Origin of the sequence: Paracoccus denitrificans, from assembly GCF_900100045.1 — a bacterium.
In the GTDB taxonomy this organism is placed as follows: Bacteria; Pseudomonadota; Alphaproteobacteria; order Rhodobacterales; family Rhodobacteraceae; genus Paracoccus; species Paracoccus denitrificans.
Map to the genome: position 1 here is coordinate 1 of NZ_FNEA01000002.1, position 57,671 is coordinate 57,671.

A 57,671-nucleotide genomic window follows, 5' to 3' on the forward strand; every position below is an offset into this window, starting at 1 on the left:
GCGCCCGAACAGGTCCGCCCGCGCCATGCCGAAATCGGCGGCGCAGTCGCGCACCTCGGGCAGAAGCGGCATGGGGATGTCGAAAAGCGCGCAGATCTCGGCGTCCCAGCGGTTCTCGGCGATGTTGTAAAGCAGGGTGCGGGCGGCGTTGGTGGCGTCGGTGGCATGGACGCGGCCGCCGGTCAGGTTCCAGATCAGCCAGCTGTCGACGGTGCCGAAGGCCAGCTCGCCGCGCCGGGCGCGCGCGCGGGCGCCGTCGATATTGTCGAGCAGCCATTTCAGCTTCGAGCCCGAGAAATACGGGTCGAGCAGCAGCCCGGTGCGGGCGGCGATCATCGGCTCGTGCCCCTCGGCCCTGAGCCGGTCGCACAGCCCGGCAGTGCGGCGGTCCTGCCAGACGATGGCGCGGTGCAGCGGCTGGCCGGTCCGGCGGTCCCAGAGCAGCGTGGTCTCGCGCTGGTTGGTGATGCCGATGGCGGCGATGTCGCCGGCATGCAGCCCGGCCTTTTCCACAGCCGCACGCGCCACCCCAGCCACCGTCACCCAAAGGTCCGAGGCATCGTGCTCGACCCAGCCGGAAAAGGGGTAGTGCTGCGGGAATTCCTCTTGCGCCACGGCGACGGGATGCAGCCCGGCGTCGAAGATGACGGCACGCGACGAAGTCGTGCCCTGGTCGATGGCAAGGATATGGGTCATGGCGATTTCCGGGGTTTCGACGATCCGTCCCTGCGGATCGGAAAGGGGGGCGAGGCACGGCCCCGCCCCCGCAAGGCATCACTGCCAGGACTTGATCAACTCGTCATAGGAGATCGTCTCGCCCTGCGGCTTTTCGTTCTCCAGCGGTCCGACGGGCGCGCCCTCGGCGTCCAGCCATTCCTGCGGGTCCTTTTCCTCGTTCAGCTTGGGCCCCAGGTCGCCCTGCACGCCCGAGCGTTCCAGCCGCGCCAGCACCCGCTCCTGCTCGGCGCAAAGCGCATCCAGCGCCTCCTGCGGGGTCTTGGCGCCCGAAAGCGCGTCGCCGATGTTCTGCCACCAGAGCTGCGCGAGCTTGGGATAGTCGGGGATGTTCGTGCCGGTCGGCGACCATTGCACGCGGGCGGGCGAGCGATAGAACTCGACCAGACCACCAAGCTCCGGCGCGCGTTCGGTAAAGGACTGGTCCTGGATCGTCGACTCGCGGATGAAGGTCAGCCCGACATGGGATTTCTTCACGTCCACGGTCTTCGAGGTCACGAACTGCGCGTAAAGCCAGGCGGCCTGCGCGCGGTCCACCGGGGTCGACTTCATCAGCGTCCAGGAACCCACGTCCTGATAGCCGATCTTGGTGCCCTCGGCCCAATAGGCGCCGTGCGGGCTGGGGGCCATGCGCCATTTCGGCGTGCCGTCCTCGTTCATGACCGGGGTGCCGGGCTTGACCATATCGGCGGTGAAGGCAGTATACCAGAACATCTGCTGCGCGATGTCGCCGCGCGCCGGGACCGGCCCCGCCTCGCCGAAGGTCATGCCCATGGCCTCGGGCGGGGTGTAGTTCTTGAGCCAGTCGATGGCCTTGGTCACGGCATAGACCGCCGCCGCATCGTTGGTCGCACCGCCGCGCGCCACGCAGGAGCCGACGGGGCGCGAGTTCTCGTCGACGCGGACGCCCCATTCGTCGACCGGCAGCCCGTTCGGCTCGCCCTTGTCGCCCATGCCGGCCATGGACATCCAGGCATCGGTATAGCGCCAGCCCAGGCTGGGATCCTTCTTGCCGTAGTCCATGTTGCCCCAGGCCTTCGCCGGGCCGCCCGCGATATAGGACATGTCGCGGCCGGTGAAGAATTCGGCGATGTCCTCATAGGCCGACCAGTTGACCGGCACGCCCAGGTCGTAGCCGTATTTGGCCTTGAAATCCTCCTGCGTCTTCGCGTCGCTGAACCAGTCGTAGCGGAACCAGTAGAGGTTGGCGAATTGCTGGTCGGGCAGCTGGTAGAGGTCGCCATCCGGCGCGGTGGTGAACTCCAGCCCGATGAAATCGCCGAGGTCCAGCGTCGGGCTGGTGAAGTCCTTGCCTTCCTCTTCCATCCACTTGGTCAGGCTGCGGGCCTGCTGATAGCGCCAATGCGTGCCGATCAGGTCGCTGTCGTTGACATAGGCGTCATAGATGTTCTCGCCGGTCTGCATCTGGGTCTGCAGCTTCTCGACCACGTCGCCCTCGCCGATCAGGTCGTGGGTGACCTTGATGCCGGTGATGGCGGTAAAGGCGGGCGCCAGCACCTTGGCCTCGTATTCATGCGTGGTGATGGTCTCCGAGACCACCTTGATCTCCATCCCCGCCAGCGGCTGCGCGGCATCGACGAACCACTGCATCTCCTTTTCCTGATCCTCGCGCGAGAGCGAGGACAGATCGCCGATCTCGGCGTCGAGGAACCTCTTCGCCGCCTCCATGTCCGCCCATGCGGGCGCCTCCATGACCAGAAGCGCAAGCGCCATGGCCGTGGTCCTTTGCATCGGTCTCATGTTTTCCTCCCTTGGAATGAGACGTTGATCCTTTCGCGCGCCCCGGGCAGTCGCCGCTGCCCCTGGGGCTGGTTCGAACCCGGTCAGACCCAGCGGAACACCGCCGCGGCATAGACGAGGCAAAGCGCAAGCCCCCACCACAGCGGCGGGCCCGCGAAGAACAGCCAGCCCAGGCAGATGAAGGCCGAGCCGAGAAGCGAGATGAACAGCCGGTCGCCGCGCGTCGTCTCGATGCGCAGGATGCCGCGGCGCGGGGTTTCCGGAAAGCGGATGGCCAGGATGGTGAACAACACCAGCAGGCTGGCGATCACCCAGAAGAACAGCGCCACCGGAAAGGTCCAGGCCATCCAGCCGCCCGCGATCATCGGCGCGAACCAGTCCCTGGCGCCGTCCTTGACCGGCGTGGCCCAGACCAGGAAGCCCAGGATCGCGGCCATCAGCGCGGCGGCCGAGGCATAGATCGCGGGCCAGGCGACGCGCCCTTGCGTCGGGATGGCGGTGTCGGACATCAGACCCTCCCCAGGGCAAAGCCCTTGGCGATGTAGTTGCGGACAAACCAGATCACCAGCGCGCCGGGGATGATGGTCAGCACCCCCGCCGCCGCCAGCACGCCCCAGTCCATGCCCGAGGCCGAGACGGTGCGCGTCATCGTCGCCGCGATGGGCTTGGCGTTCACCGAGGTCAGCGTGCGCGACAAAAGCAGCTCGACCCAGCTGAACATGAAGCAGAAGAAGGCGGCGACCCCGATTCCGCTCGCGATCAGCGGCATGAAGATCTTCACGAAGAAGCGTGGGAAGCTGTAGCCGTCGATATAGGCGGTCTCGTCGATCTCCTTGGGCACGCCGCGCATGAAGCCTTCCAGGATCCAGACCGCCAGCGGCACGTTGAAGAGGCAATGCGCCAGCGCCACCGCGATATGCGTGTCGAACAGCCCGACCGAGGAATAAAGCTGGAAGAAGGGCAGCGCAAAGACCGCCGGCGGCGACATGCGGTTGGTCAGCAGCCAGAAGAACAGGTGCTTGTCGCCCATGAAGCTGTAGCGGCTGAAGGCATAGGCGGCGGGCAGCGCCACGGCGATCGAGATCACCGTGTTCATCACCACGTAGATGATCGAGTTCACATAGCCCATGTACCAGCTGGGATCGGTCAGGATCACCCGATAGTTCCGCAGCGTCAGGTTGTGCGGGTAGAGGCTGAAGGTGCCGGTGATCTCGGCATTGGTCTTCAGGCTCATGTTGACCAGCCAGTAGATCGGGATCAGCAGGAACAGCAGGTAGAGCACCATCACCAGGGCAGAGGGTTTGACGCGCATCACATGGCCTCCGGGATGTCGGACTGGCTGCGGTCGATATTGGTCATGACGGTGTAGAACACCCATGAGACCAGCAGGATCACCAGGAAATACATGATCGAGAAGGCGGCGGCGGGACCAAGGTCGAACTGCCCGACCGCCATCTTGACCAGGTCGATGGACAGGAAGGTGGTCGAGTTGCCGGGACCGCCGCCGGTCACCACGAAGGGCTCGGTATAGATCATGAAGCTGTCCATGAAGCGCAGCAGCACGGCGATCAGCAGCACGCCCTTCATCTTGGGCAGCTCGATATGGCGGAACACCGCCCAACGGCTGGCCTGGTCGATCCGGGCGGCCTGGTAATAGGCCTGCGGGATGGATTGCAGCCCGGCATAGCAGAGCAGCGCGACAAGGCTGGTCCAGTGCCAGACATCCATGACGATCACGGTGATCCAGGCGTCCAGGGGATCGTTGGTGTAGTTGTAGTCGAGCCCCAGCGCCTTGAGCGTATGGCCCAGAAGGCCGATATCGGTGCGGCCGAAGATCTGCCAGATCGTGCCCACCACGTTGAAGGGGATCAGCAGGGGCAGCGCCATCAGCACCAGCACCAGGCTGGACCAGAAGCCCTTCTTGGGCATGTTCAGCGCCACGAAGATGCCCAGCGGCACCTCGATCGCCAGGATGATCGCGGAAAACAGCGCCTGCCGCCCCAGCGCCTCGTGCAGGCGGCGGGAATGCACCATCTCGTCGAACCATTCGAGGCCCGCCCAGAAGAAGGCGTTGTTGCCGAAGGTGTCGTTCACCGAATAGTTCACCACCGTCATCAGCGGGATCACCGCCGAGAAGGCGACGACGACCAGCACCGGCAGGACCAGCAGCCAGGCACGGTTGTTCTGGGTCTTTTCCATCAGGCGGCCCCCTCTCGCTCGGGCGCCACGCGCCAGTCGTCGGCATAGACGTTGATCTTGTCGGGCGCGAAGGCGACCTGCGGCAGGCCGTCGACCGGCATGCCCTCGGGCATCACCACGTTCAGCGGCAGGCCCGTCACCTCGCCGCGCACCAGGCGGTGACGGCCCACGTCCTCGATGCGGCGGATGGTCAGCGGCAGCCCGCCGCCGGCGACCAGCGTGGCATGTTCGGGGCGGATGCCGATCTGCACCCGGCCCGCGGCGGGGGCGTAATGCGCGCCCAGCGCCACCACCTCGCCGCCGGGCAGCAGGGCACGGTCGCCCCGCACCTCGGCATCGAGGAAGTTCATGCCGGGCGAGCCGATGAAATAGCCCACGAAGGTATGGGCGGGCTTTTCGAACAGTTCCTCGGGCGTGCCCATCTGCACCACGCGGCCCTCATACATGACCACGACCTTCTGGGCGAAGGTCAGCGCCTCGGTCTGGTCGTGGGTGACGTAGATCATCGTATGGCCGAACTGGCGGTGCAACTGCTTGAGCTGGGTGCGCAGCTCCCATTTCATATGCGGGTCGATGACGGTCAGCGGCTCGTCGAACAGGATCGCGTTCACGTCCTCGCGCACCATGCCGCGGCCAAGCGAGATCTTCTGCTTGGCATCGGCGGTCAGGCCCTGCGCCTTGCGGTCCAGCCGCGCCTCCATGCCGATCATGCGGGCGATCTGGTCCACGCGCGCCTTGATATAGGCGGCGTCCTTGCCGCGGTTCTTCAGCGGGAAGGCCAGGTTGTCGCGCACCGTCATGGTGTCGTAGACCACCGGGAACTGGAACACCTGCGCGATGTTGCGCTCGGCCGTGGGCGCCGCGGTCACGTCGCGGTCGCCGAACAGCACCCGGCCGTGGCTGGGGGTCAGAAGCCCCGAGATGATGTTCAGAAGCGTGGTCTTGCCGCAGCCCGACGAGCCCAGGAGCGCATAGGCGCCGCCGTCCTGCCAGACATGATCCATTTCCTTCAGCGCGTAATCCGCCTCGGATCGCGGATGGGCGAGATAGCTGTGGGCGAGGTTCTTGAGCGTGATCTGTGCCATGTCAGGCCGCCTTCGCATAGGCGGCCGGTGCGGCCAGCCGCTCGGACGCATCGAACAGATAGACATGCGCCGGGTCCAGCCAGACCGAAAGCGGCTGGCCGGCGGTCAGCAGGTGCACGCCCTCGACCAGCCCGACCCAGCGGTCGGCGCCGTGCTCGACATGGACGAAGGTCTCCGAGCCGGTGATCTCGGTCCCGACGAGTCGGCAGGCGAACTCGACCGCCGTCGGGCGATGCCTGGCCAGCGACAGGTGGTTGGCGCGGAACCCGGCCAGATAGGCGCCGTCCGGCAGATCGGCAAAGCTACCCGCGGCCAGCGCGCTTTCGCCAAGGCTGACGGCAGCGCCCTGCTTGCGGGCGCCGACGAAATTCATCGGCGGATCGCTGAACACCCGCGCCGTCGTCGCATCGACCGGCTGGCGATAGACCGTCGGCGTCGGGCCGAACTGCGTCACCCGCCCTTCCCAGAGCGTGGCGGTATTGCCGCCCAGCAGCAACGCCTCCTCGGGCTCGGTGGTGGCATAGACGAAGATCGCGCCGGATGCCTCGAAGATGCGCGGGATCTCGATCCGCAACTCCTCTCGCAGCTTGTAGTCGAGGTTCGCCAGCGGCTCGTCCAGCAGCACCAGCCCGGCGCCCTTGACCAGCGCGCGCGCCAGGGCGCAGCGTTGCTGCTGGCCACCCGAAAGCTCCAGCGGCTTGCGCGCCAGCATCGGCGTCAGGTGCAGCATCTCGGCGGTCTCGCGCACCTTGCGGTCGATCTCGTCCCGCGGCCGGCCCAGGATGCGCAGGGGCGAGGCGATGTTTTCATAGACCGAAAGGCCGGGATAGTTGATGAATTGCTGATAGACCATGGCGACGCCGCGGTCCTGCACCCTCCGGCCGGTCACGTCCTGCCCGTCCCAGAGGATGCGGCCGGTCGTCGGCTGGTCCAGCCCGGCCATCAGCCGCATCAGGCTGGTCTTGCCGGACAGCGTCGGCCCCAGCAGCACGTTCATGCTGCCCCTTTGCAAGGTCAGGCTGGTGGGATGGATATGCACCCTGCCCCCGACCGACCGAGATACGCCCTGCAATTCCAGCAAAGCCTTCCTCCCCCTTACTCCGCCGCCGAATAGGCGGCATGCCGCGTCGCGACGAACGCCCCCAACTCGCGGCACTGCGCCTCGTTCATGTGCAAGCCCAGCTTGGTGCGCCGCCACAGGATGTCCTGGGCGCTGTGGGCGAATTCGTTGCGGATCAGCCAGTTAACCTCGGCCTCGGTCAGCCCGGCGCCGAAGTCGCGGCCCAGATCGGCCATGCTTCCGGCACCGTCCAGCAGCAGGAACGCCTCGGTGCCGTAGGTGCGCACCAGCCGGCGGGCAAGGCGCGGCGACAGGAACGGATGGCTGGCCTGCAATTGCGCGATCAGGGCCTCGACCCCGTCCACCGGGAAGTCGCCCCCGGGCAGCGGCACCCGGGCCGTCCAGTCACCGCCCGCCTGCGGAAAGAAGGGCGCAAGCTTCGCCAGCGCGCTTTCCGCCAGCCGGCGATAGGTGGTGATCTTGCCGCCGAAGACGTTGAGCAGCGGCGCGCCCTCGTCATGCAGGCTGAGCACGTAGTCCCGCGTCGCCGCCGTGGCCGATTTCGCGCCGTCGTCGTAAAGCGGCCGCACCCCGGAATAGGTCCAGACCACCTGTTCGGGCGTCACGGGCCGCGCGAAATACCGGCTGGCGAAGGCGCAGAGATAGTCGCGCTCGGCCTCCGAGCAGCGCGCTTCGTCCGGCGATCCCTGATGATCCATGTCGGTGGTGCCGATCAGGGTGAAGTCCTCCTCGAACGGGATCGAGAAGATGATCCGCCCGTCCTCGCCCTGGAAGAAATAGCAGCGGTCGTGATCGTAAAGCCGCGGCACGACGATATGGCTGCCGCGCACCAGCCGCACGCCCTCGGTCGAGGGGATATGGGCGACGGTGCGGATCACGTCCTCGACCCACGGCCCGCCAGCATTGACCAGCGCGCGGGCATGATGGGTGCGCGTTCCGTCCGGCCCTTCGGTGGTGATGCGCCACAGCCCGTCCGCGCGCTCGGCACGGGTGACGCGGGTGCGGGTCAGGATGGTGGCGCCGCGCGCCTCGGCGTCGCGGGCATTCAGCACCACCAGCCGCGAATCCTGCACCCAGCAGTCGGAATATTCCCAGCCCAGGCGAAAGCCCGGCTTCAGCGGCTTGCCCAGCGGATCGCGGGACAGGTCCAGACGCTTGGTGCCCGGCAGGATCCTGCGCCCGCCCAGGTTGTCGTAAAGGAACAGCCCCAGCCGGATCAGCCAGGCCGGGCGGCGGCCTCGCAGCCAGGGCATGGCCAGGGACAGGATGCGCGAGGTCGGCGTGTCGCTTTCGAACCGCATCTGCGGCGAATAGGGCAGCACGAAGCGCATCGGCCACGAGATATGCGGCATGGCGGCCAGCAACGTCTCGCGTTCCTCCAGCGCCTCGCGCACCAGCCGGAACTCGAAGAATTCCAGATAGCGCAGCCCGCCATGGAACAGCTTGGTCGAGGCCGACGAGGTCGCCTGCGCCAGATCTCCCATCTCGGCCAGCGTGACGGAAAGCCCACGCCCCGTCGCGTCCCGCGCGATGCCGCAGCCGTTGATTCCACCGCCGATGATGAAAAGGTCGGCCTCGGGCCGCGCTGGTGCTGACACGCCGATCCCTCCCCGTCGTTCGCGCCTGTCGATAGCGAAAAGATGTAACGGCTCCGTGATTCCCGTCAAGCAAAAATTTTCGTTTATGATCGTTTTTGCAGAAATCGAATATTGAAGAGCGATGCGGCAGCAGATTCCTTTGGAAAACGCGTCTCAGCCGCACAAGAGGGGCAAAAGACGGCGCGGATTCCGCAAGGCTGCGGTGGCGGAGGCATCGCGATGACACCCAAATTCGAACATAAACGAACATTAGCGAAGGTAATCCGCGGGTGGAACCACGGTCTGGCAAAACCGGCCGGCAGCCCCGGCCCGTCCGCGAATTCCGCGCTGCATCGGAACGGTGGTCCTTTCCGTCGTCGCTCCGCCGTTTCAGGCCCCGTTGGTCTTGGTCTTGCTGCAAAAATCTGGCAAAGGACGCCCATTGTAGAATAAGGGCCACCCAGATGAACAGCCAATCCGTCATTCATACCGGGGGTCAGGCGGCCACGCTGACCCATCTGCAGCGGCTGGAGGCCGAAAGCATCCAGATCATGCGCGAGGTCGTGGCTACGGCCGACAACCCGGTGATGCTGTATTCGGTGGGCAAGGATTCGGCCTGCATGCTGCATCTGGCGAAGAAGGCGTTCTATCCGGCCCCGCCGCCCTTTCCGCTGCTGCATGTGGACACCACCTGGAAATTCCGCGCCATGTACGAGCTGCGCGACCGCGCCGCGCGCGACGCCGGCATGGAGCTGATCATCCATCACAACCCCGAGGCGATGGAAAAGGGCATCAACCCCTTCGACCATGGCAGCCTGCATACCGACATGTGGAAGACGGACGGGCTGAAGCAGGCGCTGAGCAAGTTCAATTTCGACGTGGCCTTCGGCGGCGCGCGGCGCGACGAAGAGAAATCGCGCGCCAAGGAGCGGGTGTTCTCGTTCCGCTCGGCCAATCACCGCTGGGACCCCAAGAACCAGCGCCCCGAGCTGTGGAAGCTTTACAACACCCGCAAGGGCAAGGGCGAATCGATCCGGGTCTTCCCGCTGTCGAACTGGACCGAGCTGGACATCTGGCAATACATCCACCTGGAAAACATCGACATCGTGCCCCTGTATTTCAGCGAGCCGCGGCCGGTCGTGGAACGCGACGGGCTGCTGATCATGGTCGATGACGAACGCTTTCCGCTGCGCGAGGGCGAGGTGCCGACGATGAGATCGGTGCGCTTCCGCACGCTGGGCTGCTATCCGCTGACCGGCGCGGTGGAATCCAGCGCCCGCACCCTGCCCGAGGTCATCCAGGAAATGCTGCTGACCACCACGTCCGAGCGGCAGGGCCGCGCCATCGACCACGACCAGTCGGCCTCGATGGAGAAGAAGAAGCAAGAGGGGTATTTCTGAGATGAACCACGAGATGAAAGACCCCGTCTACGTCACGGATTCGCTGATCGCCGAGGACATCGACGCCTATCTGCTGAAGCACCAGCACAAGACCATGCTGCGCTTCATCACCTGCGGCTCGGTCGACGACGGCAAGTCCACGCTGATCGGCCGGCTGCTCTATGACAGCAAGATGATCTTCGAGGACCAACTCGCCAGCCTGGAAAACGATTCGAAGGCCGTGGGCACCCAGGGCGGCGAGATCGACTTCGCCCTGCTGGTCGACGGCCTGGCGGCCGAACGCGAACAGGGCATCACTATCGACGTGGCCTATCGCTTCTTCGCCACCGACAAGCGCAAGTTCATCGTCGCCGACACCCCCGGCCATGAGCAATACACCCGCAACATGGTCACCGGCGCCTCGACCGCCGACCTGGCGGTGATCCTGATCGATGCGCGCCAGGGCGTGCTGACCCAGACGCGGCGGCACAGCTATCTGGTCAACCTGCTCGGCATCCGCAACGTGGTTCTGGCGGTCAACAAGATGGACCTGGTCGATTACTCGGCCGAGCGCTTCTATGAGATCGTCGCGGATTATTCGCATTTCGCCAAGCAGATCGGCATGGACAGCTTCCTGCCGATCCCGATCTCGGGGCTCAAGGGCGACAATATTGTCAGCCACAGCGACAACATGCACTGGTATCAGGGCCCGACCCTGCTGGGCCACCTGGAAGAGGCGCCGGTCAGCGACACCCAGATGCTGGACCACCCCTTCCGCATGGCCGTGCAATGGGTGAACCGGCCGAACCTCGATTTCCGCGGCTTCGCCGGGCAGATCGGCGCGGGCACGGTGCGGCCGGGCGATGCGATCCGGGTGCTGCCCTCGGGCAAGACCACCACGGTCAAGTCCATCGTCACCCAGGACGGCGACCTGGATCTTGCCATCGCCGGCCAGTCGGTGACGCTGACCTTCGCCGACGAGATCGACTGCTCGCGCGGCGACGTGATCGTGCAATCGGACCAGCCCTGCGAGGTCGCCGACCAGTTCGAGGCGACGCTGGTCTGGATGGCCGAGCAGGAGATGCTGCCGGGCCGCCCCTACCTGCTGAAGATCGGCACCCAGACCGTCACCGCGACCGTCACCGAGCCGAAATACGAGGTCAACGTCAACACGCTGGAGCACTTGGCCAGCAAGACGCTGGGGCTGAACGCCATCGGCGTGGTCAACATCTCGACCGACCGGCCGATCCCGTTCGAGGCCTATGCCCAGAACCCCGACCTTGGCGGCTTCATCCTGATCGACCGCATGACCAACGCCACCGTGGCGGCGGGCATGATCCATTTCGCGCTGCGCCGGTCGCAGAACATCCACTGGCAGGCGCTGGACGTGAACCGCGAGGCCCATGCGGCACTGAAGAACCAGAAGCCCGCCGTGGTCTGGTTCACCGGCCTGTCCGGCTCGGGCAAGTCCACCATCGCCAATATCGTCGAGAAAAAGCTGCATGCCCTTGGCAAGCACTCCTTCCTGCTGGACGGCGACAACATCCGCCACGGCCTGAACCGCGACCTGGGCTTCACCGATGCCGACCGGGTGGAGAACATCCGCCGCGTGGGCGAGGTGGCGCGGCTGATGACAGATGCCGGGCTGATCGTGCTGACCGCCTTCATCTCGCCCTTCCGCTCGGAACGGCAGATGGTGCGCGACCTGATGGCGCCGGGCGAGTTCGTCGAGGTCTTCGTCGACACGCCGCTGGAAGTGGCCGAGGCGCGCGACGTCAAGGGCCTCTACAAGAAGGCGCGTTCGGGCCAGCTGAAGAACTTCACCGGCATCGACAGCCCCTATGAGCAGCCGCAGAACGCCGAGCTGACCGTGAACACGGTCGCGCTGACGCCCGAAGAGGCCGCCGAGCGCATCGTGCAATACGTCCTGCGTGAGATGAGCTGACGCGCCGGCGCCTTCACGGATGAGACAAGGGAACGGCGGCCGGGTTAGGGCCGCCGTTCGCATCTCCGGGCCTTTGCGACGCCGCCCGTTCCCAAGCCGGGGCGAGCCTAGACCGGATGCGCCAGCGCCCGCGGCCTTGGCCCGCCGGTGGCCCAGTCCAGCAGTTCGGCCGTATGGACGACCGGCACGCCGGTGCCCGAGCCGATCTGCATCATGCAGCCGATATTGCCGGCACTGATGACCTGCGGGGTCAGCGCCTCCAGCGTCTCGACCTTGCGGCGCTTCAATTCGGCCGAGATCGCCGGCTGCATCAGGTTGTAGGTGCCGGCCGAGCCGCAGCAGATATGCGCGTCCTTCGGCTCCAGCACGGTGAACCCGGCGGCGGCCAGAAGCTCCTTGGGCGTCGCGCGGATCTGCTGGCCATGCTGCAACGAACAGGCGGCGTGATAGCCGACGCGCAGCGGCTCGGCATGGCCCGGCTCGCGCAGGCCCAGATCGGCCATCACCTCGGTGATGTCCTTGGCCAGGCCGGCCACCCGCGCGGCATCGGCGGCCAGCGGATCGTTTTCGAACATGTGTCCGTAATCCTTGACCGTGGTGCCGCAGCCCGAGGTGTTGATGACCACCGCGTCCAGCCCCTCGCCCGCGACCTCGGCCATCAGCGCGCGGATATTGGCGGCAGCCGAGGCGTGGCTTTCGTCGGTCTTGCCCATGTGATGGGTCAGCGCGCCGCAGCAGCCCAGGCCGCGCGGGATCACCACCTCGCAGCCATGGCGGCGCAACAGGCGGATGGTCGCGTCGTTGATGTCGGTGTTCAGCGCCCTTTGCGCGCAGCCGACCAGCAGCGCCACCCGCTTGCGGCGCGGCCCCTCGGCGGCAAAGACCTGCGGGCGGTCGTTCAGGCTGGGCGGCGGGATGTCGCGGGGCGCCATGTCCAGCATGGCCCGCAGCCGCGCATCCGGCACCAGCCGCCGAAAGGGCCGTGCCAGTTTCGCGCCCATCAGCGCCAGCCGGAAGCGCCCCGGATAGGGCAGGATGCGTGCCAGAAGCCAGCGCAGCGCCCGTTCGCCCGGCGGACGGCGATAGGTCTTTTCGATATATTCGCGGGCGTGATCGACCAGGTGCATGTAATGCACGCCCGAGGGACAGGTGGTCATGCAGGACAGGCAGCTGAGGCAGCGGTCGATATGGCCGACGGTCTTGGCGTCGGGAACCTTGCCGTTCTCCAGCATGTCCTTGATCAGGTAGATGCGGCCGCGCGGGCTGTCCAGCTCGTCGCCCAGCACCTTGTAGGTCGGGCAGGTCGCGGTGCAGAAACCGCAATGGACGCAGCTGCGCAGGATCTCGTTGGCGCGGGCCGTGCCGGGGTCGGCCAGTTGCTGGGGCGTGAAATTGGTCTGCATGTCAGCGATCCATCAAGCCGGGGTTGAGGATACCGGCGGGGTCGAACCTTTGGCGCAACCCGGCCGAGAGGCGGGCGACAGGCGGGGCCTCGGGCGGGAAGGCCGGGCCGTCAAGCCCGCCGCGCCGGACCAGCGTGGCATGGGGGGCGACCTGCCGCACCGCCTGCGGGCTGCCCGGTCCACAATACCAGACCAGCCCGCCGCCCCAGTCGAGCGACACTTCGCCGCCCAGCGCCTGCAAGGCCCGCGCCGTGGCCGGGGCAAGGCTCGGCTTGACCAGCACCCGCCAAAGCGGCGCGTCCGTTCCCGCGAAATGCGCCAGATCGCGCAGGTCGCGCCACAGCGCCACGGTGGCGGCACCGTCCAGCACCTCGGCCTCGCGCGGTTTCAGCAGCCCCAGCAGCCGGTCGCGGCGATAATCCATCTGCGGCCCCAGCCCCTCGACCCGCAGCCAGGCCGAGCCGTCGCGGAAGGCGGCGCCCGAAACCTCGAAAGGGGTCGCCAGCGCCGTCGAAAAGATCGCCACCGCCTCCTCGACCGTGACGCCGTGAAAGCCCAGCGTGCAGCGATCGGGCAGGTGCGGCAGCGTCTTCAGCGCCACCTCGGTCAGCACGCCCAAGCTGCCATGCGCCCCGCAGATCAGCTTGCCCAGGTCGAGGCCGGTGACGTTCTTCATCACCCGGCCGCCGTTCTTCAGCACGCGGCCCTGACCGTCGACAAAGCGCACCCCCAGCAGATGGTCGCGGCAGGCCCCGGCCAGCAGCCGGCGCGGGCCGCTGGCATTGGCCGCGACCACGCCGCCGATGGTCGGCGTGCCATTGCGGCCCAGCACGCCGCGCATGTCGGCAGGCTCGAAGGCCAGCGCCTGGCCCTCGGCGGCCAGCATCGGCTCGATCTGGTCCAAGGGCGTGCCGGCACGGGCGATCAGCGTCATCTCGCCCGGCTCATAGGTCACGACGCCCGAGATCGCGGCGGTCGAAAGCACCTCGCCCGGCACGGGTCCGGTTTCGACCCGGGTGCCGCCGCCGGCGATGCGCAGGGGTTGGCGGGTCGCGAAACGCTCGGCGATCAGGGCGCCAAGCTCGGCCTCGCTGGCGGGGCTCAGTCCCGCGCGGCTGGGATTGTCGGGGATCATCGGTCGGCTGCCTCCTCGCGCCAGGGCCGGCTTGCGTCCAGCGGAAAGACCTTGGCCGGATTGAGCAGCCAGCGCGGGTCGAAAACGTCCTTGACCGCCATCTGGATCTCCAGGTCGGGGCCGTCATATTGCTTGCCCATCAGGTCGCGCTTTTCGATGCCCACGCCATGCTCGCCGGTCAGGCAGCCGCCGACATCGACGCAAAGCCGCAGGATGTCGTTGCCGAAGGCCTCGGCGCGTTCCAGATCGCCGGGCTTGTTGGCGTTGAACAGGATCAGCGGGTGCATGTTGCCGTCACCGGCGTGAAAGACGTTCGCGACCTCCAGCCCGTGCTGGCGCGACAATTCGCCGATCATCTTCAGCGTATAGGGCAGCTGGCCCACCGGCACCGTGCCGTCCAGGCAGATGTAATCGCCCAGCCGGCCCATGGCGCCAAAGGCGGACTTGCGGCCTTTCCAGATCGCCATGGCCTCGTCGGCATTGCGGCTTTCGCGAAACTCGACCGGGTTCAGCGCATCGGCGATCTCGCGGATGCGGGCGATCTGGTGGTCGATCTCGGCGGGCGAGCCCTCGACCTCGACGATCAGCACCGCGGCGCAATCGGGATAGCCGGCATGGGCGAAGGCCTCGACCGCGCGCAGGCAGACGTCGTCCATGTATTCGATGGCGACCGGCAACACGCCCGAGCGGATGATCCGCGCCACGCATTCCCCCGCCACCTCGGCGCCGTCAAAGCCGATCAGCACCGGGCGCGCGCCCTCGGGCCGCGGCAGGATGCGCAAGGTGGCCTCGGTCACGATGCCAAGCTGGCCTTCGGAGCCGCAAATGAGCCCCATCAGGTCCAGGCCCGCAGGCCCCATCTCGACCCCACCCAGTTCCACCACTTCGCCCGTGGTCAGCACGACCGTGGCGCCCATCAGGTTGTTGGTGGTGACGCCGTATTTCAGGCAATGCGCCCCGCCCGAGTTCATCGCGATATTGCCCGCGATGGTGCAGGCCAGTTGCGAGGACGGGTCGGGCGCATAGAAGAAGCCGTGCGGTTCCAGCTCGGCGCTGACCGACAGGTTGGTCACGCCGGTCTGCACGCGGATGAAGCGGTTCCGGGTGTCGATCTCCAGCACATCGCGCAGGCGCAGGGTGGCGATGATGACGCAATCCGCCGTGGGCAGCGCGCCGCCGGCAAGCGAGGTCCCCGCACCGCGCGGCACCACCGGCACGCGCATCTCGTGGCAGATGCGCATGGCGGCCGCAACCTCCTCGGTCGTGCGCGGCAGCACCACCGCCAGCGGCGGGCAGCGATAGGCGGTCAGCGCGTCGCATTCATAGGCGCGCGTCTCCTCGGGGTCCGAGATCACGGCATCCTCGGGCAGGATGTCGCGCAAGGCGGCGACGATCTGGGGCGCACGCGCCAGGATGCCCGCATCGGGCCGGGGCATGGCAATACCGGACAAGCTCTCCTCCCTTGGTCGAACGGCAGGCCCGTGTCCTGCCCTGCATTCTTGGTATAATTTTCAGACCACATTAGTCAATCGGTATTTTTCTGGACCGACACGCCCGTCCTGTGCTTACATGGCAGGGATCCGACAACCGCATGAGCGCCCATGACCAACGCATCCGTGAAATCCGAACGCGCCGCCGAGGCCGTGGCCCAGCATCTCGAATCGCTGATCCTGGAGGGCTCGCTGCGCCCCGACGAACGGCTCTTGCCCGAGCGCGAGCTGGCCGAGCGGCTGAATGTCTCGCGCTCGACCCTGCGCGACGGGTTGAAGATCCTGGAGGAACGCGGGCTTCTGACCAGCGCCGGCGGGCGCGGCAGCCGGGTGGCGGCCCTGGGCAAGGCGGCGATCACCGACCCGTTGATCGCCATGCTGGTGCGCCATGCCGAGGCGGCGGACGATTACCTTGAGTTCCGCGGCATCGTCGAAAGCGCGGCCGCGGCTTTGGCCGCGCAGCGCGCGACCGAGGTGGAACTGGCGCGCATCCGCGATTGCCTTGGCCGCATGGACCGCGCCCATGCCCGCGCCGATACCGGCGAGGAGGCCGAGGCGGATACCGAATTGCACCTGCTGATCTATGAGGCCAGCCACAACATGACCCTGCTCCAGATCATGCAGGCTCTGGCGGGGGTCTTGCGTTCGGACGTGATCCAGAACCGCAGCCGGCTGTTCGCCGTGCCGGCCATCCGCGAGTTGCTGCGCCAGCAGCACCGCGCCATCGCCGAGGCGATCCTTGCCCGCGATGCGCAAGCCGCGCGGCAGGCGGCGGGCGAACATATCGGCTACCTGCGCCAGGCCAGCCGCGAGATCCGCGAGGCCGAGGCGCGGCTGGACCTGTCGCTGCGCCGGCTGAACGGCGGCGGGGCCGGCACGCGCGCGGCCGGGACGAAATCCACCCCGGCCGCAGAGGGCTAGAGAGGACTGGCCGGCAAGGAAAAGGCCGGGACGAGGCCCGGCCTTTCGATAGCGCGTCAGTCCAGGCTGACGTTTGCGTCGCGCACCACCGGCTCCCATTTCGCCATCTCGGCCTTGACGTGCTCGGCCAGTTCCTCGGGCGTCGAGGCGACGACGGTGGCGGAAAACTCCTTCATCCGGTCGGCCACCGCCGGGTCGGCCATGGCGGTCAGCGCGGCCTTGTTCAGCGCCTCGATGGCCTCGGGCGGCGTGCCTGCCGGGGCGAAAAGCGCGTTCCAGGTATAGGTCTCGTATCCCGGCAGGGTCTCGGCGATGGCCGGAACGTCGGGGAAGCTGGGCGCGCGCTCCGCCGTGGTCACGCCAAGCGCCCGCAGTTTGCCCGAGGCGATATGGCCCGAGGCCGAGGGCAGGTTGTCGAAGATGATCGGCACCTGGTTGCCCAGCACGTCGGTCAGCGCCGGCCCCGAGCCCTTGTAGGGGATATGGGTCAGGTCGATCCCGGCCATGGCCTTGAACAGCTCGCCCGACAGGTGCAGCGGCGTGCCGTTGCCGGACGAGGCATAGGCCAGCGGCTCGGACTTGGACAGGTCGATCAGCTCCTGCACGGTGTTGACCGGCAGTTCCGGGTTCACAGCCAGCACGTTCGGCACCAGCACCAGAAGCGAGACCGGCGCGAAATCCTCGACCGGATCATAGGGTTTCTGCTTCAGGATCAGCGGGTTCAGCGCATGGGTGGCGACGGTCGCCATCAGGATCGTATAGCCGTCCGGGTCGGCCTTGGCGACCTGGGCCGCGCCCAGGCTGCCGCCGGCGCCGCCGACGTTCTGCACGATGACCTGCTGGCCCAGTTCCTGGCTCATGCGGTCGGCGACGATGCGGCCGACCACGTCGGTCGAGCCGCCGGCGGCAAAGGGGATCACCAGGGTGATCGGACGCTCGGGGTATTCGGCGGCGGCGGCACCTGCGAGGCCAAGCGCCATGGCGGCGCCCAGCAGCAGGCGGCGGGTGATGGATGCTGTCATGGTTTCCTCTCTGTTGAATGTCTTACGCATCGCTTTCGGTAAAGACCTCGTCCCGGCGCTTGCGGATCTGCGGCAGGAAGACCAGCACCAGCACGGCCAGCGACATCAAAAGCAGGGTGGCGCTGATCGGGCGGGTCAGGAAGGTCATGGGATCGCCCCGCGACAGGATCATCGCCCGGCGCAGGTTCTCTTCCAGCAGCGGGCCCAGGACAAAGCCCAGCAGCAGGGGCGCCGGCTCGCAGCGCAGCTTGGACATGACATAGCCCAGCAGCCCGAAGAAGGCGACGGCATAGAGGTCATAGGTGTTCGAGGCCACCGAATAGACCCCGATCGAGCACATCGCCATGATGATCGGGAACAGCACATAGTAAGGCACCGTCAGCAGCCTGACCCACAGCCCGATCAGCGGCAGGTTCAGGATCACCAGCATCAGGTTGCCGATCCACATGCTGGCGATGATGCCCCAGAACAGCGCCGGCTGTTCGCTGACCACATTCGGCCCCGGCACGATGCCCTGGATGATCATCGCGCCGATCATCAGCGCCATGACCGGGTTCGCCGGGATGCCCAGCGTCAGCAGCGGGATGAACGAGGTCTGCGCCCCGGCATTGTTGGCGCTTTCCGGGCCGGCGACGCCGGCCAGCGCACCCTTGCCGAAGTCCTGCGGCCGGGCAGAGACCTTCTTCTCGATCGTGTACGAGGCAAAGCTGGCCAGGATCGCGCCCCCGCCCGGCAGGATGCCCAGGACCGAGCCGACCCCGGTGCCGCGCAGGACCGGGCCGATCATCTGCCTGAATTCCTCGCGGTTGGGGAACAGGCGGCTGATGTTCTTGGTCATCACCTCGCGGTCGTGCTCGTCCTCGAGGTTGCGCAGGATCTCGGCGATGCCGAAGACGCCCACGGCGACGGCGACGAAGTTCAGCCCGTCGGCATATTGGGTGATGCCCAGGGTGAAACGCGGCGCGCCGGTATAGATGTCGGTGCCGACGATGCCCAGAAGCAGGCCCAGCACCACCATGGCCAGCGCCTTGAGGACCGAGCCATGCGCCAGCGCCACCGACATGACCAGGCCCATGACCATCAGGCTGAAATACTCGGCCGCGCCGAATTTCAGCGCCACCGCGGTCAGGGGCGGGGCAAAGATCGCGACCAGGAAGGTCGCGACGGTGCCGGCAAAGAACGACCCCAGCGCCGCCGTGGCCAGCGCCGTGCCCGCGCGGCCCTTGCGCGCCATCTGGTAGCCGTCGATGGCGGTGACGGCGGACGAGCTTTCGCCCGGCATGTTGATCAGGATCGCGGTGGTCGAGCCGCCGTATTGCGCGCCGTAATAGATCCCCGCCAGCATGATGAGCGAGCTGACCGGCTCGAGCTGGAAGGTGATCGGCAAGAGCATGGCGATGGTCGCCGTGGCGCCGATCCCCGGCAGCACCCCGATCAGCGTGCCCAGAAGCACGCCGATCAGGCAGAAGAGCAGGTTCGCCAGCGACGAGGCGACCGAGAAGCCAAGCGCGAGATTGCTGAGCAGTTCCATGACGCCCCCTTTCTAGAACTGGACCCAGGGCCCGAAGCGCCGGAAGGGCAGGCCAAGGCCATAGCTGAAGATCAGCGTCGACAGGATGGTCACCGTCACCGCCAGGATCAGCGCCGCCAGGGGCCGCATCCGCATCGAGGCCTGCGAGGCGATCAGCGTGGTCAGAAACAGCGCCGGCACGAAGCCGAGCCCGCGCACCGTCAGGCCGAAGAAGATCGGCGCCGGCAGGATGAACAGGATGCCGCGCCATGCGACCTTGCCGAAGGGCTCGTCGTCCTCGCGGCCGAAGGCGCGCAGAAAGACGATCAGCCCCAACAGGAACAGGATCCCCGACAGCACCATCGGAAAATAGCCGGGCCCCATGCGCAGCGAGGTGCCGATCTCCAGCCCCGTCGTCTGCCAGCCGAAAAATCCCGCCGCCGCCATCAGCAGCAGCCCGGCCGCGATGTCGGTCCCGTCCTTGGGTTTCGTGGACATGTGTTTCCCCCTGCTTGCAGCAAGCCCCGCCGCGCATTGCGGGCGGCGGGGCGCCGGTTCAGTCGGCGTAGACGCCCGCGGCCTCGATCACCGGCTGCCAGCGGGCGATCTCGGCCTCAAGCTTGGCTTGCAGCGCGGCGGGCGTGGCATCCTCGGCCGGCGAAGGCGCGGTGCCCAGGTCGGCCATGGCCTTCACGACCCCCTCGTCCGCCAGCGCGGATTGCAGGGATTTCGACAGCCGCTCGTTCACCTCGGCCGGCGTTCCCTTGGGCGTATAGATGCCGTGCCAGATCGACACGTCGAAGCCGTCCAGCCCGCTTTCCATCGCCGTGGGCAGGTCGGGGAACAGCTCCAGCCGCTCAGGCGTGGTCACGGCATAGGCCTTGATCGTGCCGCCCTTGATCTGCTGCGTGGTGTTGGTGGTCTGGTCGCACATGATGTCGGTCTGCCCGCCCAGCAGGTCGGTCATCGCCGGGCCGGTGCCCTTGTAGGGGACCGTCACCAGCGGCGCCTCGAGCGCCGACATCAGCATCATGCCGCACAGATGCGAGGCCGAGCCGATGCCCGCATTGGCCAGCGTCAGGTTGTCCGCGTTGTCCTTGACGTAGGAGATGAACGCCGTGAAGTCGTTGGGCTCGAAATCCTTGCGGGCGACGACGACCATCGGCACCTCGGTCACCAGGCCCACATAGTCGAAGGCATTCAGCGTGTCATAGGCCAGGTTGCGGTAAAGCGTGGCCGAGGTCGCCATGCCGATATGGTGCAGCAGCACCGTATAGCCGTCCGGATCGGCCTTGGCGACGTTGCCGGCGCCCAGCGTGCCGCCGGCGCCGCCGATATTCTCGACGATGATCTGGTGGCCCAGGTCGGCCGACATGCGCTCGGCCACCATGCGCGCCACCGTATCGGTCGGCCCGCCGGCCGCGAAAGGCACCACCATGGTGATCTGGCGCTGCGGCCAGTCCTGCGCGAAAGCCGGCGCGACCAGCAATGTCGTGGCGCAAAGCGCGCCCAGAAGCTTCGGGTAAGCCATATCCCCTCCCCCAAAATATGCTTTGGCCTGCGTCCTCCTCGACGCCGCCTCCGCGGAATGGTGCGGCGGCAAGCCGCCGCGGCACAAATCAAAAACGCGGGGCCAAAGGCGCAAGTTGCGCAAGGATGCCAAAAATGGGTGGGAAAGGTAACATGCCGCATGAATGATGGGTGGATTTCCACCCATCTGCCTGCTCAGCCGGCATCGTCCTCGGCCGCATCCAGGATCAGGCGGCGGTCGAGGCCGTATTTCTGCATCTTCTCGTAGAGAGTCTTGCGCGAAATACCCAGCGTCTCATAGACCGGGCGCAGCTTGCCGCCATGGGCGGCGATGGCTCCGGCGATCAGGCTGCGCTCGAACTCGGCCACGCGCTCGGCCAGGCGCGCACCCTGTTCGGGGCCAAGCTCGGCGCCTTCCAGTCCCAGCACGAAACGCTCGGCCAGGTTGCGCAGCTCGCGCACATTGCCCGGCCATTCCTTGGCCGCAAGGCCCGACAGGAAGGCGGCGGGCGCCTCGCGCTCGGGCAGGTTGTGGCGGGCGGCGGCCTCGCGCAGCAATTGCAGGAACAGCAGCGGGATGTCCTCGCGCCGCGCCGAAAGCGGCGGGACATGCAGCACGGCGACGTTCAGCCGCCACAGCAGGTCCTCGCGGAAAAGGCCCTGCGCGACCAGTTCCTCCAGATCGACCTTGCTGACGGCGATGAAGCGCACGTCCAGCGGCACCGGGTCGTTCGAGCCGAGCCGGGTGATCGTGCGTTCCTGCAGCACCCGCAGCAGCTTGGCCTGCAATTCCAGGGGCATCGAGCCGATCTCGTCCAGCAGCACCGTGCCGCCGCGCGCATGTTCGAACTTGCCGTATCGCGGCCGCAGCGCACCGGGAAAGGCCCCCGGCTCATGGCCGAACAGCTCGCTTTCGATCAGCGCCTCGGGCAGGGCAGCGCAGTTGATGGCGATGAAGGGCCGGCCGGCACGGGCCGAAATGTCGTGCAGCGTGCGCGCCACCACCTCTTTCCCGGCGCCGGTCGGGCCGATCACCAGCGCATCGGCATCAGAGGCGCCGATGGCGCGCAACCGATAGCGCAGGTCCACCATGACCTGGGTGCGGCCGGGCAGCCGGGCCTCGACATCGTCGCGCTTGCCCGCGACGGCGCGCAGCCGGCGGTTTTCCAGCACCAGCCCGCGATGGTCGATGGCGCGGCGGATCACCGTGGCCAGTTCCTGCACCACGAAGGGCTTCTCGATGAAGTCATAGGCGCCGCCCCGGATCGCCTCGACCGCCAGCGGCACCTCGGCATGGCCGGTGACCAGAATCACCGGGATCTCGGGATCGACCTCGTGCAGCCGGCCCAGCAGCGTCATCCCGTCCATGCCCGGCATGCGGATGTCGCTGACCACCGCGCCGGCAAAGCCCGAACCGGCCAGCGCCAATGCCTCCTCGCCCGAGGCCAGCGCCTCGACGGTGAACCCCGCCAGTTCCAGCGCCTGCGCGGTCGAGCTGCGCATCTGCTCGTCATCCTCGACCAGAAGCACGCGCGGGGTCATGCGGCAGTCTCGGCGGCCTCGGCGCCGGCGGCGGCGGGCAGGACCACGCAGAATTCGGCGCCGGGCCGCATGTTGCGGCAGGCGATCTCGCCGCCGAAATCGCGCACGATATTGGCGGTGATCGACAGGCCCAGGCCCAGCCCAGCCCCCATGCCCTTGGTGGTGAAGAACGGATCGAAGATGCGCGCCGCGATGGCCGCCGGCACGCCCGGCCCGCGGTCGCGGACCCGGATGGCGACGCGCCCGCCCTCGGCCCGCGCCGAAAGCGTGATGCGGCGATCCGCGCCGCCCTCGACCGCATCGACGGCATTGGTGATCAGGTTCACCAGCACCTGCTGCAAACGCGTCGGCCCCGCCCGCAGCGGCGGCAGGTCGGCGGGCACGTCCAGCTCCAACTCGGCGCCGCTGCTGGCCAGGCGGGCGGCGACGATGGTGCGGGTTTCGTCCAGCAGCCCGGCCAGCGCCACCGCGCCCAGCACATCGTCGGGCTTTCTTGCCGCGTGGCGCAGATGCTTGCCGATGGCGGCCATCCGGTCCACCAGCAACAGGATCTGGGCGATGTTCTCGCGCGCGCGGGCGTGTTCGCCACGCTCGATCAGGATGGCGGCGCTGTCGGCATAGTTGCGCGCCGCCGCCAGCGGCTGGTTGATCTCGTGCGAAAGCGAGGCCGACATCTGCCCCAGCGCCGCCAGCTTGCCGACCTGCACCAGGCTGGCCTGCGCGGCGCGCAGCTCGGCCTCGGTGGCGCGGCGCTCGGCAATCTCCAGTTCGAGCTGGTCGTTCACCCGCGCCAGATCGGCGGTGCGCTCGACCACGCGGCGCTCCAGCTCGGCGGTGGCGAATTGCTGCATGGCCAGCCGCTCGGCCGCCTGCGCGCGGCGCTGGCGCCACATCATCAGCCCGAAGCCCGCGACCGACAAGAGCAGCGCGAGGCTCAGCACCGCCAGCCGCGCCTCGGCCCGCAGCTCGGCGCTGTCCAGCAGCACATGCACCGTCCAGCCCGCGCCCGGCATGTCCTCGGAGGCGGCGATATAGTCGTGGCTGCGCTGGGGACCCCCTGCAAGCGCGGGCGGCAGGCGAAAGACCGGGGCGCCGTGCAGGTCCAGCCGCTCGATCGGCAATTCGGCCAGGGGCGTGCCGGCATAGCGGCGCGAGGATTCGGTGCGCGCCAGCCGTTCCGGCGTCAGCGGCCGGATGCTGTGGTAAAGCCAGCTTGGCTCGGACGACAGGAAGGCCGTGCCTTCGGGGTCGGTCACCAGCACGCGATACTGGTTGCCGCGCCAGGAGGCCTCGATCCGGTCCACGCCGATCTTGACCGCGACGACGGCGGTGATGCGGCCGGCATCGTCCTGCACCGGAGCCGAGAAGAAATAGCCCCGCACGCCGGAGGTGGTGCCGATGCCGTAGAACCGCCCCTGCCCGCCCGCCATGGCGTCGATGACATAGGGCCGATAGCTGAAGTTCTGCCCGACGAAGCTGGAGGGACCAAGGTAGCCGGAATGGGCGATGGTCTCGCCGTCGGGCAGGATCAGATAGATGTCGGATGCCTGCACCGCCTCGTTCTGCTCGGCCAGCCACAGGTTGGTCTCCTGCCGCAAGGCGGCATTGCCGGGGTCGGCGGCAAGCTGGTGGATCAGGTCCAGGTCGCCGACCAGTTGCGGCACCACCTCGTAGCGCGCCAGATCGGCGGTCAGCGCGTTCACCGTCAGCCGCAGCGCGGTCGCGGCGCGGGCATGGCCCTCGCGGAAGTAATGCTGATAGGCAAGCTGCGCCCCCAGCCAGAGGATGGCGGCCGCGCAGGCAAGGCACAGCACCAGCGGCCAGCGGCCGGCCGCCGGCTTGCGCAAGGCCGGCTCTATCCGCATCTGGGCCCGTGCATCCACGGCATGGCTCCGTCCCCTGCTATCCCCCTGGGGCGGAATCTGACAGCAAGGCCGGCTGCGCGCAACCGGCCTTGCGTCGGGGTCAGGACAGCGCCCGGCGCGCCGTCGCCCGGCCGGCCAGCGCCGCATAGGCGGCCGCCGCGACCAGGAAGGTCGCCGGCGCCGACAGCGAGGCCGCCGTGCCGCCCGCGAAATGCAGCGCCAGCCCCGCGCCCGAGGCCAGAAGCCATGCCCCCAGCCCCGCCGGATTGACCGCGCGCGCATCCGCCAGGTCGGTGTCGCCGGCACCGCGATCCGTCGCGATATGGACCAGCGCGATGCCGACCCAGGCCACGACGAAGATGCCCTGATAGGCCAACGCCTGCAGGATATAGGCAAAGACATCGGCCAGCATCAGCGCATAGGCGATGGCGCCGACCACGCAGGCCCAGACCCATTTCGGCAGGTGCAGGCGAAAGACTGTTTCGGCAAAGCTCTCCATGTTCACCGCGGCGAGGTAATAGTTCGCGGTGTTGATCCGGGTCTGCGAGATCCAGACGAAGGCGAGCCCGGCCACGCCCATCAGTTGCACCAGCGCGAAGACGACCGAGACCTCCGAGACCGCGCCCTCGGTCGGCAGGCTGGCGGCCAGGAAGATGCCGACAAGGCCGTTGAGCAGGAAAGCCACGGCATAGAAGGGCGCGCCGAAGTTGATGGTGGCATGGAAACGCGCATCCTCGGGCCGGCCGAAGCGGGCATAGTCATAGGTGAACATCATCAGGATCCAGACGCCCATATAGGCGACGAAGCAGTCCCACCAGCCGCCGGCGGGCGCGCCGCCCTGCGGCCCAAGGTTCAGCCATGCGTCCGAATAGCCGTATTCCGCCACCGCCAGCACCACCGCGGCAACCAGCCCCAGCAGGTAGAAGGGCAGAAGCACGCCGTTGAACTTGTCCAGCCAGTTCTGGATCGAGCCAAAGATCAGCGCCACCGAATAGACCGCCACCACCAGCGCCGCCAGCGGATAGGAGATGCCGGCATATTCCCGCAGGGCGACGGCGATCACCGAGCCCTCGAATACCGCGTAATAGATCGCGGTGGCAAAGAAGATCAGCGTCGCCACCGCCGCCCCGCTGCGCCCCAGAAGGATGCGCGAGAACAGCGAGACGCTGAGCCCGGTGCGGATCGCGTGCCGCACCAGCACCGCATTCACCGCCGCATAGGCGACGACCGACAGCACCAGCCCGATAATGGCGTTTCGCGCGCCATAGGCCAGCGCCAGCGATGCGGCGATGACCAGATAGAACATGGCCGAGCAGACCGACCACCAGGCCATCGTCAGGGGCAGCCGGCCCATACGCTGGTCGCGCGGCACCGGCCGGTCCGAAAATTCCAGTTCTTCCGAATTGTCCAAAGATCCAGCCATGGCTGAAGCTCCCTGTTTGGTTCTTGTGATTGGATACGGATGGGCGGGGCCTTGCGCGGCCCCGCCCGGCCTCCGTCAGGCCCATGTCAGGCCCATGTCAGGCCTCGGCCAGCACCTTGGCCTGTCCTTGCGTCCCGGCCGCGCCGCTTGCCACGGTCACGACATAGACGCCGTTGCCGTCCAGTTCGGCGACCCAGCCCGGCTCGATGACGATGGTGGTCGTCACTTCCTGGATGACCGCCGGGCCGGTGACGACGTCGCCCGCGCCCAGCTTCGCGCCGTCATAGACCGGGGTTTCGTGCTTGCGGCCCGAGGCGTCGAAGATCATCTCGCGCGTGCCCGACAGCGCCGCATGCGCGCCGTGCCCCGACGCGATCCGCATCCGCGCCGGACGCTCGACCGCGCCCGAGATGGCGCTTTCCACGTTCACCACCTCGACCGGGCTGTGCGGCTCGGCATAGGTGTAAAGCTCTTCGTGGCGGGCGTGGAAGGCGGCCTTGAGGCGTTCCAGCGCCGCCTCGTCGATGGCGAAGGGATCGACGCTGACCGTGCATTCATGCACTTGCCCGACATAGCGCATGTCGAGGCTGCGGCGAATGCCGATCCGGTCGGGGGCGAAATCGTCGGCCATCAGGTCGGCGCGGCCCCTGTCCTCCAGCCGGGCGAATGTCTCGTCCAGCCGCCTGGCCGCCTCGGCCCCTTCCAGCCGCGCGGCGATGGGGGCCATGTAGTTGTATTTCACGTCCGAGATGATCTGACCGAAGGCGCAAAGCCCCGACGCGAGCTTGGAGACCAGCACCTTGCCGATGCCCATCTCGCGCGCCAGCGCGGTGATATGCGCGCCCGTGGCGCCACCGGCGCAGTTCAGCACGAAGTCGCGCGGATCGTAGCCGCGCTCGACCGAGACGCGGCGGATCGCGTTCACCATGTTGTTGTTGACGATGGTGAACATGCCGTAGGCCGCCGTCTCGACGCTGATGCCCAGGGGCTCGGCCAGGTGCTTGCGGATCGCCTCGCGCGCCTTTTCCACGCCGAGCGGCAGGCGGCCGCCGACCAGGCCCTCGGGGTTCAGGTAGCCCAGCACCAGGTTCGCGTCGGTCGTCGTCGGCCGCTCGCCGCCCTTGCCGTAGCAGGCCGGGCCGGGTTCCGAGCCCGCCGATTGCGGCCCCATCTGCATCAGCCCCATCGAGTCGATCCAGCCGATCGAGCCGCCGCCCGCGCCCAGGGTTTCCACCTGGATCATCGGGATGCCGATGCGATAGCGCAGGAAGTCGATGTTCTTCGACACGTTGGCCTGGCCCTCGCGGGTCAGGGTGATGTCGAAGCTGGTGCCGCCCATGTCGACCGTGATGATGTCCTCAAGGCCGTAGGGCTCGCCCAGATAAAGCGCCGCCCTGGGCGCCGAGGCGGGGCCGGAATTGATCGCATAGACCGACTGGTCCGAGACCACCGACCCCAGCGCCAGCCCGCCGTTCGACTGGAAATAGCGCACCGGCTGGCGCGCGCCGAGGCTTTGGAAATAGCCGTCCACCGCCTGCACGTAGCGCGACAGGATCGGCGCCAGATAGGCATTCACGATGGCGGTCGAGGTGCGGGTGTATTCGCGCACCTGCGGATAGAGCTGGCTGCCGACGGTCAGGCGCACATCCGGCATCATCTCGCGCACGATCTGGGCGGCGCGCAGCTCGTGATCGGGGTGCAGGACCGACCAGACGAAGCTGATCGCGACCGATTCGACGCCCTCGCGCAGGAAATGCCGGCAGGCTTCGCGCACCTCCTCCTCGTTCAGCGGGGTGTGGACGGCGCCGGTCGAGATCACCCTTTCGCCGACCCCGCACCGCAGATGGCGCGGCACCAGCATGGTCGCGGGCGGATAGTCCGGGTCGTAGCGATAGCCGTCCTCCTTGTGGCCGAGACGGATCTCGATGCTGTCCTCGTGCCCCCTGGTGGCGATCAGGCCGGTCTTGGCGCCGGTATGGGTGATCAGCGCGTTCAGCCCCACCGTGGTGCCGTTGATGCAGAGATCGGCGTTCGAGACCAGATCGCGCGGGGTGATGCCCGTCTCTTCCTCGATCAGCGCAAGGCCGTTCCTGATGGCCAGCGTCGGGTCCTGCGGGGTCGAGAGCGCCTTGAAGATGCGCAGGGCGCCCTCGCGGTCGGCGAGGATGAAGTCGGTGAAGGTGCCGCCGGCGTCGATGCCAAGGCGATATTGGTGTTTCATGGCGGGTTCCATCTTTGGCTGCCTCCGGCGGGCCCGGCGCCGGGGGCTTCGCGCCCCCGGACCCCCGCGGAGTATTTGGAAAACGGAGAAGGGCTTACGCGGCGCGCAGGGCGGCGGTGGCGGCGTGATCGACGGCAAGCGTCGCGGCATCGGCGATGACGACGCCGTAATCCAGCCGCGCGCCCTCCAGGCTGACGAGGCCGTTCCTGACATCCTCGACCACCTTCTCGACCGGGCGGGCATAGGGGTTGCCGTAGCCGCCGCCGCCGGGATTGCGGTTCGCGGCGCGTTCGCCGGGCTGGATGGTCTCGATGACGTTTTCGGTGATGACCTGCGTCTCGCCATTGCGCGTCACCTCGAGCCGGCCGACCTTGGGCGGGATCAGCGCCGAGCGGGCGCCGGCCGCACCCATGGCCGGGATGCGGCGCCCCTCGCCGAAGGTGACCAGCGTCATCGGGCTGTCCAGCGGCTCGACCTCCCAGCAGGTGCCCGAGCCGCCGCGGAACTGGCCGGCGCCGCCCGAATCCTGCATCAGCGAATAGCGGTGGATGATGATCGGATAGCTGTGTTCCAGCATCTCGATATCGCCCGAAGTCAGCGCGCCGAAGCAGCATTCCGGCCCGCAGGCGTGCCAGCCGTCCTGGCTGGCCGTGGCCCCCGCCCCCGAGATGATCGAGGCCAGCACCATGGTCACATATTCCTCGTCATGGCGCTTGTCCCAGCCGGCGATGTTGCAGCCGTTGGCATGGCCCCAGCTGGCCGAGACCTTGGCCGGCGCCGCCTGCTCGAAGGCCAGCCGCACCGCGTCGGTCAGCGTCTCCATCGGCGTGGTGGTGCAGTTCATGTGCGGCGCGGGGGATTTCGCGTTGCAGAGCGTGCCGCGCGGACCCATGTCGGTGGTCACGCAGCGATAGAGCCCCTCGTTATAGGGCGGCGGCAATTGCGCGAACATCATCAGGCCCAGGTAGACGCCGGAATGGCTGTTGCCTTCGTAGCTGTTGATGAAATAGGGCACCTGCGGCGGCGAGCTGATGGCGATGTGGCAGCCGTCCCCCTGGATCGTCACCGTGGCGGTGATGTCCATGTCGCCGAAGCCGTGGCCCGCATCCTCGAGCACCGCCGTGCCGGTATAGGTGCCGTCGGGCACCTGCGCGATGAGCTTGCGCATATGCGCCTCGGCCATGTCCAGCAGTTCGGCGATGCAGTCCTGCACCACCTGCTTGCCGTATTTGTCCATCAGCCGGACCAGGTTGCGGGCGCCGACCTGGCAAGCGCCGATCAGGGCATTGAAGTCGCCCTCCTGGTCGCGGCGCGCGCGCATGTTGGTCAGCAGCAGGTTCATCACGTCGTGGCGCGGCTTGCCGCGATCCCACAGCTTGACGGGCGGGATGCGCAGCCCCTCGGCATAGATCTCGGTCGCGTTGGGGTTGTAGCCCGCCGGGACCGGGCCGCCGACATCGGTCAGGTGGCCCTTGCAGACGGTCCAGAACACCAGCTCGCCCTGGTAGAAGACCGGGTAATACATGCAGGTGTCGATGATATGGCTGCCGCCATAGGCCGGGTCGTTGTGCAGGATCAGGTCGCCCTCGTGGATGTCGCCCTGAAAGAAGTTCGCGACCGATTTCATCGCCGGGATCAGGCTGCCGAGGTGGATCGGAATGTCCTGGCCTTGCAGGATCATCTCGGGCGTGTGGTTGAAGAGCGCGGTCGAATAATCATGCGCGAGGTTGAAGACCGAGCTGCGGGCGGTCTGTTCCAGCGTCAGCGTCATCTCGCGCTGCGTGGTCTCCAACACGCCGCGCACCACCGAAAGCGTGATGGGGTCGGGTTTTGGTCTGGTCATGGCTTTTCCCTGTCTTGGGCCGCGTGGGCGCGCGCAGCAGGGCAGCCGGGCAACGGCTGGTTCATGGTCTTCTCCCTGCGGCGTGCCGTCTGGCGCGGCATCTTTTCGGTCAGGCCATGGTGCGGCGCGGCCGGCCCGCGGTCTTGACGGCGGGTGCGGATAAACTTGTCATTCCGTGCAGCCTTGCCGATCCGCGCGGCAGGATTTGCCCCGCGGCGCAGCCGCCTGCCCCGCGCGCGAGTTTTCTTTTGCCCGATTGCTCCGGGCACGCTACGAATCGCGGAACCGATGCGGGGAGGCGCATCATGACCCTGGAAAGCTACAGCACCGCCGCGGCCGCACCGCCCGAACGCGCGGCGCATTGGTCGGCCATCATCGCGGATACCTATTTCCCGCTGCACCTGAGCTATCGCGACCCTGCCACCTTCCAGGGCCGGCTGGAGCGGCGCAGCGCCGGGCCGGTGTCGCTGTCGCGGCTGCGCACCGAACCGGCGCGCTATGAGCGGGTGCCCGGCCTGATCCGGCAGGGCGAGGCCGAGGAATACCTGGTCACCATCCCCAGCCTCGCGCCGGTGCTGTTCCGCCAGTTGGGCCGCGACATCACCTGCGCCCCCGGTGGCTTCATCATCGAGCGCGGCGACGAGCCCTATCGCTTCGCCTATCAGGCACGCAACGACCTTCTGGTGATGAAGATCGCCCGTGGCGCGCTGGCCGAAAGGCTGCGCCAGCCGGACCGGCTTTGCGCCACCGTCTTCGACGGGCGCGACGGCTTGGGCGGTTTGTTCGCCGAGACGGTGCGCCGCGCCCATGCCCTGTCCGATGCGGAGGGGGCCGCCGATGTGCTGGGCCGGCACCTGATCGAGCTGCTGGCGCTGGCGCTGGACCACCAGGCGGAAACCGACGGCGGCGCGGCCACGGTGGTCCGCGCCGCGCATCTGAAGCGCGCGCAGGACGCGATCTTGCGCAACCTGACCGATCCCGAGCTATCGCCCGGGACGGTGGCCGCGGCCTGCGGCATCTCGAAACGGTATCTGCACGACCTGTTCGGCGATACCGACGCCACGGTCGCGCAATTCATCCGCGAGGCGCGGCTGAAGGCGGCACGGGACATGTTGCAGATGCCGGGCGACCTGTCGCTGGCCGCCATCGCCTATCGCTTCGGCTTCGGCGACCAGGCGCAGTTCTCGCGGCTGTTCCGGGCCATGTTCGGCCAGAGCCCCAGCAGCTATCGCGCCGCCTGCCGCGCGGGGCGGCAGGGCTAGGGCTCAGCCCTCAAAGCGCCATTCGCCATCGCCAAGCGCCGGGGCCGCGCGTTCGGTCACCAGCGGGCTGCGCGAAAAGCGCAACGGGCTGCGCAGCCCGGCGATGCCCTCGGGCGCGATGCGCAGGGCGCGGGCCTGGACCTGCGGCTCGGCCAGGGCCTCGGCCACGTCGTTGACCGGGCCGGCGGGGACACCCGCCCCTTCCAGCGCGGCGATCAGCGCAGAGCGGGCGAAACGGCGCGTGGCTTCGGCCAAGAGCGGCACCAGCCGCGCACGGTTCGCCACCCGCGCGGGGTTGGTGGCAAAGTCCGGGTCATCCGCCAGTGTGGGCAGTTCCAGCACTCGACACAGCGCTGCAAACTGACGGTCATTCCCGCAGGCGACGATCAGATGCCCGTCCGAGGCCGGGAACAGCTGATAGGGCACGATGTTGGGATGCGCATTGCCCAGCCGGTGCGGCACCGCGCCGCCCAGCAGGTAGTTCGTCGCCTGGTTGGCCAGCACCGCCACCCCGCAATCCAGCAGCGACAGGTCCAGATGCTGGCCCAGGCCCGACCGCGCCCGCTCGGCCAGCGCCGCCTGCACGGCGATCACCCCGTAAAGCCCGGTGAAGATGTCGATCCAGGCCACGCCGACCTTCTGCGGCTCGCCCTGCGGATCGCCGGTCAGGTCCATGATGCCCGACATGCCCTGGATCAGGAAATCATAGCCCGGCTGCGCCGCCCGCGGCCCGTCCTGCCCGAAGCCGGTGATCGAGGCATAGACCAGCCGCGGATTGCGTGCCGAAAGCGTCTGGTAGTCCAGCCCGAACTTGCGCAATCCGCCCAGCTTGAAATTCTCGATCACCACGTCGGCCTGGTCGATCAGCGCCCGCAGGCGCTCCAGATCAGCGGGATCGTTGAAGTCGCAAGTCACCGAGCGCTTGCCGCGATTGGCGGCGTGGAAATAGGCCGCGACCCGTTCGGTCGTCCCGTCGGCGCGCGGCCGCTCGATGAAGGGCGGGCCCCAGCGGCGGGTGTCGTCGCCCTCGGGCGCCTCGACCTTGATGACCTCGGCGCCCAGATCGGCCAGCGTCTGGCCGATCCACGGCCCGGCCAGGATGCGCGCCAGTTCGACGACGCGCAGCCCCTGCAATGCCGGCTGATCCATCACGCAAACGCCTGGATGCCGGTCTGCGCCCTGCCAAGGATCAGCGCATGCACGTCATGCGTGCCCTCATAGGTGTTCACCGTTTCCAGGTTCTGCGCGTGCCGCATGACGTGATAGCCGATCTGGATGCCGTTGCCGCCATGCATGTCGCGGGCCTGGCGCGCGATCTCCAGCGCCTTGCCGCAATTGTTGCGCTTGACGATGGAAATCATCTCGGGCGCGAACTTGCCCTCGTCGAACAGCCGCCCGACCCGCAGGCTGGCTTGCAGCCCCAGCGCGATCTCGGTCTGCATGTCGGCCAGCTTTTTCTGGTAAAGCTGCGTCGCGGCCAACGGGCGGTTGAACTGGTGACGATCCAGCCCGTATTGCCGGGCACGGAACCAGCAATCCTCGGCCGCGCCCATCGCGCCCCAGCTGATGCCGTAGCGCGCGCGGTTCAGGCAGCCGAAGGGACCGCCCATGCCCTCGATGTTCGGGAGCAGCGCGTCCTCGCCGACCTCGACATTCTCCATCACGATCTCGCCGGTGATCGAGGCGCGCAGGCTCAGCTTGCCCTTGATCTTGGGCGCTGAAAGGCCGGGCGTGCCCTTGTCCAGCACGAAGCCGCGCACCTTGCCGCCATGCGCCTCGGACTTGGCCCAGACCACGAAGACATCGGCGATGGGCGCGTTCGAGATCCACATCTTGGACCCGTTCAACACATAGCCGCCCCCGGTCTTGCGGGCCACGGTGCGCATGCCGGCGGGGTCGGAGCCCGCATCCGGCTCGGTCAGGCCGAAGCAGCCGATGAACTCGCCCGAGGCCAGTTTCGGCAGGTATTTCTGCTTCTGCGCCTCGCTGCCATAGGCCTCGATGGGAAACATCACCAGCGAGCTTTGCACCGAAGCCATCGAGCGATAGCCCGAATCGATGCGCTCGATCTCGCGCGCGACCAGCCCATAGGCGACGTAAGAGGCGCCGACGCCGCCATAGGCCTCGTCCACGGTGACGCCCAGAAGGCCCGAGGCGCCCATCTCGCGGAATATCTCGGGATCGGTCTCCTCGTTCAGATAGGCGGCCTCGACGCGCGGCGCCAGCCGGTCGGCGGCGAAGGCCGCGGCACTGTCGCGGATCATCCGCTCTTCCTCGGTCAGCTGATCCTCCAGCAGGAACGGGTCGGACCACGAGAAAGGGCTGCCCTTGTGCGATTTCGTCGTCACGTCATGCCTCATGCGCTGATGCTTGTCGGATCATTCATTACCGCTTTCAAACCGGGCCGGAAAATGGATAATCCTCATTACTTCATGCACGGGGTGAATGTTCTTGCGGCAAAGGCGCTTTCTTCCGAACCTCAGCCTGCTGCTGGCCTTCGACGCGGTGATGCGTACCGGCTCGGTCACCGGCGCGGCGCAGGACCTGGGGCTGACGCAAAGCACGGTCAGCCGGCTGCTGCAAAGCCTGGAGGCGCAACTGGGGCAGGAACTGTTCATCCGCCACAAGAAGCGCCTGACCCCGACCGAGGCGGCCGAGCGGTATTTCCGCGATATTTCCGCCGCGCTGGACCTGATCCAGCGCGGCAGCATGTCGCTGATCGCCAACCCGGATGGAGGCTCACTGGATCTGGCGGTTCTGCCGACCTTTGCCACGCGCTGGCTGGCGCCGCGGCTGCCGGATTTCCTGTCAGGGCATCCGGGCGTGTCGATCAACCTGACCACGCGCTTTCGCCGCTTCAGCTTCGATGAGGAGCCCTTTGACGCGATGATCTTCTACGGCCGGGACGACTGGCCGGGGGCCGAGCATCTGAAACTGTTCGATGAACGCCTCACCGCCTGCGCCGCACCCGATCTGCTGGCACGAAACCCGGTGGCAACGCCCGCCGATCTGGCCGGGATGGTGCTGTTGCAGTTGCCGACCCGCCCCGATGCCTGGCAGGCATGGTTCCGGGGACAGGGCGCCGAGCCGCCCGCGCCTCTGGACGGGATGATGATGGACCAGTTCTCGATGATGATCCAGGCGGCGATTTCGGGACTGGGGATCGCGCTCCTGCCCGATTACCTGGCCCGGGTCGAGATCGCCGAGGGCCGGCTGGCGCCGGTGCTGCGCCAGGGCGTGCCGGGCAGCGGCGCCTATTGGCTGGCCTGGCCGGAGCGCAAGGCCGGGCTGAAGCCGCTGGCCGCCTTTCGCGACTGGATCGCCGACCGCATGGCACGGGACGGCATGGGATAGCGGGCGGCCGGGGCCGTCCGCTTTCAGGCCGGGACCAGCGCCGCCTCGATGGCCGCTTCCAGGATCGCCAGCGCCTCGGACAATTGCTCGTCGGGGATGGTCAGCGGCGGCAGCAGGCGGATCACGTTGTAGCGCGTGCCGCAGGACAGCAGGATCAGCCCGCGCGCCTCGGCCTCGGCCACGATGGCGGCGGTCAGTTGCGCGTCGGGCTGGCTGCGGTCGCCGGCCTGCACCAGTTCAAAGGCGTTCATTGCACCAAGGCCGCGCACATCGCCGATGGCCGGGAACCGTTCGGCCAGCTTCTGCAGGCGCGAGCGGATGGCCGAGCCGATTTCCTCGGCGCGGGCGCAAAGGTCTTCGTCCTCGATCACCTCCAGCACGGCCAGCGCGGCGGCGATGGCCAGCGGGTTGCCGGCATAGGTGCCGCCCAGACCGCCCGGGGCGGGCGCGTCCACGATCTCGGCCCGTCCGGTCACTGCCGACAGCGGAAAGCCCCCGGCAAGCCCCTTGGCCATGGTCACCAGGTCGGGCGCCACGCCGGAATGCTGGAAGCCGAACATGCGGCCGGTGCGGGCCATCCCGGCCTGGATCTCGTCGCCGATCAGCACGATGCCATGCGTGTCGCAGATCCGGCGCAGCGCGGCCAGGAACTCGGGCGGCGCAACGTTGAAGCCGCCCTCGCCCTGGACCGGCTCGACGATGATCGCCGCCACGCGCCGGGGGTCGATCGACGAGGCCAGCAGCGTTTCCAGATGCGCGACGGCCTGCGCGACGGATACGCCGGCCATGGCGTTCGGGAAGATGGCGTGATGGATCTCGGGCGGCATGGCGCCGAAGCCGGCCTTGTAGGGCGCGACCTTGCCGGTCAGCGCCATGCCCAGAAGCGTGCGGCCATGGAAGGCACCGTTGAAGGCGATCACGCCCGAACGTCCGGTAAAGGCCCGCGCCATCTTCACCGCATTCTCGACCGCCTCGGCGCCGGTGGTGGCGAACATGGTCTTTTTCGCGAAATCTCCCGGGGTCAGCGCGTTCAGCCGCTCGGCCAGCGCGACATAGGCTTCGTAGGGCGCGACATGGAAGCAGGTATGGGTGAAGTCCCGCATCTGGCGCTGCACCGCCTCGATCACCGCCGGATGGCGATGGCCGGTATTGTTCACCGCGATGCCGGCGGCGAAATCCAGCATCCGCCGGCCGTCCGCGGTCCAAAGCTCGGCATTCTCGGCCCGGACGGCATAGATGTCCCGCGTGCCGACGCCCCGCGCCACCGCCGCCTTGCGCCGCTCGATCAAGTGCTTCGATTCCATATCCAGACCTCCATGCTGATGGAATCGGATTACATCATGCTCAATATATTGAGCAATGATTTTCTTCGATCTGCGACAGGATGCGGAACTGGCGCGCAATCCCCGGCCCTGATACCCTCTCGCAAAACGGCATCGGGGCAAGGATGAGCGATTTCGACGTGGGCGCGCGGCTGAAAGAGCTGCGCAGCGCGGCAAACATGTCGCAGCGGCAGCTGGCCGAGGCTTCGGGCGTGCCGCATGGCCAGGTCTCGATGATCGAGACCGGGCGCTCCAGCCCCTCGGTCGCCTCGCTGCGCAAGATCCTTGGCGGGCTGGGCGTCACCATGTCCGAGTTCTTCGAGCCGGACCTGCCGCAAAGCCCGCAGCCCTTCTTTACCCCGGCCGAACTGCGCGACCTGACCTCGCGGCTTTATTCCGCGGCGCAGGGGCCGGTCGGCCGCATGACCCTGCGCCAGGTCGGCGATGCGCGGCTGCACAACCTGCAGATCCTGCACGAACGCTATGAGCCGGGCGCCGATACCGGCGAGACCATGCTGGCCCATCACGGCAGCGAGGGCGGCATCGTCGTCGCCGGCGAGATCGAGCTGACCGTGGCCGACCAGACCCGGGTGCTGAAGGCGGGGGACAGCTATCTGTTCGCCTCGACCCAGCCGCATCGCTTTCGCAATGTCTCGGATCGCGAGGCGGTGGTCGTCAGCGCCTGCACCCCGCCCTATCTCTAGCCCCTGATCTTTAGCCCTTGCGGGTGACCAGGCGGGTTTGCAGATAGGCGCCGATCGCCTCGGACCCGCCCTCGGTCCCCATGCCGGAATCGCCGATGCCGCCAAAGGGCAGTTCGGGCAGCGACAGGCCGATATGGTTGATCGTCAGCATCCCGGCCTGGATTTCGTCCTGCAATCGCTGCACGCGGGCCGAACTGCCCGTCCAGGCATAGCTGGCCAGGCCATAGGGCAGCCGGTTCGCCTCGGCAAAGGCTTCGTCGTCGCTGCGGAAACGGTTGACCACGGCGATGGGGCCAAAGGGCTCTTCGTTCATCACCGCCGCATCCGCGGGCACGTCGGTCAGCACGGTCGGAGCAAAGAACCAGCCCTCGTTGCCGATCCGCGCGCCGCCGGTCGCCAACCGGGCGCCGCGATCCAGCGCGTCGCGGATCAGCCGCTCGATGGCGGGGATGCGGCGCTCGTTCGCCAGCGGCCCCATGGCGCTGTCCGGGTCCGTTCCCGGCCCGACCTTGGCGGCGGCCAGAGCGGCAGTGAAGCCTTCGGTGAAACGATCCGCCACCGCCTCTTGCACCAGGAACCGCGTGGGCGAGATGCAGACCTGCCCGGCATTGCGCAGCTTCGAGGCCGCCATGGCCGCGACCGCCGCATCGACATCGGCATCCTCGAAGACCAGCACCGGCGCATGGCCGCCCAGCTCCATGGTGGCGGGCTTCATGTGCAGCCCGGCCATCGCCGCCAGTTGCTTGCCCACCGCCGTCGAGCCGGTGAAGGACACCTTGCGGATCACCGGATGCGGGATCAGGTAGGACGAAATCTCGGCCGGATCGCCATAGACCAGGTTCACCACCCCCGCCGGCACGCCGGCATCGACAAAGCAGCGGACCAGTTCTGCAGGCGAGGCCGGGGTTTCCTCGGGCGCCTTGACGATGATGGTGCAACCCGCGGCCAATGCGGCTGAAACCTTGCGAACCGCCTGATTGATCGGGAAATTCCACGGCGTGAAGGCGGCGACCGGACCCAGCGGCTCCTTGACCGTCAGCTGGGTGACGCCCGGCAGCCGCGCTGGGATGACCTGGCCATAGGTGCGGCGCGCCTCTTCGGCGAACCATTCGATGATCTCGGCCCCGGCCAGGGTCTCGATCCGCGCCTGCGCCAGCGGCTTGCCCTGTTCGGCCACCATCAGCGCGGCGATGGCTTCGGCGCGCTCGCGCAGCAGCGCCGCCGCCTTGCGCATCAGGTCCGAGCGATGCAGCGGCGAGCTGCGCCTCCATTCCGCAAAGGCGCGGTCGGCGGCGGCCAGTGCCTCGTCCAGATCGGCGATGCCGGCGCGGGCGACGCGGCCGATCTCGGCCCCCGTGGCCGGGTTCAGCACCGGCAGGCTGCGCCCGTCCCGCGCGGGACGCCAGGCGCCGTCGATCAAAAGCTGCGTGTCCGGATAGTTCATCCTGTCCCCCTGCTGGAATTGCGCGCCCCCTTGCCGGCCGCGAAGGCTGCACAGGCCGCAGGGGTGACGGTGCCCGTCATAAGGCAGGAAAGAGGCGTTTTCAATCAGGATTGCTCAATATCCTGAACATGCCTGCCGGGCGATACGGTGAGCGCGCCCATGGGGTTGCTCGGGATACAGCACCGCGCTTTCGGCGGATGGCCGGCCGCCCAGGCGATCACGGCCCGCGCGAATTTTCGGCATGGAAGCAGGCCGGTCCAGGAACCGGCGGAAAGGGGCAGACGCAATCCGGCCCGGCGCGGCGCGGCCAAGACCGCGCCATGGCTTTCGCAGCAAGGCTCACGCGGCCAGGACTTGCGTGCCGCCCCTAGCCGTCCATCTTCAGCGCCTGGATGAAGGCGGTCTGCGGGATCTCGACCTTGCCGAACTGGCGCATCTTCTTCTTGCCGGCCTTCTGCTTTTCCAGCAGCTTCTTCTTGCGCGTCGCGTCGCCGCCATAGCATTTCGCCGTCACGTCCTTGCGCATCGCCGACAGCGTCTCGCGCGCGATCACGCGGCTGCCGATGGCGGCCTGGATCGGGATCTTGAACATGTGGCGCGGGATCAGTTCCTTCAACTTCTCGACCATCGCCCGGCCGCGCGATTCGGCGCGGTCGCGGTGGACCATGATCGACAGCGCATCCACCGGCTCGTCGTTCACCAGGATCGACATCTTGACCAGATAATCCTCGCGATACTCGCTGATCTGGTAGTCGAAGCTGGCATAACCCTTGGTCACCGATTTCAGCCGGTCGTAGAAGTCGAAGACTACCTCGGCCAGCGGCAGGTCATAGACCACCATCGCCCGGTTGCCGGCATAGGTCAGGTCCATCTGGATGCCGCGGCGGTCCTGGCAGAGCTTGAGCACGTCGCCAAGATATTCGTCCGGCACCATGATCGTGGCCTTGATGCGCGGCTCCTCGATATGGTCGACATAGGTCAGGTCGGGCATGTCGGCGGGGTTGTGCAACTCGCGCATCTCGCCGTCCTTCATATGCAGCCGGAACACCACCGAAGGCGCGGTGGTGATCAGGTCCAGGTCGTATTCGCGCTCCAGCCGGTCGCGGATCACTTCCAGGTGCAGAAGCCCCAGGAAGCCGCAGCGGAAGCCGAAGCCAAGCGCGGCCGAGGTCTCCATCTCGTAGCTGAAGCTCGCATCGTTCAGCGCCAGCTTCTCGATGGCATCGCGCAGCGCCTCGAAATCGTTGGCGTCGACAGGGAACAGCCCGCAGAACACCACCGGCTGCGCCGGCTTGAAGCCCGGCAGCGGGGTGTCGGTGCCCTTTCTCTCATGCGTGATGGTGTCGCCGACGCGGGTGTCGCGCACCTGCTTGATCGAGGCGGTCAGCACGCCGATCTCGCCCGGCCCCAGTTCGGCGATATCCTGCATCTGCGGGCGCAGCACGGCAAGCTTGTCGATGCCGTAGACGGCATTGGTCTGCATCATGCGGATGCGGTCGCCCTTGCGGATCACCCCGTCCATGACCCGGATCATGACCACGACGCCCAGATAGGGGTCATACCACGAATCGACCAGCATGGCTTTCAGGGGCGCGTCGCGGTCGCCCTTGGGGGCCGGCAGGCGGGTGACGATGGCCTCCAGCACGTCGGGGATGCCAAGGCCGGTCTTGGCCGATATCTCGATGGCGTCATGGGCGTCGATGCCGATCACGTCCTCGATCTGTTCCTTGACGCGGTCGGGCTCGGCCGCGGGCAGGTCGATCTTGTTCAGCACCGGCACGATATCGTGCCCGGCATCGATGGCCTGGTAGACATTGGCCAGCGTCTGCGCCTCGACCCCCTGGGTGGCGTCCACGACCAGCAGCGAGCCCTCGACCGCGCGCATGGAACGGCTGACCTCATAGGCGAAGTCCACATGGCCGGGCGTGTCGATCAGGTTCAGCACATAGGTCCGCCCGTCGCGCGCCGGATATTCGATGCGCACGGTGTTGGCCTTGATGGTGATGCCCCGCTCGCGCTCGATATCCATGCTGTCGAGCAGCTGGGCCTTCATGTCGCGTTCGGCGACCGTGCCCGTCAGCTGGATCAGCCTGTCGGCCAGGGTGGATTTGCCGTGGTCGATATGGGCCACGATCGAGAAATTGCGGATGAGGTCAAGGTCGGTCATGGCCGGGCTATACAAGGGCTTTGGCGTTGCGGAAAGAGGGTTCATGCGGCCGTGACGAAACCGGCCTCGCGCAGCCGGCGGCGGCGCAGCGCGGCCTCGCGCCACATGGTGTAGCAGCCCGAGGCGACGATGATCGCGGCGCCGGTCAGCGTCGGCGCGTCGGGACGCTCACCGAAGACGAGAAAGGCGAGGATCAGGGCAAAGACCAGCCGGGCATAGCGATAGGGTGCGAGCGCCGAGGCCTCGCCCAGCCGGGTTGCGCTGACCAGCAGCGCATAGCCGCCGACCCCCACGATGATGCAGGCCAGGAACAGCAGCCATTGCCGCAGGCTCGGCAGGACGAATTCCTGCCCCAGCACCAGCCCCATCAGCACCGCGGCGATCAGGATGGCGAAGAAGGCCGAGGCGGCCAGTTGGTCGGAACGGATATGGGCCGGCACGCGGCGGGTGGCGATGTCGCGCGCGGCCAGTCCCACCACCGCCATCAGCGCCATCAGCGAGACCGGCTGGAAGCCCGCCAGCCCCGGCCGGATCACCAGCAGCACGCCAAGAAAGCCGACGATGATCGCGCTCCAGCGCCGCCAGCCGACCGGCTCGCCCAGAAACAGCGCCGCGCCCAGCACGATGGCCAGGGGCAGCGCCTGCATGATCGCCGAGGTCGAGGACAGTTCGGTCAGCGCCAGCGCCACGACGATGCCGATCGAGCCCACCGCTTCCATCAACCCGCGGAACAGCACGATGGGGCGGGCAAGGTCGCGGGTGAACAGCCGCCCGCCCTTGAGCTTCAGCATGGCGCCGAAGGCCAGAAAGCCCAGAAGCCCGATCAGGGCCAGCACCTGCGCATAGGGCAGTTCGGCTGCCAGCAGCTTGATGAACATGTCCTCGAAGGCGAACAGCACCATCGAGACGACCATCAGGATCGCGCCACGGAAGTTTTCGGTGACCATTGGTCGCAGCCTCATGAGGGGGAGTTGCGCCCGCGGCGCCGCGACGCGATCATAGGCCGCTTCCCGGGCAAGCGAAAGGCCCGGGCCAGGCGAAAAACGGGCGAAAGGACGGGCCGATGAAATTCCGCGTCGAGGACATGAGCTGCGGCCATTGCACCGCCGCCATCGAAAGGGCGGTAACCGAGGCGGGCGGTCGGGCCGCCTGCGACCTGCCCTCGCGCAGCGTCGCGGTCGAGGGGCTGGATGCCGCCCGCGCGGCCCAGGTGATTCGCGAAGCGGGCTATACGCCCGAGCCGGCCTGAACGCATATCTTGGGGTCGCTTGCGCCCCGGCCGCCATCCTTGGGCCGGCCCATGCCGCCCTGTCGCAATTGAGGCGCAGGGCGGCTTCTGCTAAGCTTTGCCCCACAAGATGCGCGGCCGAAAGAGGGTGCCCAGCCCCGTTGCCGCGGCAGGAGCCGAGGAGACAGACATGTTCAACCGACTGATGATCGCCGCCGCCGCGGTGGTGCTGACCACGCCGCTCGCCGTCGCCGGTCCGATCGATTCCGCCTGCGTGCGTTCGGAACGCGCCGCGCGCAGCAGCCAGGTCTGCGGCTGCATCCAGCAGGTCGCCGACCAGACGCTGTCGCGTTCGGACCAGCGCCGCGCCGCCCGCTTCTTCCGCGATGCGGACAAGGCGCAAGAGGTGCGCATGTCGAAAAGCGATGCCGACAACGCCTTCTGGGCGCGCTACAAGAACTTCGCCGCAGCAGCCGAGGCCTATTGCGCGCGCTGAGGATCTCATGCGCATCACCGTGCTGACGGGGGCCGGCATTTCGGCCGAAAGCGGGATCAGGACGTTCCGCGCCACTGACGGGCTGTGGGAATCCCACCGGATCGAGGACGTCGCCACGCCCCAGGGCTTTCAGCGCGACCCGGCACTGGTGCATCGCTTCTACAACCAGCGCCGCGCCGATGCCGCCCGCGCCCAGCCCAACCTTGCGCATCGGGCGCTTGCACGGCTTGCGGAACATCACCGGGTGACGCTGGTCACGCAGAACGTGGACGACCTGCACGAACGCGGCGGCTCGCCCGAGGTGATCCACATGCATGGCAGCCTGCTCGGCGCGCTCTGCGCCGGCTGCGGGCATCGCTGGCCGGCGGCGCTGGTGATGCGGGCGCTGGACCCCTGCCCCAGTTGCGGCAAGCCGCAGACACGGCCCGACATCGTCTGGTTCGGCGAGATCCCCTATCACATGGAGCGGATATGGGAGGCGGTCGAACAGGCCGACCTCTTCGCCGCCATCGGCACCTCGGGCCTCGTCTATCCGGCGGCGGGGCTGGCGCAGCACGCCCGCCGCAACGGTGCCGAAACGGTCGAACTGAACCTGGCCGCCTCGGCCGTCAGCCGCGATTTCACCGATCGCCGCACCGGCCCCGCGACCGAGGTGGTGCCGCAATGGGTGGCCGCGCTCTGCAACTGACCGCTCCTGCGCCCTTTCCGTTGCCGAAATACCCCGGGGGAACGCCGGACAGGCCCCGCCAAGGGGCCTGTCCGGCGTGGGGGCAGCGCCCCCGCCCCCGGCCCAGCGGGCGCCGCGCTTGACCATGGCGCCGCAATCGGCCACCCCTTGCCCGCCGAAACCCGAAAGCCCGCCATGACCCGCACCATCCTCGCCAATGCCCGCCTGATCCTGCCCGAAGCCGTGACGCCCGGTGCCATCGTCGTCGAGGACGGCGCCATCGCCGCGATCCAGCCGGGCACCGCCGTTCCCGCCGGTGCGCTGGACATGGGCGGCGACTACCTCGCCCCCGGCATGGTCGAGTTGCACACCGACAACCTGGAGCGCCACATCCGCCCGCGCCCCGGCGTGGACTGGCCCCATGCCGCCGCCATCCTGGCGCATGACGCCGAGCTTGCCGGTTGCGGCATCACCACGGTCTTCGACGCCATGCGCGTGGGCTCGATCCCGAACGAGGGACCGGATCAGGATTACGACAAATATGCCCGCGAACTGGCGCATGAGCTGGCGGCGATCCGGGCGCGGGACGCCTTGCGCATCAGCCATTTCCTGCATCTGCGCGCCGAAATCTGCTCGCAGACCCTGCTGGCCGAGCTGGACGAGTTCGGGCCCGAGGACCGGGTCGGCATCATCAGCCTGATGGACCACACTCCCGGCCAGCGCCAGTTCCGCGACGTCTCGAAGCTGGCGCAATACGTGCAGGGGAAATACAAGCTTTCGGACGCGGAATTCGCCGATCACGTCGCCCGGCTCAAGGATCTGCGCGCGCGCTTCGGCGACCGGCACGAGGCCGCCGCGGTCGAGATCGCGCACCGGCTGGGCGCGGTGCTGGCCAGCCACGACGACACCACGGCCGAGCATGTCGCGCTTTCGGCCGGCCATGGCGTGCGGCTGGCCGAGTTCCCGACCACCCCCGAGGCAGCGGCCGCCTGCCACGACCACGGCATCATGGTGATGATGGGGGCGCCGAACCTGATCCGCGGCGGCAGCCATTCCGGCAATGTCTCGGCGGCAGAACTGGCGCGGGCCGGGCACCTGGACATCCTGTCGTCGGACTATGTGCCCTCGGGATTGCTGGCCGGGGCGCTGATCCTGGCGCGGATCTGGGACGACCTGCCGCGCGCCGTGGCGACGGTGACGGCCAACCCGGCCCGGGCGGCGGGGCTGGCCGACCGCGGCCGCCTTGCGCCGGGGCTGCGCGCCGACCTGATCCGCTTCGCGATGCTGGAGGACACGCCGGTCATGCGCGAGACCTGGGTGCGCGGGCGGCGGGTCTGAACCTTGCCGCAAACCTGCGAAAATTCGCAACTTCCTTGATCTGGATCAAGCCGCACCCATTCGCGCCGGGCTAGGCCATGCCCGGCCAGAAGGAGTGCGAACCATGAGCTACAAGGCAAAGATCGACGGGATGCGCGGCGAATTGCGGGTAATGAACAAGGCCATCCCCGACACCGCCAAGGGCTTCGGCACGCTGTCCAAGGCGGTGCATGACGGCGGCGTTCTGGACGTCAAGACCAGGGAATTCATCGCCCTTGGCATGGCCATCGTCCAGCGTTGCGAACCCTGCATCCTGCTTCATGTCGAGGCGCTGATGAAGGCCGGCGCCACGCGCGAGGAACTGGGCGACGTGCTGTCCATGGCGATCCAGATGAGCGGCGGGCCGGGCATGATGTATGCCGGCCATGCGCTGGCCTGCTGGGACGAACTGGCCGCCGGCTGAGCCCGGCCCCCGACGGGAACGAGCCCGACCCCGCGCTCAGGTGATCACGTCGGGCGCGGTGCGGCCGGTGCGGGCGCGGATGCCGGCGATTTCCTCGGCGGCGGCGATGACCCCGGCCAGCGCCTCTTGCGGGTCGTCCTGCATCCGGGCCGGGTCGGTCTCGACCCGCTCCAGGTAGACGCGCAGCGTCGCGCCCTCGGTGCCGGTGCCCGACAGGCGCAGCACGATGCGGCCGCCGCCTTCGGTCATGATGCGCAGGCCCTGTCCCTCGCTGCGCGAGCCGTCGACCGGGTCGTCATAGGCGAACTCGTCCGCCGCCTCGATCCGCAGCCCGGCCGCGGACCGGCCCGGCAGGCTGCCCAGCTTGCCCCGCAGCGCCGCCACCAGCTCGCCCGCGGCCGCCGCATCCACCGCCTCGTAGTCGTGGCGGGAATAATAGTTGCGGCCGTATTTCGCCCAGTGATCGGCCATGATCCCGGCCACCGGCTGCCGGCGCTCGGCCAGCAGGTTCAGCCAGAACAGCACCGCCCAGAGCCCGTCCTTTTCCCGCACATGGTCCGAGCCCGTGCCGGCGCTTTCCTCGCCGCAGAGCGTCGCCTTGCCGGCATCGAGCAGGTTGCCGAAGAACTTCCAGCCGGTCGGCGTCTCGTAGCAGGCAAGGCCCAGGCTCTCGGCCACCCGGTCCAGCGCCCGCGAGGTCGGCATGGAGCGCGCCACGCCCTTCAGCCCGCCGGCATAGGCCGGGACCAGCGTCGCGTTGGCCGCCAGCACCGCAAGGCTGTCCGAAGGCGTCACATAGCAGTCGCGGCCGACGATCATGTTGCGGTCGCCGTCCCCGTCCGAGGCAGCGCCGAAATCGGGCGCATCCGCGCCGAACATCGCATCCATCAGATCCTTGGCCCAGATCGGGTTCGGATCGGGATGGCCGCCGCCGAAATCGGGGCTTGGGACGGCATTCACCACCGAGCCCGCGGGCGCGCCCAACTCGCCCTCCAGGATCGCCTTGGCATAGGGTCCGGTCACCGCGTGCATGGCGTCGAAGCGGATGCGGAAGCCGTCCGCGAACAGCGCGCGGATCTTGTCGAAGTCGAAGATCGAGCGCATCAGGTCGGCGTAGTCGGCGACCGGATCGACCACCTCGATCTCCATCCCGCCCAGAATCCTGGTCCCCGGCGTGGACAGGTCGGCGTCCTGCGCGTCCAGGATGCGGTATTCGGTCAGCGCCTTGGTGGCCTCGAAGATCTTTTCGGTCACCGGCTCGGGCGCCGGGCCGCCATTGGCGACGTTATACTTGACGCCGAAATCCTCGGTCGGGCCGCCGGGATTGTGGCTGGCGGACATGATGATGCCGCCATCCGCCCCGCGCAGCCGGATCAGGTGCGAGGCGGCGGGGGTCGAGAGCAGCGCGTTCTGCCCGACGATCACCTTTTTCGCGCCGCTGGCCGCCGCCATGCGCAGGATGACCTGCGCGGCGCGGTCGCCGAAATAGCGCCCGTCTCCGCCCAGCACATAGGTCTTGCCTTCGGCGCCGCCGGTGCCGTTCCAGATCGCCTGCACGAAGTTTTCCAGGTAATGCGGCTGCATGAAGACCGGGGTCTTCTTGCGCAGGCCCGAGGTGCCGGGTTTCTGCCCCGCGATGGGCTGGGTCGGGACGGTGTGAACGGTCATGGACCTCTCCTTAGCGTTCGTGGTCACGCATGATGCTGGCAGTCCGCGCGACCGAGGGCAATGCCGGGAAATCCCCGGCCGCCACCGGCAGGCGCAGCTGCCAGTTCGGATATTCGCCGACCGTGCCGGGCAGGTTCGGCTGGTCGGCCATGTCAAGCAGCAGTTCGGCCTGCACCGCCACCAGCCGCGACGGCGTGCGGGCCAGAAAGCCGTGCAGCGCATCGACGCCGGGATCGGGCAGGAGCCGGTCGAAGCCCGCGACCTCCGCGGCGCGTTCGCTGTGCTGGGTGGCGGTGTCCTGGCCGGAGATACGGCCGCGGGCCCCTATATCGCCACCCTGCCGCCAGCCGCGCCACGTCGGCAGGTCATGGGTCGAAAAGCTGGCGATGGCGCCGCGGTCATAGGCTTCGGCAGGGCGAAAGACGGGCGGATGCCAGCCGTCGCGCTCGAACATCGCGACGCGGCAGCCGAGGATGCCCGAGGCGGCCAGCGCATCGCGCAGCCCCTCGGGGATATTGCCCAGATCCTCGCCGACGATGACGGCATCGCCTGCACGCCCGGCCTCGATCCGGGCCACGGCCAGCATGGCGTCGCGCGGCATGGCGACATAGGCGCCGGGTGCCGCATCGGGCACCCAGAAGGCGCGCTCGAAGCCCAGGATGTGGTCGATGCGCAGCACGCCCGCGAATTGCAGCTGGCGGCGCAGGGTTTCGGCCAGCGGCGCATAGGCCTGGGCGCGCAGGCCCAGCGGGTTGAAGGGTGCCAGCGACCAGTTCTGCCCCTCGGGCGCAAAACCGTCGGGCGGCGCGCCAAGCGAGGCGCCAAAGGCGAAGCTGGCGCGATCCTCCCATGTCTCGGCACCGAAGGGATGGGTGCCCACGGCGAGGTCGAGATAGAGCCCATGCGCCATGCCTCCGTCGCGCGCCGCCTGCCCGGCCGCCGCCAGCGCCCGCTCGGCCCGCCATTGCAGCCAGGCATGAAAGCGCATCTCGCCGGCCAGTTCCGCGCGCGCGGCAAGGGCGGCGAGCGTGTCGGGCGAGGCAAGCGTCGCCGGCCAATCGCTCCAGAAGGCGCCCAGCCGGGCCGACAGCGCCTGATGCAGGGCAAAGCGCTGCAGGCCCTCGCCCTCGGCCGCCTGCCAGGCGTCAAAGGCCGGATCGCCCGGAAAGGCGTCGTATTCCGCGCGCAACGCCGCCATGCGGGCCGGGATGTCGCGGGCGTAATCGACACGCGGGCCGGGGGTGCCCGCGCCGCCGGGCAGGTGGATCACGTTCAGCCGCCGGCGATGCGACGGGGTGTAGGGGCTGAAGAGATGCGGCACGGTCGGGAAGCCGGCATGGACCGGGTTCATGCCCAGGAAAGCCGCGCCCTGCCCGCCCATGCCCCGCGCCAGCACCGCAAGGTCGGCATAGCTGCCGATCCCCGCCTGCGAGATGCCGTAAAGTGGCGCGATCAGCCCCCAGCACCGCGCCGGCTCGGGCAGGCGCGGCGGCGCGGCAAGCAGCGTATAGTCCCGGCCCCCGGCCTGCAAACGGTGGATGCCCAGCGGCAGCGCGGGCAGCGGGCCGCGGCCCTCCTGTTGGGCGCCATTCTCGAACGTCACCTGCCAGTCGCCGACGGCCAGGTCGGGGCGGGAACCGGCGGCGCAGATCACGTCCCGCGGCAGGCGGTCGGCGTGAGCCTCCAGCGCCGCCTGCGCCTCGGCCGCGGTGGGCACGGCAAGCCCCATGGCGGCAAGCAGCGCCGCGGCGGTCTCGACCGAGGTCTCGCGCCATTGCCCGCCAAGGTCGTGAAAGCCCGGCAGCACGCCCATCCGTTCCGCCAGGATCAGGCGCGGATCAGTCACGGTCGCGCTCCAGATCGAAGGCGAGGACGGACTGGCCGTCCACCGCCAGCCGGTCGCCCTCGACCACATGCGGGGCCAGATCGGGACGGCTGGTGTCCAGGTGCAGCCGCCAGCGCCAGCCCTCGGGGCGTTCGGGCAGCACCACCTCCAGCGGGTCGCCGTTGTTGAAGACCAGGAACAGCGCCTCCTCGCGCTGCGCATAATCGGGGGTGCCGGCGGCCATGCGCAGCTCGGCGCAAAGCACGCGCAGCTCGGGATTGCCCCAGTCGGCCGGGGTCATCTCCTCTCCGTCCGGGCGCAGCCAGAACAGGTCGGGCAGCCCGTCGGTCAGGCGCGGGCGCGAATGCAGAAAGCGTTTCTGCCGCAGGATCGGATGGGCGCGGCGAAAGGCGATGAGCCTGCGGGTAAAGTCCAGAAACGCAGGATCGGCGCCGTCCCACTGCACCCAGCCGATCTGGTTGTCCTGGCAATAGGCGTTGTTGTTGCCGGCCTGCGAATTGCCCAGCTCGTCCCCGGCCAGCAGCATCGGCGTGCCCTGCGACAAAAGCAGCGTCGCCAGCAGGTTGCGGCGCCGGCGCGCGCGGGCGTCGAGGATGGCGGGATCGTCGCTGGGCCCCTCGACACCCATGTTGTCCGAGAAATTCTCGGAATGGCCGTCGCGATTCTGTTCCCCATTGGCGGCGTTGTGCTTTTCGCCGTAGCTGACCACATCCATCAGCGTAAAGCCGTCATGCGCGGTCAGGAAGTTCACCGACGAGGTGGCGGGCCGGCCGGAATGGTCGAACTGCCGGGCCGAGCCGGCCATGCGGTCGGCAAGCTCGGGCACCTGCCGCGCATCGCCGCGCCAGAAGCGGCGGATGCCGTCGCGATACTTGTCGTTCCACTCCAGGAAGGGCGGCGGGAAGCCCCCGACCTGATAGCCGCCGGGTCCGATGTCCCAGGGCTCGGCGATCAGCTTGACCCGCGTCAGCACCGGGTCCTGCCGGATCGCATCGAAGAACGAGGCGCTGCGGTCGAAACCGCCGCGCACCCGCCGCCCCAGCGCCGTGCAAAGATCGAAGCGGAAACCGTCCACATGCATCACCTCGACCCAATAGCGCAGGCTGTCCATGACCATGCGCAGCACCATGGGGTGATTGACGTTCAGCGTGTTGCCGGTGCCGGTGTCATCGACGTAATGGCGGGGATTTTCCTGCAGGCGGTAGTAGCTGCGGTTGTCGAGGCCGCGAAAGGACAGCGTCGGGCCAAGCTCGTTGCCCTCGCCGGTGTGGTTGTAGACCACGTCCATGATGACCTCGATCCCGGCAGCGTGCATGCGGGCGACCATGTGCTGGAACTCGGCGATCTGATCCTTGGCCAGATAGCGCGGGTCCGGGGCGAAAAAGCCCAGCGTCTGGTAGCCCCAATAGTTCACCAACCCCTTTTCCAGCAGGAAACGGTCGTTCAGGAAGGCCTGCGCCGGCAGCAGCTCCAGCGCGGTGACGCCCAGGGATTGCAGGTGTTCCAGGACCGGGTCCGAGGCGAGGCCCAGAAAGCTGCCGCGATGGGGCACGTCGGGATGCAGCTGGGTCAGGCCCTTGACATGGGCCTCGTAGATCACCGTCTCGGCGATGTCGCGGCGCGGCGGCTGGTCGGCGCCCCAGGCGAAGGACGGATCCTCGACCACAGAGCGCGGCATGAAGCGCGCGCTGTCGCGGCGGTCGAAGCTGAGATCGGCGTCGGGCGAGCCGACGGCATAGCCCATCAGCGCGTCGTGCCAGACCGGATGCCGGGTCAGCCGCTTGGCATAGGGATCGATGAGCAGCTTGTGATAATTGAAGCGGTGCCCCTCGGCCGGCGCATAGGGACCATCGGCGCGCAGCCCGTAAAGCTGGCCGGGGCGCAGGCCGGGGACATAGCCGTGCCAGACATCGCCGTCGCGTTCCGGCAGGTCCAGCCGGTGCGTCTCGGTCCGGCCGTCGGGCGAGAACAGGCACAGCGTCACCCGCCGCGCATGTTCGGAAAACACGGCGAAGTTCACGCCATCGCCATCGAAAGTGGCGCCCAGCGGTTCCGCCCGGCCCTCGAAGATACGCAGCCCGGTCATCAGGCGGCCATCGCCTCGAACAGCTCGGCATAGGCGCGCGCCGAGGCGTCCCAGCCGACCGGGTGGGCCATGGCATTGTCCATCATGCGTTGCCACGCCGCCGGCTGATGCCAGAGCGCGCAAAGCCGGGTCAGCGCGCGGGACAGCGTCCGCGCATCGACCGGATGGAACTGCACCCCGGTCGCCACCCCGGCGGCCAGCCCCGCCACCGACGCGTTGATGACCGTGTCGGCCAGCCCGCCGGTCAGCGCCACCAGCGGCAGCGTGCCAAAGCGCAACCCGTAAAGCTGCGTCAGCCCGCAGGGCTCGAAGCGCGAGGGCACGAGGATGGCGTCGCCGCCGGCGATCATGCGCCGCGACAGCGCCTCGTCATAGCCCAGCCGCAAGGCAACGCCGGCATGGCGAGCGGCGGCCTTGGCGAAAGCCGCCTCAAGCCCAGGGTCGCCCGAGCCCAGCACCGCCAGCTGGCCGCCGTTTTCCAAGAGCGCCGGCAGCGCCTCGATCAACAGGTCCAGCCCCTTCTGCCCGGTCAGCCGCGAGACCACCACGCAAAGCGGCCCGTCCGTCTCGGGCAGTCCGAATTCCTTGCGCAGCGCCGCGCGATGGGGCGCCTTGCCCTGGGGCGTGGCATAGGGCGGCTTCCAGGCGTCCAGGTCGATGCCGTTCAGGATGCCGGTGAAATCGCCGGCGCGGTCGGCCAGCACGCCCTCCATCCCCATGCCGAATTCGGGAGTCATCAGCTCTTCGGCATAGGTCGGGCTGACGGTCGAGACCTTGTCGGCAAAGACGATCCCCGCCTTCAGCGCCGAGATCCGGCCCCAATATTCGAAACCGCTCGGGTTGAAGAGATGCGCCGGCAGTTGCAACGCCGAAAGCATATGCGCCGGGGCCAGCCCCTGGAAGGCGATGTTGTGGATGGTCAGCAGCGTCCTGACGTCGCGCACCCCCGCCTGGCGCAGATAGATCGGGGTCAGCCCCGCCTGCCAGTCGTGCAGGTGCAGCACCTGCGGGCGCCAGTCCTCGACGCCCTCGGCGGCGATCAGCGCGGCGGCCTTGCAAAGCGCGGCGAAACGCTGCGGATTGTCGGGCCAGTCGCGGCCGTCCGGCCCCAGATAGATGCCGCCCGGCCGGTCGAAAAGATGCGGCGCGTCCAGGATGTAAAGCACCGCCTTTCCCAGCGCACCGCGTCGGATGCGGGCCGGGCCGCCGAACAGATCCGGGATCTCGCGCAGCACCGGCGTCTTGGCCGCGGCCCCCAGCACCGCGGGATAGCCGGGCAACAGCACCCGCATCCCGACGCCCTGCCCGGCCAACGCGGCCGGCAGCGCGCCGGCCACATCGGCAAGGCCGCCGGTCTTGACCAGCGGCACGCATTCCGAGGCGACGGACAGAACCCTTGTCATAAAGACGCTTCCCTTCGATCCAGCATGTCCTGCGTGATCAGCGTGACGCCGCCTTCCGAGACGCGGAACCATTTCGCGTCCTCGTCGGGGTCCTCGCCGACGACCAGCCCTTCGGGGATTCTGACGGCGCGGTCAATGACCACATTGGTCAAGCGTGCGTGCCTCGCGACGTTGGCATAGGGCAGCACCACCGCGCGCTCCAGGCTGGAATAGGAATTGGTGTGGACCTGGGTGAACAAGAGCGACTCGCGGATCTCGCTGCCCGAGATGATGCAGCCGCCCGAGATCAGCGAGCTGACGGCGCTGCCGCGGCGGTCCGGCTCGTCATGGATGAACTTCGCGGGCGGGACCAGTTCGGAATAGGTCCAGATCGGCCAGTCGCGATCCCACAGGTTCAGGTCGGGGTTGAAGTCGGTCAGGTCGATATTCGCCCGCCAGAAGGCATCGACCGTGCCCACGTCGCGCCAATAGACCGGATCGCCCGAGGCCCGCACGCAGCTGTCGGCGAAGCGATGCGCCTGCGCCTTGCCGTCCCGCACGATGGCCGGGATCAGGTCGTTGCCGAAATCGTGGCTGGAATTGTCGTCCTGCATGTCGCGGATCAACAGGTCGCGCAGGAAATCCCAGCGGAACACATAGATGCCCATCGAGGCCAGCGTCACATCCGGGTCGTCGGGCGTGCCGGGCGGGTCCTTGGGCTTTTCCAGGAAACTGGTGATGACGTCCTTGCCGTCCACCGCCATGACCCCGAAGGCCGAGGCCTCGGCCCGCGGCACGGTCAGGCAGCCGATGGTCACGTCCGCGCCCGCCTCGACATGGTGGCGGATCATCAACTCGTAATCCATCTTGTAGATATGGTCGCCGGCCAGGATCAGGACGTAATCCACGCCGTAGCTGTCGATGATGTCGATGTTCTGGGCCACGGCGTCGGCGGTGCCGCGATACCACATCGACTCGTCGTAGCGCTGGGACGCGGGCAGGATGTCCAGGAATTCGTTGCGCTCGGCCCGAAAGAAGTTCCAGCCGCGCTGGACATGGCGGATCAGGCTGTGGGCCTTGTATTGCGTGGCCAGCGCCATCTTGCGGATGCCCGAGTTCAGCGCGTTCGACAGCGCAAAGTCGATGATCCGCGACTTGCCGCCGAAATAGACCGCCGGCTTGACCCGCTTGTCGGTCAGTTCGCGCAGGCGCGAGCCGCGTCCGCCGGCCAGAATGAAGGCCATGGATCTTCTGGAAAGCCTTTCCTCACGCTGGACCATCTCTATCCCCTCCCTCTTTACCCGGCGCCTGCGCGCGGGATGGTTACGTCTTGTCGTCCTTGATGAAGATCAGCGTCGAAAGCGGCGGCAGCACCAGTTCCGCATGGGCGGGCTGGCCATGGCTCTCGCCCGGCAGGGCAGAGATACGGCCCAGATTGCCGCGCCCGGCCCCGCCATAGACCTCGGCATCGGTGTTCAGCACCTCGCGCCACAGGCCCGCCTGCGGAAAGCCCATGCGCCAGCCGCTGCGTTCGACCGGGGTGAAGTTGCAGACCACCACCACCTCGGGGTCGCCCGGCCCCCCGCGCCGCACCCAGGCATAGATCGAATGGGCGGCGTCGTTGGCCTCGATCCACTGGAAGCCCGCGCCGTCGCAATCACGCGCGTAAAGCGCGGGCGTGGCGCAATATATCGCGTTCAGGTCGCGCACCAGCAATTGCATGCCGTAATGCAGCGGGTTGCCGATGCAGGCCCAGTCGATCTCGGCGTCGTGGTTCCATTCCGAGCCTTGGGCGAATTCCTGGCCCATGAACAACAGCTTCTTGCCCGGATGGCCCCACATGAAGCCGTAATAAGCGCGCAGGTTGGCGAATTTCTCCCATTCGCTGCCCGGCATCTTGGCCAGCATCGAGCCCTTGCCGTGCACCACTTCGTCATGGCTGATCGACAGGATGAAATTCTCGGAAAAGGCGTAATGCAGGCCGAAGGTCATCTGGTGGTGATGGTGTTTGCGATGGATCGGCTCGCGCTTGATGTAATCCAGCGTGTCGTTCATCCAACCCATGTTCCACTTGAAGCCAAAGCCCAGGCCGCCTTCGTGCACCGGCCGCGAGACCCTGGGATATGAGGTCGATTCCTCGGCCACCGTCATGATGCCCGGCTCCTCGCCATAGGTCAGGCGGTTCATCTCCTGCAGCATGGCGATGGCTTCGTAATTCTCGCGCCCGCCGTCCTTGTTCGGCACCCATTGCCCCTCGGCGCGGGAATAGTCGCGGTAGAGCATCGAGGCCACCGCATCCACCCGCAGCCCGTCGACGTGATATTCCCTGAGCCAATAAAGCGCGTTCGAGGTCAGGTAGTTCATCACCTCGCTGCGGCCGTAATTGTAGATCAGGGTATTCCAGTCCTGATGAAAGCCCTCGCGCGGGTCGGCGTGTTCGTAAAGCGCGGTGCCGTCGAACTGCACCAGCCCGTGCGGATCGGTCGGGAAATGCCCCGGCACCCAGTCCAGGATCACCCCCAGCCCCGCCTTGTGCGCGGCATTCACCAGGTCGCGGAACTCGTGCGGCGGGCCGAAGCGGATCGTCGGCGCGAACAGCCCGACCGGCTGATAGCCCCATGAGCCGTCAAAGGGATATTCGCTGATCGGCAGCAGTTCGATATGGGTGAAGCCCATGCCCCTGGCATACTCGACCAGTTCCACCGCCGCCTCGCGATACGAGATCGGCCGGCCGCCGTCCTTCCTGCGCCAACTGCCCAGGTGCACCTCGTAGATCGAGATCGGCCGGTCGATGCGTTGCGCCTCGGCCCGCGTGCCCATCCAGCCGCCATCCGACCAGCCATAGCCCGCGATCTCGCGCACCACCGAAGCCGTCGCCGGCGGGTGCTGGGCGCCGAAGCCGACCGGATCGGCCTTTTGCGCCAGCCCGCCATAGGCACCGAGGATCTCGTATTTATAGGCCGTGCCCTCGCCCAGATCGGGCATGAAGATCTCCCACACGCCGGTCGCGCCGCGCCTGCGCATGACATGGCGCCGCCCGTCCCAGGCGTTGAAATCCCCGACCAGCGACACGCGGCGGGCATTGGGCGCCCAGACCGCGAAATGCGTGCCGCGCGTGCCCTGATGCTCGATCACATGGGCGCCGAGCGCCTGCCAAAGCCGCTGGTGCCGGCCCTCGCCCAGCAGGTATTCGTCAAGCTCGCCCAGGACCGGGCCGAAGCGATAGGCATCCTCGACCAGCCATTCCTCGCCGTCGCGGCGCCCGCGCAGCAGATAGGGTTCCGCGCCGGGCACCTTGCCGTGAAACAGGCCCGGACAGCCCTCGACCGGGTTCAGCGGATGCGCCTTGCCGCCCACCATGGCCGCCATCTCGATCGCACCGGGGTCGAAGGCGGTGACATGCCGCATGCTGCCCCGCTGATGCGGGCCAAGGACCGCGAAGGGATCGTCGAAGCGTCCCTCGACGATGCGGGCCAGCACCGCGGGATCCGCGACTTCATTCGGGTCGATCTGCGCCATGGTTCCCCCTCCGCGATGGCGTCACTCCTGCCCGAGCAGGCTTTTCGCGTTCCAGATGTCCTGCATGTAGCCGCGGATCGTGCGATCCGACGAGAACCAGCCCGAGCGCGCCACGTTCAGCGCCGCCATCCGCGCCCAGCCGTCGCGGTCGGCATAGGCGAAATCGACCTCGCGCTGCGCCCGCCAGTAATCGGCGAAATCCGAGGCGACGAGGAAGTAATCCGCCCCCGTCAGGTTCTCGACGATATTCGCATAGCGGTCCGGCTCGCCTGGGCTGAAGATGCCGCTGCGGATCGCCTCGATGGCGCGCTTGAGCCGCGGATCGCCGGCGACCGCCCTGGCGGCATGGTCGGGAACGGCGCGACGGGCCTCGGCCTCCTCGGCGGTCAGGCCGAACAGGAAGAAGTTCTCGGGCCCCACCAGTTCGCGGATCTCGACATTGGCACCGTCCAGCGTGCCGATGGTCGGCGCGCCGTTCAGCGCGAACTTCATGTTACCGGTGCCCGACGCCTCCTTGCCGGCCGTCGAGATCTGCTCGGACAGATCGGCGGCGGGGATCAGCCGCTCGGCCAGCGTCACGTTGTAATTCGGCAGATAGACGACCTGCAGCTTTTCGTTCGTCGCCGCGTCGGCATTGATGACGCCCGCCACGTCGTTGATCAGCCGGATGATGTCCTTGGCGAAGAAATAGCCCGGCGCCGCCTTGCCGCCAAAGATCTTGACCCGCGCCGTCCAGTCGGCGGACGGGTTCTCGCGCATCTCCTGCCACAGCGCGATGGCCTCCAGGATGTTCAGGTGCTGGCGCTTGTATTCGTGGATGCGTTTGATCTGCACGTCGAACAGCGCCTGCGGATTCAGCGTCAGGCCATGTTCGCGGCGGGCCCAGTCGCTCAGATCGGCCTTGTTCGCGGCCTTCACGGCGGCGAACTGCTCCAGCCAGCCGGCATCGGCGGCATGGGGCTCCAGCGCCTGCAACTGCTCCAGATCGCCCACCCAGCCGTCGCCGATGGTCTGGGTGATCAGCCGCGACAGGCGCGGGTTGCAACCATGCAGCCAGCGGCGCGGGGTGACGCCGTTGGTCTGGTTCACGATGCGATCGGGCCAGATGCGATGCTGGTCGGCGAAAACCGTGGTCTTCATCAGCCCGGTATGAAGCGCCGAGACGCCGTTGACGCGGTTCGACAGGATGAAGGACAACTCGCCCATCCTGACCCGCCCCTCGCCCCGCGCCGCGTTCCGGCGGTCGGGATGGGCCTTGGCGTCCTCGGCATCGATGCGGTCGATGATCTGCAGATGGCGCGGCAGCAACTCGCCGAAAAGCCCCTCGCCCCAGCTTTCCAGCGCCTCGGGCAAGAGCGTGTGGTTGGTGTAGTTCACGCAGGCCCGGGTGATCGCCAGCGCCTCGTCGAAGGGAAGGCCGCGCTCGTCATGCAGGATGCGCAGCAATTCCGGCCCGGCGATGGCCGGATGGGTGTCGTTGAGCTGGATCGCCACCTTTTGCGGCAAGAGGCGGAGGTCGGCGTGATCGGCCTCGAACCGGCGCAGGATGTCGCGAATCGAGGCGGCCGAGAAGAAATATTCCTGCGTCAGCCGCAGCCGCTTGCCGGCTTCGGTCGAATCCTCGGGATAAAGCACGCGCGAGATGGTGCGGGCCAGCGCCTCGGCCTCGGCGGCCGCCGTAAAGTCGCCGGCGTTGAAGCGGCCGAGGTCGAAGGGGTCGACCGCCCGCCCGGCCCAGAGCCGCAGCGTGTTGGCCCAGGCTCCCTGCCAGCCGATGACCGGGACGTCATAGGCTTCGGATTGCACGAAGTTCTCGGGCTCCCAGACCGGCTTGCCGTCGCGGGTGACGACGCGGCCGCCGAAACCCAGGGTAAAACGCGCCTCGGGGCGCTCGAACTGCCAGACATAGGGCTGCGCGAGCCAGTCCTCGGGCGCCTCCATCTGCCGGCCCTCGGCAAAGCTCTGGCGAAACAGCCCGTGCTCATAGCGGATGCCGTAGCCATAGGCCGGGCAGCCCAGCGTGGCCAGCGATTCCATGAAACAGGCCGCCAGCCGCCCCAGCCCGCCGTTGCCCAGCGCCGCGTCGGGCTCGTCCAGCAGCAGGTCGCGGTAATCGAGGCCGAAGCTCTCGATCGCCGCCTGCGCCTGGTCGGCCAGTTGCAGGTTGACGATATTGTCCTGAAGCAGCCGGCCGATCAGGAATTCCATCGACAGGTAATAGACCCGCTTGGCATCGGCGCGATAGGTGGCGCGGGTGGATGCCATCCAGCGATCCACGATGCGGTCGCGCACCGCATGGCTCAGCGCCAGCCGCCAGTCGAAGACCTGCGCATGATCCGGATCCTTGCCCAGCGTATAGGTCAGGTGCCACAGGATTGCATCGCGGAAATCGCTCTTGGGCATCTCGTCCTTGGCCATTCGTTCCCCTGTCCAGTCATCGCGCCCGCAAGGAAATCCGGGCCGTTTCCCCGACTCTGCTTAAAGCACGACAGACCGCAAGCCATGCAAGGAAAAATGTTAGCGATAACTGCTTTTCGGCGGAACGTGGCGGAAACGCCCGGTATCGGCCGGGCATTGGCGAGCCGGGCCGCAGCCGGTCATTTTCGAGATATGCGGTTCAGTCGCCTGAACAGGTTCGGGATTTCCGCAGCGCCGCGATTTTGGTCAGAAATCCAGACCCAGATCCAGCGTGCGCGCCGAATGGGTCAGCGCGCCGACCGAGATGTAGTCCACCCCCGTCGCCGCCACCTCGGCCACACGGGCGAGTCGCATGTTGCCCGAGGCTTCCAGCACCACGCGGCCCGCGGTCATGGCGACCGCCTCGCGCAGTTCCGCCGTCTGCATGTTGTCCAGCAGCACGACATCGGCGCCGCCCTCCTCCAGCACCTCGGCAAGCTGGTCCAGCCGGTCCACCTCGATCTCGACCCGCATCATGTGCGAGGCGCGGGCCTTGATCGCCTGCAGGACCGGCCGGATGCCGCCCGCCGCCGCGATGTGGTTGTCCTTGACCAGGATCGCGTCCGACAGGCCGAAGCGGTGGTTGAAGCCGCCGCCATGCAGGACCGCCTGCTTCTCGACC

The 57,671-nt window shown here is 67.8% G+C and carries 45 protein-coding genes (1 of these 45 running past the window's edge); 11 read left to right on the plus strand and 34 right to left on the minus strand.

Going from position 1 to position 57,671, the window contains the following annotated elements; genetic code table 11:
• The 8 genes from BLT64_RS01300 to glpD all read right to left on the minus strand — a co-directional run.
• On the minus strand, positions 1-696 hold a 696-nt coding region (locus tag BLT64_RS01300), incomplete at its 3' end, for an FGGY family carbohydrate kinase (protein ID WP_254777235.1).
• Positions 697-774: 78 nt separating this feature from the next.
• Complete coding sequence (locus BLT64_RS01305) at positions 775-2,496, minus strand: ABC transporter substrate-binding protein (protein ID WP_011750613.1); 1,722 nt, start codon at positions 2,494-2,496, stop codon at positions 775-777.
• Between the two features lie 83 nt (positions 2,497-2,579).
• Positions 2,580-3,005 carry a DUF2160 domain-containing protein gene (locus BLT64_RS01310; RefSeq protein WP_074810287.1) on the minus strand — a complete coding sequence of 142 codons (426 nt, stop codon included), beginning with the start codon at positions 3,003-3,005 and terminating at the stop codon, positions 2,580-2,582.
• Positions 3,005-3,808 (minus strand): carbohydrate ABC transporter permease, encoded by an 804-nt coding sequence (locus tag BLT64_RS01315; RefSeq protein WP_011750615.1) that lies wholly within the window; start codon positions 3,806-3,808, stop codon positions 3,005-3,007. Before BLT64_RS01315 ends, BLT64_RS01310 begins: the two co-directional genes overlap by 1 nt.
• Positions 3,808-4,695: a carbohydrate ABC transporter permease gene (locus BLT64_RS01320; protein ID WP_011750616.1), complete on the minus strand. Its 888-nt coding sequence runs from the start codon at positions 4,693-4,695 to the stop codon at positions 3,808-3,810. Before BLT64_RS01320 ends, BLT64_RS01315 begins: the two co-directional genes overlap by 1 nt.
• Entirely contained in the window at positions 4,695-5,780 is a 1,086-nt protein-coding gene (locus BLT64_RS01325) for an ABC transporter ATP-binding protein (protein WP_041530476.1), read from the minus strand. The genes BLT64_RS01320 and BLT64_RS01325 overlap by 1 nt, the downstream gene beginning before the upstream one ends.
• 1 nt (position 5,781) lies before the next feature.
• Positions 5,782-6,861 carry an ABC transporter ATP-binding protein gene (locus BLT64_RS01330; protein WP_011750618.1) on the minus strand — a complete coding sequence of 360 codons (1,080 nt, stop codon included), beginning with the start codon at positions 6,859-6,861 and terminating at the stop codon, positions 5,782-5,784.
• Positions 6,862-6,875: 14 nt separating this feature from the next.
• Positions 6,876-8,459, minus strand: coding sequence for a glycerol-3-phosphate dehydrogenase (gene glpD, locus BLT64_RS01335; protein ID WP_011750619.1), 1,584 nt, complete (start codon positions 8,457-8,459; stop codon positions 6,876-6,878).
• A gap of 443 nt (positions 8,460-8,902) precedes the next feature.
• On the opposite strand from glpD, the gene cysD reads away from it, so the two are divergent.
• Positions 8,903-9,838, plus strand: a complete 936-nt coding sequence (gene cysD / locus BLT64_RS01340) for a sulfate adenylyltransferase subunit CysD (protein WP_011750621.1) — start codon at positions 8,903-8,905, stop codon at positions 9,836-9,838.
• A gap of 1 nt (position 9,839) precedes the next feature.
• The gene (gene cysN, locus BLT64_RS01345; RefSeq protein WP_011750622.1) at positions 9,840-11,762 is read left to right on the plus strand and encodes a sulfate adenylyltransferase subunit CysN; all 1,923 of its coding nucleotides are present in this window, start codon (positions 9,840-9,842) and stop codon (positions 11,760-11,762) included.
• Positions 11,763-11,869: 107 nt separating this feature from the next.
• On the opposite strand, the gene glcF is transcribed toward cysN, so the two are convergent.
• The 3 genes from glcF to BLT64_RS01360 are packed head-to-tail and all read right to left on the minus strand — an operon-like array spanning position 11,870 to position 15,736.
• Complete coding sequence (gene glcF / locus BLT64_RS01350; protein ID WP_011750623.1) at positions 11,870-13,165, minus strand: glycolate oxidase subunit GlcF; 1,296 nt, start codon at positions 13,163-13,165, stop codon at positions 11,870-11,872.
• Between the two features lies 1 nt (position 13,166).
• A complete protein-coding gene (locus tag BLT64_RS01355; protein WP_011750624.1) occupies positions 13,167-14,300 on the minus strand; it encodes an FAD-binding protein in 1,134 nt (377 codons plus the stop codon).
• Entirely contained in the window at positions 14,297-15,736 is a 1,440-nt protein-coding gene (locus BLT64_RS01360) for an FAD-linked oxidase C-terminal domain-containing protein (protein ID WP_221246438.1), read from the minus strand. The genes BLT64_RS01355 and BLT64_RS01360 overlap by 4 nt, the downstream gene beginning before the upstream one ends.
• 165 nt (positions 15,737-15,901) lie before the next feature.
• On the opposite strand from BLT64_RS01360, the gene BLT64_RS01365 reads away from it, so the two are divergent.
• A complete protein-coding gene (locus tag BLT64_RS01365) occupies positions 15,902-16,711 on the plus strand; it encodes a FadR/GntR family transcriptional regulator (RefSeq protein WP_011750626.1) in 810 nt (269 codons plus the stop codon).
• A gap of 56 nt (positions 16,712-16,767) precedes the next feature.
• On the opposite strand, the gene BLT64_RS01370 is transcribed toward BLT64_RS01365, so the two are convergent.
• From BLT64_RS01370 to capB, 9 genes are all read right to left on the minus strand, one after another.
• Positions 16,768-17,733 (minus strand): Bug family tripartite tricarboxylate transporter substrate binding protein, encoded by a 966-nt coding sequence (locus BLT64_RS01370; RefSeq protein WP_011750627.1) that lies wholly within the window; start codon positions 17,731-17,733, stop codon positions 16,768-16,770.
• Positions 17,734-17,755: 22 nt separating this feature from the next.
• Positions 17,756-19,264 carry a tripartite tricarboxylate transporter permease gene (locus BLT64_RS01375; RefSeq protein ID WP_011750628.1) on the minus strand — a complete coding sequence of 503 codons (1,509 nt, stop codon included), beginning with the start codon at positions 19,262-19,264 and terminating at the stop codon, positions 17,756-17,758.
• Between the two features lie 12 nt (positions 19,265-19,276).
• Entirely contained in the window at positions 19,277-19,741 is a 465-nt protein-coding gene (locus BLT64_RS01380) for a tripartite tricarboxylate transporter TctB family protein (protein ID WP_011750629.1), read from the minus strand.
• A 58-nt stretch (positions 19,742-19,799) separates the two neighbouring features.
• Positions 19,800-20,774 carry a tripartite tricarboxylate transporter substrate-binding protein gene (locus BLT64_RS01385; RefSeq protein ID WP_011750630.1) on the minus strand — a complete coding sequence of 325 codons (975 nt, stop codon included), beginning with the start codon at positions 20,772-20,774 and terminating at the stop codon, positions 19,800-19,802.
• Positions 20,775-20,968: 194 nt separating this feature from the next.
• Positions 20,969-22,315, minus strand: a complete 1,347-nt coding sequence (locus BLT64_RS01390; protein WP_011750631.1) for a sigma-54-dependent transcriptional regulator — start codon at positions 22,313-22,315, stop codon at positions 20,969-20,971.
• Complete coding sequence (locus BLT64_RS01395) at positions 22,312-24,198, minus strand: sensor histidine kinase (RefSeq protein ID WP_232290586.1); 1,887 nt, start codon at positions 24,196-24,198, stop codon at positions 22,312-22,314. The genes BLT64_RS01390 and BLT64_RS01395 overlap by 4 nt, the downstream gene beginning before the upstream one ends.
• Before the next feature lie 82 nt (positions 24,199-24,280).
• Positions 24,281-25,603, minus strand: a complete 1,323-nt coding sequence (locus BLT64_RS01400) for a purine-cytosine permease family protein (RefSeq protein ID WP_011750633.1) — start codon at positions 25,601-25,603, stop codon at positions 24,281-24,283.
• Positions 25,604-25,700: 97 nt separating this feature from the next.
• Positions 25,701-27,824, minus strand: a complete 2,124-nt coding sequence (gene capA, locus BLT64_RS01405) for a caprolactamase subunit alpha (protein WP_049792433.1) — start codon at positions 27,822-27,824, stop codon at positions 25,701-25,703.
• A gap of 94 nt (positions 27,825-27,918) precedes the next feature.
• The gene (gene capB, locus BLT64_RS01410) at positions 27,919-29,667 is read right to left on the minus strand and encodes a caprolactamase subunit beta (protein ID WP_011750635.1); all 1,749 of its coding nucleotides are present in this window, start codon (positions 29,665-29,667) and stop codon (positions 27,919-27,921) included.
• A gap of 305 nt (positions 29,668-29,972) precedes the next feature.
• Between capB and BLT64_RS01415 the strand changes: the two genes are divergently transcribed.
• Positions 29,973-30,929, plus strand: a complete 957-nt coding sequence (locus tag BLT64_RS01415; RefSeq protein WP_011750636.1) for an AraC-like ligand-binding domain-containing protein — start codon at positions 29,973-29,975, stop codon at positions 30,927-30,929.
• 3 nt (positions 30,930-30,932) lie between these two features.
• On the opposite strand, the gene BLT64_RS01420 is transcribed toward BLT64_RS01415, so the two are convergent.
• Both BLT64_RS01420 and BLT64_RS01425 read right to left on the minus strand, forming a co-directional pair.
• Entirely contained in the window at positions 30,933-32,078 is a 1,146-nt protein-coding gene (locus tag BLT64_RS01420) for a CaiB/BaiF CoA transferase family protein (protein ID WP_011750637.1), read from the minus strand.
• Positions 32,078-33,289: an acyl-CoA dehydrogenase gene (locus BLT64_RS01425; protein ID WP_011750638.1), complete on the minus strand. Its 1,212-nt coding sequence runs from the start codon at positions 33,287-33,289 to the stop codon at positions 32,078-32,080. Before BLT64_RS01425 ends, BLT64_RS01420 begins: the two co-directional genes overlap by 1 nt.
• 85 nt (positions 33,290-33,374) lie before the next feature.
• On the opposite strand from BLT64_RS01425, the gene BLT64_RS01430 reads away from it, so the two are divergent.
• Positions 33,375-34,283, plus strand: a complete 909-nt coding sequence (locus BLT64_RS01430) for a LysR family transcriptional regulator (protein WP_198140532.1) — start codon at positions 33,375-33,377, stop codon at positions 34,281-34,283.
• Between the two features lie 23 nt (positions 34,284-34,306).
• Here the strand turns inward: BLT64_RS01430 and gabT are convergent, their stop codons facing one another.
• Entirely contained in the window at positions 34,307-35,587 is a 1,281-nt protein-coding gene (gabT, locus tag BLT64_RS01435) for a 4-aminobutyrate--2-oxoglutarate transaminase (RefSeq protein ID WP_011750640.1), read from the minus strand.
• Between the two features lie 143 nt (positions 35,588-35,730).
• Between gabT and BLT64_RS01440 the strand changes: the two genes are divergently transcribed.
• On the plus strand, positions 35,731-36,309 hold the full coding sequence (locus tag BLT64_RS01440; RefSeq protein WP_041530683.1) for a cupin domain-containing protein: 579 nt from the start codon (positions 35,731-35,733) through the stop codon (positions 36,307-36,309).
• Positions 36,310-36,319: 10 nt separating this feature from the next.
• Here the strand turns inward: BLT64_RS01440 and BLT64_RS01445 are convergent, their stop codons facing one another.
• The 3 genes from BLT64_RS01445 to BLT64_RS01455 form a co-directional block, all read right to left on the minus strand.
• The gene (locus tag BLT64_RS01445) at positions 36,320-37,753 is read right to left on the minus strand and encodes an NAD-dependent succinate-semialdehyde dehydrogenase (RefSeq protein WP_011750642.1); all 1,434 of its coding nucleotides are present in this window, start codon (positions 37,751-37,753) and stop codon (positions 36,320-36,322) included.
• 367 nt (positions 37,754-38,120) lie between these two features.
• Positions 38,121-39,920: a translation elongation factor 4 gene (gene lepA / locus BLT64_RS01450; RefSeq protein ID WP_041530477.1), complete on the minus strand. Its 1,800-nt coding sequence runs from the start codon at positions 39,918-39,920 to the stop codon at positions 38,121-38,123.
• 41 nt (positions 39,921-39,961) lie between these two features.
• On the minus strand, positions 39,962-40,867 hold the full coding sequence (locus BLT64_RS01455; protein WP_041530478.1) for a DMT family transporter: 906 nt from the start codon (positions 40,865-40,867) through the stop codon (positions 39,962-39,964).
• Positions 40,868-40,983: 116 nt separating this feature from the next.
• Between BLT64_RS01455 and BLT64_RS01460 the strand changes: the two genes are divergently transcribed.
• From BLT64_RS01460 to BLT64_RS01480, 5 genes are all read left to right on the plus strand, one after another.
• Positions 40,984-41,169, plus strand: coding sequence for a heavy-metal-associated domain-containing protein (locus tag BLT64_RS01460; protein ID WP_041530479.1), 186 nt, complete (start codon positions 40,984-40,986; stop codon positions 41,167-41,169).
• A gap of 169 nt (positions 41,170-41,338) precedes the next feature.
• Positions 41,339-41,644, plus strand: coding sequence for a hypothetical protein (locus BLT64_RS01465; RefSeq protein WP_041530480.1), 306 nt, complete (start codon positions 41,339-41,341; stop codon positions 41,642-41,644).
• Positions 41,645-41,651: 7 nt separating this feature from the next.
• On the plus strand, positions 41,652-42,332 hold the full coding sequence (locus BLT64_RS01470; protein ID WP_011750646.1) for an NAD-dependent deacylase: 681 nt from the start codon (positions 41,652-41,654) through the stop codon (positions 42,330-42,332).
• Between the two features lie 174 nt (positions 42,333-42,506).
• A complete protein-coding gene (locus tag BLT64_RS01475) occupies positions 42,507-43,649 on the plus strand; it encodes an alpha-D-ribose 1-methylphosphonate 5-triphosphate diphosphatase (RefSeq protein ID WP_011750647.1) in 1,143 nt (380 codons plus the stop codon).
• Between the two features lie 103 nt (positions 43,650-43,752).
• The gene (locus tag BLT64_RS01480; RefSeq protein WP_011750648.1) at positions 43,753-44,091 is read left to right on the plus strand and encodes a carboxymuconolactone decarboxylase family protein; all 339 of its coding nucleotides are present in this window, start codon (positions 43,753-43,755) and stop codon (positions 44,089-44,091) included.
• 36 nt (positions 44,092-44,127) lie between these two features.
• Here the strand turns inward: BLT64_RS01480 and BLT64_RS01485 are convergent, their stop codons facing one another.
• From BLT64_RS01485 to nadC, 8 genes are all read right to left on the minus strand, one after another.
• On the minus strand, positions 44,128-45,759 hold the full coding sequence (locus tag BLT64_RS01485) for an alpha-D-glucose phosphate-specific phosphoglucomutase (protein WP_011750649.1): 1,632 nt from the start codon (positions 45,757-45,759) through the stop codon (positions 44,128-44,130).
• Positions 45,760-45,769: 10 nt separating this feature from the next.
• Entirely contained in the window at positions 45,770-47,572 is a 1,803-nt protein-coding gene (locus BLT64_RS01490) for a 4-alpha-glucanotransferase (RefSeq protein ID WP_081465096.1), read from the minus strand.
• A 25-nt stretch (positions 47,573-47,597) separates the two neighbouring features.
• Positions 47,598-49,691 carry a glycogen debranching protein GlgX gene (glgX, locus tag BLT64_RS01495; protein WP_011750651.1) on the minus strand — a complete coding sequence of 698 codons (2,094 nt, stop codon included), beginning with the start codon at positions 49,689-49,691 and terminating at the stop codon, positions 47,598-47,600.
• Complete coding sequence (glgA, locus tag BLT64_RS01500; protein ID WP_011750652.1) at positions 49,691-51,094, minus strand: glycogen synthase GlgA; 1,404 nt, start codon at positions 51,092-51,094, stop codon at positions 49,691-49,693. Before glgA ends, glgX begins: the two co-directional genes overlap by 1 nt.
• On the minus strand, positions 51,091-52,353 hold the full coding sequence (glgC, locus tag BLT64_RS01505) for a glucose-1-phosphate adenylyltransferase (protein ID WP_011750653.1): 1,263 nt from the start codon (positions 52,351-52,353) through the stop codon (positions 51,091-51,093). Before glgC ends, glgA begins: the two co-directional genes overlap by 4 nt.
• Before the next feature lie 43 nt (positions 52,354-52,396).
• A complete protein-coding gene (gene glgB / locus BLT64_RS01510; RefSeq protein ID WP_011750654.1) occupies positions 52,397-54,592 on the minus strand; it encodes a 1,4-alpha-glucan branching protein GlgB in 2,196 nt (731 codons plus the stop codon).
• A gap of 21 nt (positions 54,593-54,613) precedes the next feature.
• Entirely contained in the window at positions 54,614-57,010 is a 2,397-nt protein-coding gene (locus BLT64_RS01515; protein WP_011750655.1) for a glycogen/starch/alpha-glucan phosphorylase, read from the minus strand.
• Positions 57,011-57,256: 246 nt separating this feature from the next.
• Positions 57,257-57,671: the 3' end of a carboxylating nicotinate-nucleotide diphosphorylase gene (gene nadC, locus BLT64_RS01520; protein WP_011750656.1), read on the minus strand. 437 nt of this gene lie beyond the right edge of the window; 415 of the gene's 852 nt are visible here — the last part of the coding sequence; the start codon falls outside the window, past its right edge; it ends in the stop codon at positions 57,257-57,259.

Bases quoted from the DNA above. Each gene is read 5' to 3' on its own strand.
- BLT64_RS01305 (WP_011750613.1), bottom strand. From the start codon at position 2,496: ATGAGACCGATGCAAAGGACCACGGCCATGGCGCTTGCGCTTCTGGTC.
- BLT64_RS01310 (WP_074810287.1), bottom strand. From the start codon at position 3,005: ATGTCCGACACCGCCATCCCGACGCAAGGGCGCGTCGCCTGGCCCGCG.
- BLT64_RS01315 (WP_011750615.1), bottom strand. From the start codon at position 3,808: ATGCGCGTCAAACCCTCTGCCCTGGTGATGGTGCTCTACCTGCTGTTC.
- BLT64_RS01320 (WP_011750616.1), bottom strand. From the start codon at position 4,695: ATGGAAAAGACCCAGAACAACCGTGCCTGGCTGCTGGTCCTGCCGGTG.
- BLT64_RS01325 (WP_041530476.1), bottom strand. From the start codon at position 5,780: ATGGCACAGATCACGCTCAAGAACCTCGCCCACAGCTATCTCGCCCAT.
- cysD (WP_011750621.1), top strand. From the start codon at position 8,903: ATGAACAGCCAATCCGTCATTCATACCGGGGGTCAGGCGGCCACGCTG.
- cysN (WP_011750622.1), top strand. From the start codon at position 9,840: ATGAACCACGAGATGAAAGACCCCGTCTACGTCACGGATTCGCTGATC.
- glcF (WP_011750623.1), bottom strand. From the start codon at position 13,165: ATGCAGACCAATTTCACGCCCCAGCAACTGGCCGACCCCGGCACGGCC.
- BLT64_RS01355 (WP_011750624.1), bottom strand. From the start codon at position 14,300: ATGATCCCCGACAATCCCAGCCGCGCGGGACTGAGCCCCGCCAGCGAG.
- BLT64_RS01360 (WP_221246438.1), bottom strand. From the start codon at position 15,736: ATGCCCCGGCCCGATGCGGGCATCCTGGCGCGTGCGCCCCAGATCGTC.
- BLT64_RS01365 (WP_011750626.1), top strand. From the start codon at position 15,902: ATGACCAACGCATCCGTGAAATCCGAACGCGCCGCCGAGGCCGTGGCC.
- BLT64_RS01370 (WP_011750627.1), bottom strand. From the start codon at position 17,733: ATGACAGCATCCATCACCCGCCGCCTGCTGCTGGGCGCCGCCATGGCG.
- BLT64_RS01375 (WP_011750628.1), bottom strand. From the start codon at position 19,264: ATGGAACTGCTCAGCAATCTCGCGCTTGGCTTCTCGGTCGCCTCGTCG.
- BLT64_RS01380 (WP_011750629.1), bottom strand. From the start codon at position 19,741: ATGTCCACGAAACCCAAGGACGGGACCGACATCGCGGCCGGGCTGCTG.
- BLT64_RS01385 (WP_011750630.1), bottom strand. From the start codon at position 20,774: ATGGCTTACCCGAAGCTTCTGGGCGCGCTTTGCGCCACGACATTGCTG.
- BLT64_RS01390 (WP_011750631.1), bottom strand. From the start codon at position 22,315: ATGACCCCGCGCGTGCTTCTGGTCGAGGATGACGAGCAGATGCGCAGC.
- BLT64_RS01400 (WP_011750633.1), bottom strand. From the start codon at position 25,603: ATGGCTGGATCTTTGGACAATTCGGAAGAACTGGAATTTTCGGACCGG.
- capA (WP_049792433.1), bottom strand. From the start codon at position 27,824: ATGAAACACCAATATCGCCTTGGCATCGACGCCGGCGGCACCTTCACC.
- capB (WP_011750635.1), bottom strand. From the start codon at position 29,667: ATGACCAGACCAAAACCCGACCCCATCACGCTTTCGGTGGTGCGCGGC.
- BLT64_RS01415 (WP_011750636.1), top strand. From the start codon at position 29,973: ATGACCCTGGAAAGCTACAGCACCGCCGCGGCCGCACCGCCCGAACGC.
- BLT64_RS01420 (WP_011750637.1), bottom strand. From the start codon at position 32,078: ATGGATCAGCCGGCATTGCAGGGGCTGCGCGTCGTCGAACTGGCGCGC.
- BLT64_RS01425 (WP_011750638.1), bottom strand. From the start codon at position 33,289: ATGAGGCATGACGTGACGACGAAATCGCACAAGGGCAGCCCTTTCTCG.
- BLT64_RS01430 (WP_198140532.1), top strand. From the start codon at position 33,375: ATGTTCTTGCGGCAAAGGCGCTTTCTTCCGAACCTCAGCCTGCTGCTG.
- gabT (WP_011750640.1), bottom strand. From the start codon at position 35,587: ATGGAATCGAAGCACTTGATCGAGCGGCGCAAGGCGGCGGTGGCGCGG.
- BLT64_RS01440 (WP_041530683.1), top strand. From the start codon at position 35,731: ATGAGCGATTTCGACGTGGGCGCGCGGCTGAAAGAGCTGCGCAGCGCG.
- BLT64_RS01445 (WP_011750642.1), bottom strand. From the start codon at position 37,753: ATGAACTATCCGGACACGCAGCTTTTGATCGACGGCGCCTGGCGTCCC.
- lepA (WP_041530477.1), bottom strand. From the start codon at position 39,920: ATGACCGACCTTGACCTCATCCGCAATTTCTCGATCGTGGCCCATATC.
- BLT64_RS01455 (WP_041530478.1), bottom strand. From the start codon at position 40,867: ATGGTCACCGAAAACTTCCGTGGCGCGATCCTGATGGTCGTCTCGATG.
- BLT64_RS01460 (WP_041530479.1), top strand. From the start codon at position 40,984: ATGAAATTCCGCGTCGAGGACATGAGCTGCGGCCATTGCACCGCCGCC.
- BLT64_RS01465 (WP_041530480.1), top strand. From the start codon at position 41,339: ATGTTCAACCGACTGATGATCGCCGCCGCCGCGGTGGTGCTGACCACG.
- BLT64_RS01470 (WP_011750646.1), top strand. From the start codon at position 41,652: ATGCGCATCACCGTGCTGACGGGGGCCGGCATTTCGGCCGAAAGCGGG.
- BLT64_RS01475 (WP_011750647.1), top strand. From the start codon at position 42,507: ATGACCCGCACCATCCTCGCCAATGCCCGCCTGATCCTGCCCGAAGCC.
- BLT64_RS01480 (WP_011750648.1), top strand. From the start codon at position 43,753: ATGAGCTACAAGGCAAAGATCGACGGGATGCGCGGCGAATTGCGGGTA.
- BLT64_RS01485 (WP_011750649.1), bottom strand. From the start codon at position 45,759: ATGACCGTTCACACCGTCCCGACCCAGCCCATCGCGGGGCAGAAACCC.
- BLT64_RS01490 (WP_081465096.1), bottom strand. From the start codon at position 47,572: ATGGGCGTGCTGCCGGGCTTTCACGACCTTGGCGGGCAATGGCGCGAG.
- glgX (WP_011750651.1), bottom strand. From the start codon at position 49,691: ATGACCGGGCTGCGTATCTTCGAGGGCCGGGCGGAACCGCTGGGCGCC.
- glgA (WP_011750652.1), bottom strand. From the start codon at position 51,094: ATGACAAGGGTTCTGTCCGTCGCCTCGGAATGCGTGCCGCTGGTCAAG.
- glgC (WP_011750653.1), bottom strand. From the start codon at position 52,353: ATGGTCCAGCGTGAGGAAAGGCTTTCCAGAAGATCCATGGCCTTCATT.
- glgB (WP_011750654.1), bottom strand. From the start codon at position 54,592: ATGGCGCAGATCGACCCGAATGAAGTCGCGGATCCCGCGGTGCTGGCC.
- BLT64_RS01515 (WP_011750655.1), bottom strand. From the start codon at position 57,010: ATGGCCAAGGACGAGATGCCCAAGAGCGATTTCCGCGATGCAATCCTG.